This is a genomic window from Dehalobacter sp. TeCB1 (assembly GCF_001707455.1).
GTDB classification, from domain to species: Bacteria; Bacillota; Desulfitobacteriia; order Desulfitobacteriales; family Syntrophobotulaceae; genus Dehalobacter; species Dehalobacter restrictus.
In genome coordinates, this window is sequence record NZ_MCHF01000002.1 from 115,344 (window position 1) to 173,014 (window position 57,671).

Annotated in this window: 56 protein-coding genes and 14 tRNA genes (2 of these 70 cut by a window edge); 66 read left to right on the forward strand and 4 right to left on the reverse strand. The window is 45.4% G+C overall.

The window, feature by feature from the left end:
• The 41 genes from hslV to A7D23_RS00755 form a co-directional block, all read left to right on the forward strand.
• Positions 1 to 265, forward strand: the final stretch of a protein-coding gene (gene hslV / locus A7D23_RS00555; protein WP_019225608.1) for an ATP-dependent protease subunit HslV. Its footprint begins 278 nt before the window's first position; the window shows 265 of its 543 coding nt (coding positions 279-543); the start codon falls outside the window, past its left edge; it ends in the stop codon at positions 263 to 265.
• A complete protein-coding gene (gene hslU / locus A7D23_RS00560; RefSeq protein ID WP_025205392.1) occupies positions 265 to 1,647 on the forward strand; it encodes an ATP-dependent protease ATPase subunit HslU in 1,383 nt (460 codons plus the stop codon). Before hslV ends, hslU begins: the two co-directional genes overlap by 1 nt.
• Before the next feature lie 83 nt (positions 1,648 to 1,730).
• A complete protein-coding gene (codY, locus tag A7D23_RS00565) occupies positions 1,731 to 2,522 on the forward strand; it encodes a GTP-sensing pleiotropic transcriptional regulator CodY (RefSeq protein WP_019225606.1) in 792 nt (263 codons plus the stop codon).
• 18 nt (positions 2,523 to 2,540) lie between these two features.
• On the forward strand, positions 2,541 to 2,999 hold the full coding sequence (locus A7D23_RS00570) for a hypothetical protein (RefSeq protein ID WP_242871477.1): 459 nt from the start codon (positions 2,541 to 2,543) through the stop codon (positions 2,997 to 2,999).
• Between the two features lie 159 nt (positions 3,000 to 3,158).
• On the forward strand, positions 3,159 to 3,896 hold the full coding sequence (rpsB, locus tag A7D23_RS00575) for a 30S ribosomal protein S2 (protein ID WP_015044137.1): 738 nt from the start codon (positions 3,159 to 3,161) through the stop codon (positions 3,894 to 3,896).
• A 92-nt stretch (positions 3,897 to 3,988) separates the two neighbouring features.
• Positions 3,989 to 4,642, forward strand: a complete 654-nt coding sequence (tsf, locus tag A7D23_RS00580; protein ID WP_025205395.1) for a translation elongation factor Ts — start codon at positions 3,989 to 3,991, stop codon at positions 4,640 to 4,642.
• Positions 4,643 to 4,771: 129 nt separating this feature from the next.
• On the forward strand, positions 4,772 to 5,488 hold the full coding sequence (gene pyrH / locus A7D23_RS00585) for a UMP kinase (protein ID WP_025205397.1): 717 nt from the start codon (positions 4,772 to 4,774) through the stop codon (positions 5,486 to 5,488).
• Between the two features lie 6 nt (positions 5,489 to 5,494).
• The gene (gene frr / locus A7D23_RS00590; protein WP_025205398.1) at positions 5,495 to 6,052 is read left to right on the forward strand and encodes a ribosome recycling factor; all 558 of its coding nucleotides are present in this window, start codon (positions 5,495 to 5,497) and stop codon (positions 6,050 to 6,052) included.
• 305 nt (positions 6,053 to 6,357) lie between these two features.
• A complete protein-coding gene (locus tag A7D23_RS00600) occupies positions 6,358 to 7,119 on the forward strand; it encodes an isoprenyl transferase (protein WP_025205400.1) in 762 nt (253 codons plus the stop codon).
• Between the two features lie 10 nt (positions 7,120 to 7,129).
• Positions 7,130 to 7,912 carry a phosphatidate cytidylyltransferase gene (locus A7D23_RS00605; RefSeq protein ID WP_025205402.1) on the forward strand — a complete coding sequence of 261 codons (783 nt, stop codon included), beginning with the start codon at positions 7,130 to 7,132 and terminating at the stop codon, positions 7,910 to 7,912.
• Positions 7,913 to 7,914: 2 nt separating this feature from the next.
• A complete protein-coding gene (gene ytvI, locus A7D23_RS00610; RefSeq protein ID WP_025205403.1) occupies positions 7,915 to 9,018 on the forward strand; it encodes a sporulation integral membrane protein YtvI in 1,104 nt (367 codons plus the stop codon).
• A 115-nt stretch (positions 9,019 to 9,133) separates the two neighbouring features.
• Positions 9,134 to 10,282 (forward strand): 1-deoxy-D-xylulose-5-phosphate reductoisomerase, encoded by a 1,149-nt coding sequence (locus A7D23_RS00615; protein ID WP_068882888.1) that lies wholly within the window; start codon positions 9,134 to 9,136, stop codon positions 10,280 to 10,282.
• Between the two features lies 1 nt (position 10,283).
• A complete protein-coding gene (gene rseP / locus A7D23_RS00620) occupies positions 10,284 to 11,372 on the forward strand; it encodes an RIP metalloprotease RseP (RefSeq protein ID WP_242871478.1) in 1,089 nt (362 codons plus the stop codon).
• A gap of 657 nt (positions 11,373 to 12,029) precedes the next feature.
• Entirely contained in the window at positions 12,030 to 13,109 is a 1,080-nt protein-coding gene (gene ispG / locus A7D23_RS00625) for a flavodoxin-dependent (E)-4-hydroxy-3-methylbut-2-enyl-diphosphate synthase (protein ID WP_068882890.1), read from the forward strand.
• Between the two features lie 128 nt (positions 13,110 to 13,237).
• The gene (locus tag A7D23_RS00630) at positions 13,238 to 14,962 is read left to right on the forward strand and encodes a proline--tRNA ligase (protein WP_025205407.1); all 1,725 of its coding nucleotides are present in this window, start codon (positions 13,238 to 13,240) and stop codon (positions 14,960 to 14,962) included.
• Between the two features lie 566 nt (positions 14,963 to 15,528).
• Entirely contained in the window at positions 15,529 to 19,242 is a 3,714-nt protein-coding gene (locus A7D23_RS00635) for a PolC-type DNA polymerase III (RefSeq protein ID WP_025205409.1), read from the forward strand.
• Between the two features lie 158 nt (positions 19,243 to 19,400).
• On the forward strand, positions 19,401 to 19,859 hold the full coding sequence (gene rimP, locus A7D23_RS00640) for a ribosome maturation factor RimP (protein WP_025205410.1): 459 nt from the start codon (positions 19,401 to 19,403) through the stop codon (positions 19,857 to 19,859).
• 27 nt (positions 19,860 to 19,886) lie between these two features.
• Entirely contained in the window at positions 19,887 to 21,359 is a 1,473-nt protein-coding gene (gene nusA / locus A7D23_RS00645; protein ID WP_025205411.1) for a transcription termination factor NusA, read from the forward strand.
• Positions 21,360 to 21,397: 38 nt separating this feature from the next.
• Complete coding sequence (locus tag A7D23_RS00650) at positions 21,398 to 21,664, forward strand: YlxR family protein (protein ID WP_025205412.1); 267 nt, start codon at positions 21,398 to 21,400, stop codon at positions 21,662 to 21,664.
• Complete coding sequence (locus A7D23_RS00655) at positions 21,661 to 21,978, forward strand: L7Ae/L30e/S12e/Gadd45 family protein (RefSeq protein WP_015044122.1); 318 nt, start codon at positions 21,661 to 21,663, stop codon at positions 21,976 to 21,978. Before A7D23_RS00650 ends, A7D23_RS00655 begins: the two co-directional genes overlap by 4 nt.
• 75 nt (positions 21,979 to 22,053) lie before the next feature.
• The gene (gene infB, locus A7D23_RS00660; RefSeq protein ID WP_083221834.1) at positions 22,054 to 25,128 is read left to right on the forward strand and encodes a translation initiation factor IF-2; all 3,075 of its coding nucleotides are present in this window, start codon (positions 22,054 to 22,056) and stop codon (positions 25,126 to 25,128) included.
• 22 nt (positions 25,129 to 25,150) lie between these two features.
• Positions 25,151 to 25,525 carry a 30S ribosome-binding factor RbfA gene (gene rbfA, locus A7D23_RS00665; RefSeq protein ID WP_015044118.1) on the forward strand — a complete coding sequence of 125 codons (375 nt, stop codon included), beginning with the start codon at positions 25,151 to 25,153 and terminating at the stop codon, positions 25,523 to 25,525.
• The gene (locus tag A7D23_RS00670; RefSeq protein ID WP_025205413.1) at positions 25,506 to 26,501 is read left to right on the forward strand and encodes a bifunctional oligoribonuclease/PAP phosphatase NrnA; all 996 of its coding nucleotides are present in this window, start codon (positions 25,506 to 25,508) and stop codon (positions 26,499 to 26,501) included. Before rbfA ends, A7D23_RS00670 begins: the two co-directional genes overlap by 20 nt.
• Positions 26,485 to 27,369, forward strand: coding sequence for a tRNA pseudouridine(55) synthase TruB (gene truB, locus A7D23_RS00675; protein ID WP_025205415.1), 885 nt, complete (start codon positions 26,485 to 26,487; stop codon positions 27,367 to 27,369). The genes A7D23_RS00670 and truB overlap by 17 nt, the downstream gene beginning before the upstream one ends.
• A 34-nt stretch (positions 27,370 to 27,403) precedes the next feature.
• Positions 27,404 to 28,348, forward strand: coding sequence for a bifunctional riboflavin kinase/FAD synthetase (locus A7D23_RS00680; RefSeq protein ID WP_025205416.1), 945 nt, complete (start codon positions 27,404 to 27,406; stop codon positions 28,346 to 28,348).
• Between the two features lie 95 nt (positions 28,349 to 28,443).
• Positions 28,444 to 28,710 carry a 30S ribosomal protein S15 gene (rpsO, locus tag A7D23_RS00685; RefSeq protein ID WP_015044114.1) on the forward strand — a complete coding sequence of 89 codons (267 nt, stop codon included), beginning with the start codon at positions 28,444 to 28,446 and terminating at the stop codon, positions 28,708 to 28,710.
• Between the two features lie 219 nt (positions 28,711 to 28,929).
• On the forward strand, positions 28,930 to 31,068 hold the full coding sequence (locus tag A7D23_RS00690) for a polyribonucleotide nucleotidyltransferase (RefSeq protein ID WP_025205418.1): 2,139 nt from the start codon (positions 28,930 to 28,932) through the stop codon (positions 31,066 to 31,068).
• Between the two features lie 249 nt (positions 31,069 to 31,317).
• Entirely contained in the window at positions 31,318 to 32,073 is a 756-nt protein-coding gene (locus tag A7D23_RS00695; protein WP_019226876.1) for a polysaccharide deacetylase family protein, read from the forward strand.
• Between the two features lie 13 nt (positions 32,074 to 32,086).
• Entirely contained in the window at positions 32,087 to 33,295 is a 1,209-nt protein-coding gene (locus tag A7D23_RS00700) for a D-alanyl-D-alanine carboxypeptidase family protein (RefSeq protein ID WP_242837046.1), read from the forward strand.
• A gap of 41 nt (positions 33,296 to 33,336) precedes the next feature.
• Complete coding sequence (locus A7D23_RS00705; protein ID WP_019226878.1) at positions 33,337 to 34,599, forward strand: pitrilysin family protein; 1,263 nt, start codon at positions 33,337 to 33,339, stop codon at positions 34,597 to 34,599.
• Positions 34,600 to 34,676: 77 nt separating this feature from the next.
• Positions 34,677 to 35,138 carry a dUTP diphosphatase gene (gene dut, locus A7D23_RS00710; RefSeq protein ID WP_019226879.1) on the forward strand — a complete coding sequence of 154 codons (462 nt, stop codon included), beginning with the start codon at positions 34,677 to 34,679 and terminating at the stop codon, positions 35,136 to 35,138.
• A 186-nt stretch (positions 35,139 to 35,324) separates the two neighbouring features.
• Positions 35,325 to 36,065, forward strand: coding sequence for a LytTR family DNA-binding domain-containing protein (locus A7D23_RS00715; RefSeq protein WP_141690618.1), 741 nt, complete (start codon positions 35,325 to 35,327; stop codon positions 36,063 to 36,065).
• Positions 36,050 to 36,550 (forward strand): hypothetical protein, encoded by a 501-nt coding sequence (locus tag A7D23_RS00720; protein ID WP_025205420.1) that lies wholly within the window; start codon positions 36,050 to 36,052, stop codon positions 36,548 to 36,550. Before A7D23_RS00715 ends, A7D23_RS00720 begins: the two co-directional genes overlap by 16 nt.
• Entirely contained in the window at positions 36,531 to 37,394 is an 864-nt protein-coding gene (locus A7D23_RS00725; RefSeq protein ID WP_019226882.1) for a GHKL domain-containing protein, read from the forward strand. Before A7D23_RS00720 ends, A7D23_RS00725 begins: the two co-directional genes overlap by 20 nt.
• 4 nt (positions 37,395 to 37,398) lie before the next feature.
• On the forward strand, positions 37,399 to 37,851 hold the full coding sequence (locus A7D23_RS00730) for an accessory gene regulator B family protein (RefSeq protein WP_025205421.1): 453 nt from the start codon (positions 37,399 to 37,401) through the stop codon (positions 37,849 to 37,851).
• Between the two features lie 118 nt (positions 37,852 to 37,969).
• Positions 37,970 to 38,101, forward strand: coding sequence for a cyclic lactone autoinducer peptide (locus A7D23_RS15435; RefSeq protein WP_083221836.1), 132 nt, complete (start codon positions 37,970 to 37,972; stop codon positions 38,099 to 38,101).
• A 47-nt stretch (positions 38,102 to 38,148) separates the two neighbouring features.
• Positions 38,149 to 38,688, forward strand: a complete 540-nt coding sequence (locus tag A7D23_RS00735) for an SH3 domain-containing protein (protein ID WP_019226932.1) — start codon at positions 38,149 to 38,151, stop codon at positions 38,686 to 38,688.
• A 25-nt stretch (positions 38,689 to 38,713) separates the two neighbouring features.
• Positions 38,714 to 39,280, forward strand: coding sequence for a hypothetical protein (locus tag A7D23_RS15440; protein WP_019226931.1), 567 nt, complete (start codon positions 38,714 to 38,716; stop codon positions 39,278 to 39,280).
• 458 nt (positions 39,281 to 39,738) lie between these two features.
• A complete protein-coding gene (locus A7D23_RS15445) occupies positions 39,739 to 39,870 on the forward strand; it encodes a cyclic lactone autoinducer peptide (protein ID WP_083221837.1) in 132 nt (43 codons plus the stop codon).
• Between the two features lie 108 nt (positions 39,871 to 39,978).
• On the forward strand, positions 39,979 to 40,425 hold the full coding sequence (locus A7D23_RS00750; protein WP_019226742.1) for a hypothetical protein: 447 nt from the start codon (positions 39,979 to 39,981) through the stop codon (positions 40,423 to 40,425).
• Between the two features lies 1 nt (position 40,426).
• The gene (locus tag A7D23_RS00755; RefSeq protein WP_019226743.1) at positions 40,427 to 40,789 is read left to right on the forward strand and encodes a hypothetical protein; all 363 of its coding nucleotides are present in this window, start codon (positions 40,427 to 40,429) and stop codon (positions 40,787 to 40,789) included.
• 428 nt (positions 40,790 to 41,217) lie between these two features.
• On the opposite strand, the gene A7D23_RS00760 is transcribed toward A7D23_RS00755, so the two are convergent.
• From A7D23_RS00760 to A7D23_RS00775, 4 genes are all read right to left on the reverse strand, one after another.
• Positions 41,218 to 42,753 (reverse strand): IS66 family transposase, encoded by a 1,536-nt coding sequence (locus A7D23_RS00760; RefSeq protein ID WP_019226744.1) that lies wholly within the window; start codon positions 42,751 to 42,753, stop codon positions 41,218 to 41,220.
• A gap of 100 nt (positions 42,754 to 42,853) precedes the next feature.
• On the reverse strand, positions 42,854 to 43,216 hold the full coding sequence (gene tnpB / locus A7D23_RS00765) for an IS66 family insertion sequence element accessory protein TnpB (RefSeq protein ID WP_019226745.1): 363 nt from the start codon (positions 43,214 to 43,216) through the stop codon (positions 42,854 to 42,856).
• Entirely contained in the window at positions 43,206 to 43,574 is a 369-nt protein-coding gene (locus A7D23_RS00770) for a hypothetical protein (RefSeq protein WP_019226746.1), read from the reverse strand. Before A7D23_RS00770 ends, tnpB begins: the two co-directional genes overlap by 11 nt.
• Positions 43,575 to 43,735: 161 nt before the next feature.
• Complete coding sequence (locus tag A7D23_RS00775) at positions 43,736 to 44,944, reverse strand: OFA family MFS transporter (protein ID WP_025205426.1); 1,209 nt, start codon at positions 44,942 to 44,944, stop codon at positions 43,736 to 43,738.
• Positions 44,945 to 45,177: 233 nt separating this feature from the next.
• On the opposite strand from A7D23_RS00775, the gene A7D23_RS00780 reads away from it, so the two are divergent.
• From A7D23_RS00780 to pilM, 25 genes are all read left to right on the forward strand, one after another.
• Positions 45,178 to 45,492, forward strand: a complete 315-nt coding sequence (locus A7D23_RS00780; protein WP_019226748.1) for a hypothetical protein — start codon at positions 45,178 to 45,180, stop codon at positions 45,490 to 45,492.
• A gap of 1 nt (position 45,493) precedes the next feature.
• Positions 45,494 to 45,745, forward strand: coding sequence for a YlmC/YmxH family sporulation protein (locus A7D23_RS00785; protein WP_019226749.1), 252 nt, complete (start codon positions 45,494 to 45,496; stop codon positions 45,743 to 45,745).
• 153 nt (positions 45,746 to 45,898) lie between these two features.
• Positions 45,899 to 46,702, forward strand: a complete 804-nt coding sequence (gene dapB / locus A7D23_RS00790) for a 4-hydroxy-tetrahydrodipicolinate reductase (protein ID WP_019226750.1) — start codon at positions 45,899 to 45,901, stop codon at positions 46,700 to 46,702.
• 77 nt (positions 46,703 to 46,779) lie between these two features.
• Positions 46,780 to 47,727: a dipicolinate synthase subunit DpsA gene (gene dpsA, locus A7D23_RS00795; RefSeq protein WP_019226751.1), complete on the forward strand. Its 948-nt coding sequence runs from the start codon at positions 46,780 to 46,782 to the stop codon at positions 47,725 to 47,727.
• Positions 47,717 to 48,313 carry a dipicolinate synthase subunit B gene (locus A7D23_RS00800; protein ID WP_019226752.1) on the forward strand — a complete coding sequence of 199 codons (597 nt, stop codon included), beginning with the start codon at positions 47,717 to 47,719 and terminating at the stop codon, positions 48,311 to 48,313. The genes dpsA and A7D23_RS00800 overlap by 11 nt, the downstream gene beginning before the upstream one ends.
• A gap of 110 nt (positions 48,314 to 48,423) precedes the next feature.
• Positions 48,424 to 49,416, forward strand: a complete 993-nt coding sequence (locus tag A7D23_RS00805; RefSeq protein ID WP_019226753.1) for an aspartate-semialdehyde dehydrogenase — start codon at positions 48,424 to 48,426, stop codon at positions 49,414 to 49,416.
• 111 nt (positions 49,417 to 49,527) lie between these two features.
• Positions 49,528 to 50,754, forward strand: coding sequence for an aspartate kinase (gene dapG, locus A7D23_RS00810; RefSeq protein ID WP_019226754.1), 1,227 nt, complete (start codon positions 49,528 to 49,530; stop codon positions 50,752 to 50,754).
• A 36-nt stretch (positions 50,755 to 50,790) separates the two neighbouring features.
• A complete protein-coding gene (gene dapA / locus A7D23_RS00815) occupies positions 50,791 to 51,675 on the forward strand; it encodes a 4-hydroxy-tetrahydrodipicolinate synthase (protein ID WP_019226755.1) in 885 nt (294 codons plus the stop codon).
• Between the two features lie 372 nt (positions 51,676 to 52,047).
• Positions 52,048 to 53,712, forward strand: coding sequence for a ribonuclease J (locus A7D23_RS00820; RefSeq protein WP_019226756.1), 1,665 nt, complete (start codon positions 52,048 to 52,050; stop codon positions 53,710 to 53,712).
• Positions 53,713 to 53,797: 85 nt separating this feature from the next.
• A tRNA-Glu gene (locus tag A7D23_RS00825) sits at positions 53,798 to 53,873 on the forward strand.
• Positions 53,874 to 53,916: 43 nt separating this feature from the next.
• Positions 53,917 to 53,992, forward strand: a tRNA-Val gene (locus A7D23_RS00830).
• A 151-nt stretch (positions 53,993 to 54,143) separates the two neighbouring features.
• A tRNA-Asp gene (locus tag A7D23_RS00835) sits at positions 54,144 to 54,220 on the forward strand.
• A 35-nt stretch (positions 54,221 to 54,255) separates the two neighbouring features.
• Positions 54,256 to 54,330, forward strand: a tRNA-Gln gene (locus A7D23_RS00840).
• 3 nt (positions 54,331 to 54,333) lie between these two features.
• Positions 54,334 to 54,409: transfer RNA gene (locus A7D23_RS00845), tRNA-Lys, on the forward strand.
• 19 nt (positions 54,410 to 54,428) lie between these two features.
• Positions 54,429 to 54,504, forward strand: a tRNA-Lys gene (locus A7D23_RS00850).
• 8 nt (positions 54,505 to 54,512) lie between these two features.
• Positions 54,513 to 54,587: transfer RNA gene (locus A7D23_RS00855), tRNA-Gly, on the forward strand.
• Between the two features lie 9 nt (positions 54,588 to 54,596).
• Positions 54,597 to 54,673, forward strand: a tRNA-Arg gene (locus tag A7D23_RS00860).
• An 18-nt stretch (positions 54,674 to 54,691) separates the two neighbouring features.
• Positions 54,692 to 54,767, forward strand: a tRNA-Thr gene (locus tag A7D23_RS00865).
• A gap of 7 nt (positions 54,768 to 54,774) precedes the next feature.
• A tRNA-Leu gene (locus A7D23_RS00870) sits at positions 54,775 to 54,859 on the forward strand.
• 13 nt (positions 54,860 to 54,872) lie between these two features.
• Positions 54,873 to 54,963: transfer RNA gene (locus A7D23_RS00875), tRNA-Ser, on the forward strand.
• 6 nt (positions 54,964 to 54,969) lie between these two features.
• Positions 54,970 to 55,044 (forward strand) — tRNA-Asn (locus A7D23_RS00880).
• A 1-nt stretch (position 55,045) separates the two neighbouring features.
• Positions 55,046 to 55,122: transfer RNA gene (locus A7D23_RS00885), tRNA-Ile, on the forward strand.
• A gap of 5 nt (positions 55,123 to 55,127) precedes the next feature.
• A tRNA-Gly gene (locus tag A7D23_RS00890) sits at positions 55,128 to 55,201 on the forward strand.
• A gap of 447 nt (positions 55,202 to 55,648) precedes the next feature.
• Complete coding sequence (locus A7D23_RS00895) at positions 55,649 to 56,857, forward strand: type II secretion system F family protein (protein ID WP_015044095.1); 1,209 nt, start codon at positions 55,649 to 55,651, stop codon at positions 56,855 to 56,857.
• A gap of 29 nt (positions 56,858 to 56,886) precedes the next feature.
• Positions 56,887 to 57,671, forward strand: partial view of a type IV pilus assembly protein PilM gene (gene pilM, locus A7D23_RS00900; protein WP_015044094.1) — the 5' portion only. Its footprint extends 421 nt past the window's final position; the window shows 785 of its 1,206 coding nt (coding positions 1-785); its start codon is at positions 56,887 to 56,889; the stop codon falls past the right edge of the window.

The window sequence follows — 57,671 nt, forward strand, 5'->3', positions numbered from 1 at the left end:
CAGAAACCTTGAGGCATTGCTGATCGTGGCCGATAAAAATACGATTTTGCTGATTTCCGGCTCAGGGGAAGTCATTGAGCCTGACGACGGTATTGCCGCGATTGGATCAGGCGGGAATTACGCGCTGGCTGCGGCGCGCGCCCTGAATACACATACGGATCTTAACGCGGGAGAGCTTGTCAGGGAAGCCATGAAAGTGGCTGCCTCTATTTGTGTTTATACCAATGAAAATATTGTCGTGGAAGAACTGGAGGACGTGGACTGATGGAACAGCTTACACCAAAGGAAATCGTCGCCGAACTGGATAAATATATCGTTGGGCAAAAACAGGCCAAAAGAGCCGTAGCCATTGCCCTGCGCAACAGATACCGCCGCTCGCTTCTGCCTGCAGCCCTGCAGGAGGATGTTCTTCCGAAGAATATTTTAATGATCGGGCCTACGGGGGTGGGCAAGACAGAGATTGCCCGGCGCCTGGCTAAGCTCGTCAAGGCTCCGTTTACCAAAGTGGAAGCCACGAAGTTTACCGAAGTCGGCTATGTCGGCAGGGACGTTGAATCGATTATCCGGGATTTGACCGAGATCGCTTTACGCATGGTCAAAAGCGAAAAAATGCAAGAAGTTGAAGCTCAGGCTGAGGTGAACGCGGAGAAACGTCTTTTAACAATACTTGTCCCGGGCAAAAAGAAAGAATCATCCAATATTAATCCATTTCAGTATTTATTCAACCAGGATAATGAACCGGAAAAAGAAAGCCCTGCTTCTCCGGAAGTAGAAAAAGACAGGGAATTCCTCAAAGAAAAGCTTCAAAAAGGAGAGCTCGAGGAGCATACCCTTGAGATCGAAGTTGAAGAAAGTTCTCAATATACGGATATGCTTGGTGCTTCAGGCATGGAGCTCGGCGTCAACATTCAGGACATGATGGCCGGAATGTTTCCGAAGAAACGCAAAAAACGCAAAGTAACAGTCAAAGAAGCCCGCAGAATTCTAGCTCAGGAAGAGGCTCAGAATCTGATTGACCAAGATGAGGCGGTGCAGGAAGCCATTCGTCGGACAGAGCAGGAAGGCATTGTTTTTATCGACGAAATTGATAAGATTGCCGGCAAGGAATCTTCAGGCGGTCCTGATGTTTCCCGCGGTGGGGTTCAGCGAGATATTCTGCCGCTGATTGAAGGATCCACCGTAATGACCAAGTACGGTCCTGTCCGTACGGATCATATTCTGTTTATTGCTGCAGGCGCTTTCCACGTAGCGAAACCTTCCGATCTGATACCGGAACTCCAGGGAAGACTGCCGATCCGTGTCGAGCTGGAATCGTTGAGTGTTGCAGATTTTAAACGGATTCTGATTGAACCGCAGGCTTCACTGATTAAACAGTATGGCGCACTGCTCTCTACAGAGGGCATAGACGTCATTTTTTCCGAGAATGCGATTGAAGAAATAGCCCAGATCGCTTACAATGTCAACGCTTACACGGAAAATATCGGGGCACGGAGACTGCATACCATCGTCGAAAAAGTCTTGGAGGAGCTTTCGTTCGAAGCTTCAGAACTGCCGGAGGATTATTCCATCACCATTAACCGGGAGTATATCCAGAAACGGGTCGGCGATGTTGCGAAGAATCAGGATCTGTCAAATTATATTCTTTAAAAATCGTATTTGTTTCAAAATTATTAACATCCATATAGTTCAAGTTTTTGAGTTCTAAGTACCAAGAATAAGGGGGGTAACCTGTGGAAATTTTACTAGAAAAGACCAGGAAAATTAGCGGACTCATTCAGCGTGCTGCCGGAAAACCTGTGGATTTTGCCGAGATGGCCAAGGTACTGAGTCAGGAGATCGCTGCCAACTGTTATATTGTCGGACGCAGAGGAAAAATTCTGAGCTATAGCTTCATAGGAGATTTCCACTGCGGGGAAATGGAACAAATCGTTCTTCATACGGAAAGATTTCCGGAAAGCTACAATGAAGGTCTGCTAAAAACAACAGAAACAAAAGCAAACACAACGCAAGTTGCGAATGCCTGTGTATTCAGCAAACATCATGAGTGTGTTTTCGGCAATAAGATGACAACGGTTGTGCCTATCCTTGGAGGTGGCGATAGGGTTGGGACGCTCGTTCTGGCCAAGTTTGGCGAGCAGTTCCGGCCGGAGGATCTGATCCTTGCTGAATATGGCGCTACCGTGATTGGTATGGAAATCCTACGGGTCAAGGCTGAGTATGCAGAGGAAGAAGCACGCAAGAAAGCTGCAGTCCAAATTGCGGTGGGAACACTGTCTTACTCGGAACTCGAGGCAGTTGAGCATATTTTTGCTGAACTGGGCGGTGGCGAGGGGCTGCTGGTAGCCAGCAAAATTGCCGACAGGGTTGGCATTACCCGTTCGGTAATTGTCAACGCGCTGCGCAAGTTTGAATCAGCAGGCGTGATTGAATCAAAGTCTCTCGGAATGAAAGGCACGTATATCAAGGTTCTGAATGACTATCTGCTGGACGAGCTGGATAAGTACATTAAACGGCATCGTTAAAGAGAAGGGTAAATGATTATGGATGCGCAAGAATATGGTTACCGCATGAAACCTTTGGTAATTCCGGGAGTGCTATATATCATCCTATATCCGTTGCTGATCGGAGGGATACTGTTTTTGTATACCTTGCCAGAGCTTTATTTGCTGATCCTTTCCGGAATTTATGCAGTTTCGATTCTCTTGATCCTGTTGATCTGGTTGACGGCGAAAACGAAACGGATTGTTATTGATGATCAGGCGATCATCTTCCGGTCCTTGTTCCGAAAAAAGACATTTGAACCGAAAGATATCCGTAAAGCCTCATTCTTTTGGACCAAAAACAATGAAGAAATTGTGCTGCTTAAAGCCGGGAATAATAAAGTATATTACCTTACTGATCTTTATTTCCCCTATAATGAACTGCTTACAGATTTAGAGGAGTTTATCATCTCTCATAATATCCGGTCCAATCTGGCCGCCCATTACGGGATTAATTAAAGTTGCATTCGGGAGTAGGGTATGATATTCTATTCGCAGTGTGATTTTTTGGAGTACACACGCAGTGGGACTTAGCGTACAGGTTCTTTGCGCAAGCAAAGGGTACCAGGAATGAACCTGCGGAGGAAAAAAACAAATGAAGAGAGGAGGTGTAACACAATGGCTGTAATTTCTATGAAGCAACTCTTAGAAGCCGGTGTACACTTCGGGCACCAGACCCGCCGCTGGAATCCTAAAATGGCTCGTTACATTTTTACGGAGAGAAATGGTATCTATATCATTGACCTTCAGAAAACCGTTAAAAAAGTTGACGAGGCCTTCAATTTTATCCGGGATGCCGCAGTAAACGGCGGAACTGTGCTGTTTGTAGGTACAAAAAAGCAGGCTCAGGAATCTGTGAAAGAAGAAGCTGAACGTTGCGGCATGTATTTCGTTAACGAGCGCTGGCTCGGCGGAATGCTGACGAACTTCCAGACGATTCAAAAGAGAGTTCAGAGACTGCATCAGCTCGAAAGAATGGAAGCAGAAGGCGTTTTTGAAGTTCTTCCTAAGAAGGAAGTCGCTGCGCTGCGCCATGAAATGGGTAAGCTGGAAAGATTCCTTGGCGGCATCAAAAACATGAAAAAACTTCCTGATGTTTTATTCATCGTTGATCCGCGCAAAGAAAGAATTGCCGTTGCTGAGGCAAGAAGATTAAATATTCCGATCGTAGGAATTGTCGATACCAACTGTGATCCTGACGAGATCGATGTTGTGATTCCTGCCAATGATGACGCGATCCGGGCTGTAAAACTGCTCACCGCGAAAATGGCTGATGCCATCATCGAAGGACAACAGGGAAGTCTTGACAATACCGAAGAAGTTGAAGAGAGCAATCAAACCGAAGACGAAGAATAGTTAATAAAACAGGGTGAGATTGGGGTATGTTCTTCATGACTTACCCTGTTTTTATATGTGTCGTGAAGTATTCAATAAAGGAGGGTTACCGTATGGCTGAAGTTACTTCTTCTCAGGTGAAAGAACTCAGGGAAAGAACCGGAGCCGGAATGATGGACTGCAAAAAGGCATTGACCGAATGTAATGCCGATATGGACAAAGCGATAGATTTCTTAAGAGAAAAAGGGCTGGCTGCTGCTGCGAAAAAAGAAGGACGAATTGCTGCCGAAGGGACTGTAGAAGCCTACATTCATGGGGGCGGTAGAATTGGTGTTTTGCTCGAATTAAACTGCGAAACCGACTTTGTGTCCCGTGGAGATGAATTTAAGCAGCTGACTAAGGATATTGCGATGCAGATCGCCGCAGCTAAACCGCTTTATGTCAATAAAGAAGATGTTCCGGCTGACGTTGTTGCCCATGAAAAAGAAATATTTAGGGCTCAGGCATTGAATGAAGGGAAACCGGAAAAAATCGTCGACAAGATGGTTGACGGTCGCATAGAGAAGTTCTATAAGGAAGTTTGTCTTGTAGAACAGCCTTTTATCAAGGACCCCGATGTTTTAGTCAAAGACCTGATCATGGCTAAGATTGCCAAGATCGGTGAGAAAATAGCTATTCGCAGATTTACCCGCTATGAGTTGGGTGAAGGAATTGAAAAGCGCCAGGATAATTTTGCCGATGAAGTCATGAAAGAAATAAATCGATAAGAGAACACTTCGGTGTTCTCTTTTTTAGGGGGATCAGAAAGGTTCATTGCTTTCTATTATATCTAAGTGCAGCGGACAAGAGGATTTTTATCTTTGGTGTAGAAATAAACTAAGTACGGAGGTTCGTTTATGACAGATGCACGTTACCGCCGCATAGTGTTGAAACTAAGCGGAGAAGCACTTGCCGGGGAGCAGGGTTTTGGAATTGCGCACAGCATGCTGGAGTCTGTTGCCAGACAGATTTCTGAAGTTCAGAAGCTTGGTGTGGAAATGGCACTGGTCGTTGGCGGAGGAAATATTTGGCGGGGCATCGCCGGGAGTTCTCAGGGAATAGACCGGACAACTGCTGATTATATGGGAATGCTCGCTACTGTAATGAATGCCCTAGCGCTGCAGGATGTTCTGGAACAACACAATATTGTCACGAGAGTATTGTCGGCGATTGAGATGAGGCAGGTAGCAGAACCTTATATCAGAAGAAGAGCGATCCGCCATATGGAAAAGGGCCGTATTATCATTTTTGCAGCAGGGACAGGCAATCCCTATTTTTCGACAGATACGACGGCGGCTTTGCGGGCTGCGGAGATTGAAGCAGACGTTATTTTAATGGCCAAACAGGTTGACGGCGTATTTGACAGTGATCCGATGAAGAATCCTGATGCCAAAAAATTTGAAAGACTGACCTATCTTGATGTGCTCAGCAAAGGGCTGGGTGTGATGGACTCGACAGCAACTTCGTTGTGTATGGACAATGACATTCCAATCATTGTTTTTAACTTGAAAGAAAATGGCAATATTATTAAAGCACTTAAGGGAGAACCGATAGGTACCTATGTAGGGAGGTAACGAAAAATGCTCAATGATTTTCTGAATGACGCTGAAGAAAAAATGCATAAAACAGAGGAGGTACTCAAGAAGGACCTCGCATCTGTCAGGGCAGGAAGGGCGAATCCGGCAGTTCTGGACAAAGTTTCTGTTGATTATTACGGGACTCCTACCCCGATTAACCAGCTGGCCAATGTCTCAGTTCCTGACCCACGGATGATCACCATTCAGCCCTGGGATAAATCTTCGATTAAGGATATTGAGAAGGCGATTCTTAAATCCGATCTTGGACTTACGCCTTCGAATGACGGCATGGTCATCAGGCTAAATATTCCGCAATTGACAGCGGAACGCCGTGCAGAGATTGTCAAGACGGTTAAGAAGAAAGCGGAAGATGCTAAGGTTGCTGTCCGGAATATCAGACGGGAGCTTATTGATGATATAAAACAGCTCGAGAAGGACAAAACTGTCTCTGAGGACGATTCTAAAAAAGGACAGGAAAAAGCGCAGAAACTTACCGATAAAACTGTGAAGGATATTGACGAGATCCTCGAGAAAAAAGAAAAAGAAATTATGGAAGTGTAGCGTGTTGCGCTGGCTCGGAAAAAAGTGGGACGACGTTGAAGGGGAATTGACACAAGAAAGCGCGAATTTCTGTTATGAGATAACCAGCCCTGTAGGAAAGGCTGTTCCCTGTGGAGATTTACGTGTGGCCAGAATAAGTTGTACCAATGGTTATTTGAAATTTATTCTAATCCATGATAGATTTATAAGGTAGTTTTTTATTTGGCCCCCTACGGAACAGGGGGTCTTTCCGCAGCCGTTCCAGTATCTTGTCAGCTCTAAAATGCATGACATGGTACTAAGTACAGATATAAAGAGGAATGCTTGTGATAATGTGGAAAAAAGACAGTGGAGATGTTCAGCTGAAAAACATTGATATGAAAAGAATCCCTCGACATCTGGCAATCATTATGGACGGAAACGGAAGATGGGCCCAGCAGAAAGGATTGCCTCGTTCTGTCGGTCACCGGGCCGGAGTAGAAGCACTGCGGGAGGTCGTCAGGGGCAGTGATGAGCTTGGAATCAAATATCTGACCGTATATGCTTTTTCGACCGAGAACTGGAAAAGGCCGCAGTCGGAGATCGGGATTCTTATGTCGCTCTTGAAGGAGTATATCCGCAAAGAGCTTGCGGAGCTGCATGCGAACAATGTTAAGATATGCATTTTCGGGCAGGAAGAAGATATACCGAAGGATGTCCTGAAGGCTTATAACGAGGCTTGTGAAAAAACAAAGAACAATACCGGATTAGTGCTGAATGTAGCTCTGAATTACGGAAGCAGGATCGAAATCCTCAAAGCAGTCAAGGAAGTTGCGCAGGAGGTCCAAAGCGGAGCGTTGAATGTTCAGCAAATTACCGAGGAAATATTTGAAAAGCATTTGTATACGAAAGATTGTCCTGATCCGGAGCTTCTTGTCAGGACTTCAGGTGAAATGCGCTTAAGCAATTATCTGCTCTGGCAGGCCGCCTATTCAGAAATCGTGATTGTGAATGAATGCTGGCCGGATTTTAACAGAGCATTATTATTTGAAACGATTCGGATTTTTCAAAACCGGGAACGCAGGTTTGGCGGCGTAAAAGAAGGTTGAGGGATAGAAAATGGTTAAGAGAATCTTGAGTGCTCTGATCGGAGCCCCCCTTTTATTGGTTTTAACTTGGCTCGGAGGATGGTATTTGTCCATTGCTGTTGTGATTCTCGCTTTACTTGGACTTAAAGAGTTTTTGCAGATTGGACAAAAAGCCGGTTTAGTAAACAAGTTATGGCCAGCGGTCGTGTACAGCATCTTGTGGCTGGCTATTTTTCTTCTTGGCCGCACGGAATGGATGCTGCCGCTGGCGATCATATGGTTCATGCTGACATTTGGAAGTTATGCGCTGCGCTATCCAAATCAGTCTTTAGCGTCTTCAACGTATTATTTTCTGGCGCTGATTTATCCGGTCTTTCTGTTTACCTATCTCTACTCCTTAAGAGAATTTGGCGTTTCTTGGTGTTTTCTTGTTTTCTTACTGGTCTGGCTCACAGATACCGGAGCTTTTTTTGTCGGCAATACGTTTGGCAAAAGAAAGCTTGCCCCGAAAGTCAGCCCGAACAAGACAGTCGAAGGGGCTGTTGGCGGCCTGGTGATGGCTTTAGCCTGCGGTTTTGTTTTCTGGTTGATTACCAAGCAAGCAACGCTCCCGGCTATCCTTGTCCTGTCACTCTTGACCGGCATTGCCTCCCAGATCGGTGATCTTTTTGAATCCGCACTGAAACGGACTGCCGGGGTGAAGGATTCCGGCAGGCTGATCCCAGGCCATGGCGGTATCCTGGATCGCTTTGACAGCTTTTTGTTTGCGCTGCCATTGGTGTTTTTTTCTATTAACCTAGGATTGGTGGGATAAGCATGAACGATACGACCAAGAACTCCCTAAGGGTGAATCTGAACAGGTTGGTTATGATTGCAGCTGCATTACTCGGCCTGAAACTTTTTACCTATACGATCGTCGAGTTTTTCCCTGTCTTTGGCTCAACGCTTGGAACAGTGGTCTCGGCTCTGTTGCCCTTTATTTTGGCATTTATCATTTCTTTTCTGCTGGAACCGCTTATATTAAAACTGATTAATGTGCTCAAAATCAAGAGAACCTACGCATCTTTGGTTGTAGTTGTCCTGGTTTTAATTATATTTGTGCTGCTGCTGGTTTTGTTCGGGAGCCGGATATACCGCGAGTTAGCCGAATTATATACCGCTTTTCCGATGATTTATCAGCAGACCTTGGCAATGCTGACAGAAAAGATCGGCTTAGTTCAGCAGTTTATTCAGCTGAATCCTGAGATCAACAGTGCGATTCAGTCCAATATGGAAAAAATACTCGCGGCACTCCAGGTCATTCTTAAAAACGGCAGTCTTGGCTTGCTGAATTTTCTGGGTGCGCTGCCGGGCTTGATGTTTGTGATTGTGATTACAACTGTAGCAACACTGCTGACGAGCATGAGTTTTCCGGCCGTTAAGGAATGGCTGTTTGGCAGGGTAAAAGGGAAATATCTTGGCAGAACCAGACAAATTGCTGCAGACCTTGGTTCAGCACTGGTAGGATTCTTAAGAGCTCAGACCTTTCTTGTCTGCATCACATTCGCTGTGATCACAATTGGACTGTTGATCATCGGTAATAGCTATGCCTTTACGCTTGGCATTCTGGCCGGCCTGCTCGATCTGATACCGGTTATCGGACCGGCCCTCATATTTATCCCGTGGATCCTGGTGCTGCTTTTTACCGGCAGTATTGCCTCAGCAGTCAAACTCTTGGTCATCTACCTTGCCGCTACAGTGATCCGGCAGGCCCTGGAACCAAAGATTTTGTCTCAAAATATCGGGCTGCATCCGCTAGCCACCCTGATGTCCATGTATATTGGATTGAATCTTTTCGGAGCAGTAGGACTGATCATCGGCCCCGCTCTGGTCGTCATGTATGAAGCCGTCAGGAAAGCCGGCTTTTTTAAGGGAGAGTAGCAAAGCTATTCTCTAACCTAGATAGATTATGTACTAGGTAGACCATCGCTATTTTTAAGTAAAACTTAAGCATGATGAATTAAGCTAGATTGAAATTTGAATTGGAGATATCAAAGTGAAAATAATTTCGGTCTTAGGTTCCACCGGTTCAATTGGCACGCAGACACTGGATGTGGTCAGAAACTCGGAAGGAAAATTAGCTGTCTATGCTTTGTCGGCCAATTCTCGGGCCGACCTTTTTGAACAGCAGATCCGCGAGTTCAGGCCGAGGATTGCCGTAATGATGCAGGAAGAAAAAGCACTTTACCTGAAACAACAGGTTGTTGACCTGCCTGTTAAGGTGCTGGTAGGTATGGAGGGACTGCTTGAGGCAGCGACTGCAGCAGAGGTTGACACGGTTGTGACCGCAGTCAGCGGCAGTATTGGTCTTGAACCTACACTGGCTGCACTGAACGCAGGAAAAAATATTGCGCTGGCCAACAAAGAAACGCTCGTTGCCGCAGGGGAACTTGTAATGCAGACAGCAGAACGGAACGGCTGTTCCATCATTCCTGTTGACAGTGAGCACTCTGCTGTGTTCCAGTGTCTCAGCGGCAACGAAAATGCAGTTAAGAAAATCATTCTGACTGCTTCAGGCGGCCCTTTCAGAGGATGGAGCAGGGAAAGGCTGGCTGAGGTAACACCGGTAATGGCGCTGAAACATCCGAACTGGAATATGGGCGCCAAGATCACCATTGATTCGGCAACCATGATGAACAAAGGTTTGGAAGTTATTGAGGCAAAATTTCTTTTCGGCGTAGATTATGACCAAATTGATGTCTTGGTTCATCCTCAGAGCATTGTTCACTCGATGGTTGAATTCCGTGACGGCACTGTTCTTGCCCAGCTTGGCATACCGGATATGCGCATTCCGATTCAGTATGCGCTGACCTATCCCGAACGCTGGGAAAACCGTTTGCCGGAACTTTCGCTTGCCGGAAAGAGCTTAACGTTTGAGAAGCCCGATTTGGCTGCTTTCCCATTTTTGAAATTCGCTTGTTCCTGCGGTCAGACGGGAGGGACACTTCCTGCTGTCATGAATGCTGCCAACGAAATCTGTGTACATGCTTTCCTGGCAGGCCGCATAAAATATCTTGAGATGCACGAACTTGTGGAACGCACTTGTCAGGCCCATCAGGTTCAGGAGATAAAGGACTTGGATACCGTACTGGCTGCGGACAGATGGGCTAGGGAGTATGCTGCATCACAAATAAATCTGGGTTGAGGTGAATGGTTTGTTTGAAATATTGAAAACGGTAATTGCTTTTATCGTAATATTCGGCGTTTTGGTATTCGTACATGAATTTGGGCATTTTATCGTAGCCAAGAGATCGGGGATTAAAGTGCTGGAATTTGCTTTTGGCATTGGGCCGAAGCTTTTTGGGTTCCAGGGTAAGGAAACGCTTTACTCCATCAGGATACTGCCTCTGGGCGGATTTTGCAGATTCTTAAGTGTTGAAGAAGTCGAAGAAGGGGAAGAAGGCGATCAGGTCAGTAGGGAGGAACTGTTGGCCCGAAGTTTTGAAAGCAAGTCAATCTGGAAGAGAATGGCCGTCATTGTGGCCGGACCGCTCATGAACTTCATCCTCGGTGCGGTGCTTTTTGTGGTTGCTTTTGCCTTTTTTGGCGTAGCCGTAGCCGATAACCAGAACCTAATCGGTCAGGTGTCACTGGGTAAACCGGCAGCCACGGCGGGACTTGCCGCCGGAGACAGAATTATTGCGATCAATGGCACAGAGACTCCAGACTGGAATTCTGTAACGCAGCAAATTCACACCAACCCCGGAGAAAAGATGTCGTTTACCGTAGAAAAAGCGGATACGAAACAAATTGTCACGATTGAGATTACCCCGGCCTATGATCAGGAGCTTGGAAAAGGATTGATCGGGATTGCGCCTTCTTATACCATGCAGAAAGTATCCGTCCTGAAATCCATTCAATATGGTTTTCTGCAGACGGTAGAGTTTACTAGACAACTCGTCCTTTATCTGATTCATATGATTACCGGTAAGGCGCCGGTTGAACTTTCGGGTCCGATTGGTGTTGCCCAGGTCATCGGGGAAGGCGTAAAACAGGGCATGTCATCGCTATTTACCCTGGCTGCTGTGCTCAGCATCAACTTTGGTGTATTAAATATTCTGCCGCTGCCGGCGCTCGATGGCGGTCAGCTGGCCGTGATGACTTTTGAAGGAATCCGGCGTAAGCCTTTAAGTATCGAAAAGAAAGGCTGGATTCAGCTGACAGGCTTTGCGCTGCTCATTGCGCTGATGATCGCGGTGACGTATCAGGATATACTGAGGATTGTTACGAAGTAGACTTTTTTGGTTTAAGAAAAGCGGATATGTCTCTATAGCGTTTGAATTATGAATGTTATTTGAAACCCTATTGTTTGGGCAAGGCTGCGGGCCACAATATCGCTTTTCGGCCGTTGTGTCCTCCTTGACACAAAAGCCGCGCTACGCAATCCTTGCTCCGCTCACAGCGAAACTGTGGCCCGTAGCCTGATTTTTAGGGTAATTGGCATGACTTATACGGAAGTTGCAGTTCTTCTATGTAGAGAATACAATTATAGTTCTCTTGCTGGGAATTCATACTAGATTTTAATCACGAATAAAAAGCGTGTTTATCTGATTTGATTTAAGCACGGATTATTCTTTAGCCTTTAAGTTCCCAACGCTATGCAAACGAATGACGTTAGCTAGGTCAATCATCATCTGAATGCATCCAATCGATGATATCAGAGCGCTTGAAGGAGCTTGGCAGGCTTCTTCTTCATAGAGATACTTTCTGGCTCCTTGATCTAGCTTGCAAATTAAACTTAAGATTAGTCTGGGGGCCACAGTTCCGCTGTCAGCGGAGCACGATGCGGAGCGCGGCTTTTTGTGCCACGGAGGACACAACGGCCGAGAAGCGGTATTGTGGCCCACAGACTAGCCCAAGATAAACTACGTCAAAATAGGAGGGTTTATCGATTGAAACGTAGGATTACGCGAGAAGTGAAAATCGGATCGGTGGCGATTGGCGGAAATCATCCGGTCGTGATTCAGTCGATGACCAATACGGATACCCGGGATGTGCAGACCACGCTCAGTCAGATCAGGCACTTGGCTGGCATTGGCTGTGAGATTATCCGGATGGCTGTCCTAAATGAGCAGGCTGCGCTTGCATTGAAAGACATCTGCAGCCTAAGTCCGATCCCGGTAGTTGCGGATATTCACTTTGACTACCGGCTTGCACTTAAAGCTGTTGCAAATGGGGTTCATGGACTCCGGATCAATCCGGGAAATATCGGTGAGCGCTGGAAAGTACAAGAGGTTATCAACGCGGTCCGCGAAAGAAACATCCCGATCCGGATCGGAGTCAATACCGGATCTCTGGAAAAGGAAATCCTTGAGAAATACGGCGGACCGACCGCGGAAGGGATGGTCGAAAGCGCTTTGGGCCATGTCGGCATCCTGGAACAGGAAAACTATCATAATATCAAGATCTCCCTGAAATCGTCCCATGTTCCGTTGATGATTGACGCTTACCGCATGATTGCCGATCGGGTGGACTATCCGCTGCATGTCGGGGTAACCGAAGCCGGTACGGTCAGATCCGGGGTGGTAAAGTCTGCGATCGGCATAGGAACGCTTCTGGCTGAAGGCATCGGCGATACGATCAGAGTCTCACTGACAGGCGATCCTGCAGCAGAGATTCCGGTTGCCCAACAGATTCTGAGGGTACTGGATCTCAAGAAAGGCGGATTCGAATTAATCAGTTGTCCGACCTGCGGCAGGACTCAGGTGGATTTAGTTCATCTGGCTGAGGAAGTAGAACAGAGACTTGAAGCTTTACCGGCACCATCCAAGAGGGTATCCATAGCCGTGATGGGCTGTGTGGTCAATGGCCCTGGGGAAGCCCGGGAAGCCGATTTTGGCATTGCAGGAGGAAAAGGCAGGGGGCTGCTTTTTGCACGGGGTGAGGTCATCGCGCAGCTGCCTGAAGATGAATTAGTGCCGGCTTTGATGGAGAAAATCGAAGACGATTTAAGTCTATCAGAAAAACTCTAAACATTTTCTGATAGATCTTTAAAAATAAATCTGAGGTTTTCCAGTTGTTTAATCCTGTGTGAAACTGGTAATATTGAAGAGCAAGAATTTTTTAAAAGCAAGCACTTGTTGAAAGGAAGAAATAAACAATGAAAGTTAGCCAATTATTGAATCCAACCTTGCGGGAAGTGCCTGCAGAAGCCGAAGTGATCAGTCACCAGCTCATGCTGAGAGCCGGATTTATCCGCAAAGCTGCAGCCGGGATTTATACATATCTTCCTCTGGGACTCAGAGTAATTAAAAAGATCGAGCAAATCGTGCGCGAAGAGATGGATGCCAAAGGCGGGCAGGAAGTCATGCTGCCGATTGTCCAGCCGGCTGAGCTGTGGAAAGAAACCGGACGCTGGGATGTCTATGGTCCGGAGATGTTCCGATTAAAAGACCGGCATGACCGGGAATTCTGTCTCGGACCCACGCATGAAGAAGTCATCACCGACTTGGTCAGAAGTGAAGTCCGTTCCTACAAACAGCTGCCGCTCCTTCTGTACCAGATTCAAAATAAATACCGTGATGAAAGAAGACCACGTTTCGGACTGATGCGCGGCAGAGAATTTATCATGAAGGACTTATATTCTTTTGACAGGGATCCTGAAGGTTCCAGGGAAAGCTACCGCAAGATGTATGAGGCTTATGAACGGATTTTTACGCGCTGTGGGCTGACTTTCCGTGCTGTCGAGGCAGATGCCGGTGCGATTGGCGGAACAGGCGGAACCCATGAATTTATGGTGCTGGCCGAATCCGGAGAGGCTGCGGTGGTATTCTGTCCAGATTGCGATTATGCCGCCAATGTCGAGAAAGCTGAATGTCTGCCGCATCCAGACACTGATCAGGATATTCTGGCAGGCCGGACAGGTGAGGTTCATACCCCCAATATTAAAACGATTGACCAGCTGGCTGATTTCTTAAAAATCAACAAGTCTTCTCTGATAAAAACGCTTTTGTATAAAGGCGACGACCGTTTTATACTTGTCCTGGTTAGGGGAGACCGGGAAGTCAATGAAATCAAGGTCAATAATATGCTCGGACCGTTCCTGAACCTCAGAATGGCTGACCCGGAGGAAGTCCGAGAGGTTTTCAACTGCGAGCACGGGTTCATCGGACCGGTTGGACTTAAGGATGTCTATGTTGCCGCAGACCTTGAAGTAGCTGAGATGAAACAGGGAGTCTGCGGAGCCAATAAAAAAGATTATCATCTGCTCGGTGTTGCTTGCGGAAAGGATTTTATTCCTGCCAAAATAGCAGACCTCAGAATGGTAACGCCGGGTGAACCCTGCCCGAAATGCCAGGGACGGCTCCAGGAAGCCCGTGGGATTGAAGTCGGACAAGTCTTCAACCTTGGCACGAAATACAGTCAGGCCCTTCAGGCAACCTACCTCGACGATACTGGTAAGGAAAAGGTCTGCTATATGGGCTGCTATGGGATAGGCGTCAGCAGAACAATGGCTGCCGCCATTGAGCAGAATTATGATGAGAACGGAATTATCTGGCCGATGCCGATTGCCCCGTATCATTGTATTATCGTCCCGGTTTCCTTAAAGGACGAAAATGTCGTTGCCACTGCTGAACGGCTTTATGAAGAATTAAAAGCCCTCGGAATCGAGACAGTATACGATGACAGGGACGAACGTCCCGGCGTAAAATTCAAGGATGCGGATCTCGTCGGATATCCTCTAAGACTGACCATCGGCGCTAAAGCACTCGCTGAAGGCAAAGTTGAACTGTACAACAGAAGCACCCGGCAAGTTGAGCTGGTTGAGGCGGACCGCGTTTGCAGTCTTGTAACAGAAATTATCAAAGAAGCCTGTCGTGTCTAGAGCCACGTTTTCAAAATCTTACACAAATTGTTGATTATTGAGTATTAAAAAACCGTTATGTATGGCAGGTCTGGGGGCCACAATACCGCTTTTCGGCCGTTGCGTCTTCCTTGACGCGTCGCTCCTTGCCATCCATGGCCGTCAAAAGGCCGTGCTTCGCCATCCAGGCGCGGGAACTGTGGCCCCCAGACTGATCTTAGGGTTATTCAAGCAAGTCTGCATGTCAGAATGTAGATTATTCTTGAGAATTTATTAAAAGAAAAGAACAGTGTACTCGTTATACTTCTCAAAGTTACATGCTTAATTTAAGCAAACATTATAATCTTATTATCCAAAGATTATCCAAAGATTATCCAAAGATTATCCAAAGATTCAGTCTGTGTGCCACAATTCCAGCGTCAAGCGGAGCATGGAGTGCGAAGCGCGGCCTTTTGTGTCATGGATGACACAACGGCCGAAAGCGGATTTGTGGCATACAGACCAACCCCAAATAAGTTACATAGTAAGTTACATAGTAATATGCAGTGATGTGAAATTGCGTTTGGATACAGAGGAGGCATTCATTGGTGTTAAATGCGGCAGTCAAACTGGAAGCAACACCGTTTTATCAGGAACTACCAAGTGATGTCAGCATGAGGCTGGATACTTTTCTAAATTACATACTGCTGGAGAGGGTGGAGATTGTTCCTGAACAAAGAAAGTGGATACTCCATCTTTCTTTATCCTGTCCGGTCCAGGAAGAGATTCTGGGCCTCTTAACTGAATCCCTAAAGAAAAGATTAAATAGTGGGAACGAAAATAACGGAATCACGATTGAGATAAAAACAAAAATGTCTCCCGATTTTACCCTAGAGATGCTTTGTCAAGAACATTGGCTGCAAATCATCCAGGATATTCACGAGAAAGTGCCTTCCCTTAAGGTCTGGCTGAATGCTTCCGTAAAATACGAGGTTGTTAATAACAGATTGACCTTCTTCGTTCCGAGCATGATGGCGATGGAATATTGTCAGTTGAAACAGGATAGTCTGGAAAGCTTCTTTCAGCAGAAATATGGTATGGAGGCAAGAATTTTCTGGGAAATTGAAGAGACTGCTGCTGAAGAAGAAATCTATTTTGACGCGGAAAAAGAAGAGCAGAAGTATGTAGAGGAAATCCTGTCCAAAAAGTCTGAAGAGAAAAAAGAGAAGAAAGAGCAGAATGCTGTTTTGCTTGGCAGAGAGATAAAGGGTACGCCGGCTCCGTTAGCCGATATTCATGACGAGGAGAAACAGGTCATTGTAGAGGGTGAGGTCTGCGAAACAGAAATCAGACGATTAAAAAGCGGACGTCAATTATTGTCGTTCGGGTTGACAGACAAGACAAACTCAATAGGCTGCAAACTGTTCTTTGACGAAGGGAAAAAACCTCTGGAAATCAACAAAGGTGACTGGCTCAGAGTGAAAGGGGCCGTGCAGTTCGATCGTTATACGACCGAGCTGACGTTGATGCCAAGGGATATGATGACTGTTTCGAAGACGTCCAAGCCGGATCTTGCGGAAGAGAAACGGGTTGAACTGCATCTGCACACCAAGCATTCGGAAATGGATGGTGTTTCATCGATCCAAAACATGGTGAAGCGAGCCGGTGAATGGGGACATACCGCGATTGCTGTAACAGACCACGGGGTCGTTCAGGCTTTCCCGGATGCAGCTGAAGCCGGGAAAAAGTACGGTGTCAAAATCATCTATGGCATGGAAGGCTATTTGGTCGAGGATGCTGGAACTAATCCGGTCGAGTTGAGCCGCAGCCGTTCTTTTCATATTATTATTCTGGCTAAGGATTATATCGGCTTAAAAAATCTGTATAAACTTGTTACCGCTTCCCATATGGAGTATTTTTACAGACGTCCCCGCATTCCACGTTCACTGCTTGATGCCCACAGGGAAGGTTTGATCCTTGGTTCGGCCTGCGAATCAGGAGAACTGATGCGGGCAATCTTGCAAAAAAAAGATGCGGCAGAAATCAAAAAAATTGCTTTGTATTACGATTATCTGGAAATCCAGCCGCTGGGGAACAATCAGTTTATGCTGAAAAACGGTGAGGTTTCCAGTGAACAAGAATTGATCGATATTAATCGGCGCATTGTCTCTCTTAGCAAGGAACTTGGTATTCCTGTCGCGGCTACCTGTGACGTCCATTTTCTTGATAAGGAAGATGAAGTTTACCGAAGAATTTTGATGGCCGGGAAAGGCTTTGCCGATGCCGATGAGCAGGCTCCGCTGTATTTCAGGTCAACGGATGAAATGCTCAAGGAATTTGCTTATCTTGATGAAGAGGATGCCTATCGGGCGGTAGTTGCAACACCGAGAATGATTGCTGAACAGGTCGCTGAAATCAAACCGTTCCCGGACGACTTTTTTGAACCGAAGATTGAAGGCGCTGCCGATAAAATCCGGGATATGACGATGACCAGAGCGTATGAGCTGTACGGCAATCCTTTGCCGGAAATGGTTCAGAAAACCTTAAATAAGGAACTGGATTCCATTATCGGCAACGGTTTTGCTGTGTTGTACCTGATTGCGCATCTGCTCGTAAAAAGATCGAACGAGGATGGTTATCTGGTCGGATCAAGGGGTTCCGTCGGTTCATCACTCGTCGCAACTTTTACCGGCATCACGGAGGTCAATCCGCTTCCGCCACACTATCGTTGTGCTAACCCGGAGTGTCTTTATTCAGAGTTTGTGACGGACGGAATCGCCGGAGCAGGTGTGGATCTGCCGGATAAAATATGTCCGCAGTGCGGCAGGGAACTGGTCAAAGACGGACATGACATCCCGTTTGAAACCTTCCTGGGCTTTAAAGGAGACAAGGTTCCTGATATCGATCTAAATTTCTCGGGAGAATATCAGCCCAGAGCTATGAAATACACCGAGGAGATATTTGGCAAGGAAAATGTTTTTCGGGCCGGAACGATCTCCACGATTGCTGAAAAAACTGCCTATGGTTTTGTGAAAAATTACCTTGAAGAAAGAAAGGTCAAATATAACCAGACAGAACTGAACCGGCTGGTTAACGGCTGTACGGGCGTAAAAAGAACAACAGGACAGCACCCGGGAGGATTAATGGTTATCCCGAAAGAATGCGATGTCTTTGATTTTACCCCGCTGCAAAGGCCAGCTAACGACACCTCCTCAGATATTATTACGACCCACTTCGACTACCATTCCATCTCCGGGCGTTTAACCAAACTGGACCTGCTCGGTCATGACGATCCGACGTCGATTAAAATGCTGGAGGACCTGACAGGGCTTGATGCCAAGAAAATCCGACTCGATGACACGCAAACCCTCTCACTTTTTTCGAGTACGGATGCGCTTGACGTGACTGCGGAGGAAATCGGGTCCACGACCGGAACACTCGGTATCCCGGAATTTGGTACAAAATTTGTAAGACAGATGCTGGAAGACACCAAACCTTCAAGCTTTTCCCATTTGGTCAGAATATCCGGACTTTCCCATGGTACGAATGTCTGGGTTGGCAATGCCCAGGACCTTGTCTTAAACGGTACAGCTGACATCTCCAACATTATTGCCTGCCGTGATGACATTATGATCTATTTGATTCAGATGGGACTTAATTCCAGCCATGCCTTTAAAATTATGGAGTCGGTCCGCAAGGGTAAAGGACTCAAAGATGAAGATATTGAGGCTATGAAAAAACAAAATGTTCCGGATTGGTATATTGACTCTTGTCAGAAGATCAGCTATATGTTTCCGAAGGCCCATGCTGTAGCTTATGTGACAATGGCTTTCAGGATCGCTTGGTTTAAGATCAATTATCCTGAAGCGTTTTATGCCACATTTTTTACCGTCAGGGCAGATGAGTTTGATGCGGAACTGATCTGCAGCGGTGTGAAAAAGTGCCGGGAGGCTATCAAAGAAATTGCCGCCAAAGGCAACAATGCAACGGCTAAGGACAAGAACCTGCAGACGATCCTTGAGATTGTGGTGGAAATGTACTGCCGGAAGATTAAGCTGCGCAAGGTTAATCTGTGGGAATCAGATGCGGTACGTTTTCAGGTAACACCTGATGGGCTCCTGCCGCCACTGTCATCCCTGCAGGGAGTCGGTGAAACGGCTGCGGCGAGTTTGGTCAAACTCAGGGAACATGGAACGATCAAATCTGTCGAAGATATCCAGGCCCGATCCAACGGAAAGATCAGCAAAACCGTCATTGAAACGCTTCAGCAGCACGGGTGTCTGGAAGGGCTGCCCGATAAAAATCAGCTGAGTTTGTTTTAAACTGGACATTAGGAATATTGCAGACGGAAACAGTATATGATATAGTAAAAGCAGGAATTTTATTCTAAGCAGATTTTTGGTTCAGAGTGGGGATTACCCACTCTTTCATTTGGTATGATGAAAAAATAAAAAATGCTTAACTCTAAAAGGAGTACACGATGAGCAATTCTATTCTAAACAAAGTTAGAAGTTTGGCAGAGCCACTCGTAATGGAGCTGGGACTGGAATTCGTCGATGTCGAGTATGTTAAGGAAGGTGCTTACTGGTATCTGCGATTATATATTGATAAGGAAGGCGGAGTAGAGATTGACGACTGTGCCGAGGTAAGCCATCAAATTAATGAGGTTCTGGATAAAGAAAACCCGATTCCTCAGGCCTATATGCTGGAAGTCTCTTCTCCCGGAATTGAGAGACCGCTTAAAAAGAGAGAAGATTATATTAAATATACAGGAAAGCTTGTCAGTATTAATACGACAGAAGTGTTTGAGGGATACAGCCGCTTTACCGGAAATTTAAAAGGACTGGCTGATGACCAGGTTATCCTAGAATATGAGGGGCGGAAGATTGCCATTCCTTTGTCGCTAATTGAAAAGGCCCATCTTACTTTTGATTTTTAAAATGATTTTGAGGAGGGATTCAGACAGATGAACATGGAGTTCATTGAGGCAATTCACGAATTAGAAAAAGAAAAAGGTATTTCGACAGAGATATTGTTTGAAGCGATTGAAGCTGCTCTGATATCGGCATATAAAAAGAACTTTTCCTCTTTACAGAATGTAAGGATCCATATAGACCGCTTGAATGGAGAAATTAAAGTATATGCCCGCAAAAACGTTGTGGAAATTGCGGATGATCCTCGCACCCAAATATCATTAGAAGAAGCTAAAAAAATGGACCCGAACTATTCAACTGAAGATATTGTTGAATTTGAAGTCACCCCGCGTGACTTTGGCCGCATCGCAGCGCAGACTGCTAAGCAGGTTGTTGTCCAAAGAATACGTGAGGCTGAACGTGGATTAATATACGATGAATATATTAATCGCGAGGGAGATATTGTCACCGGTATTGTCCAACGCTATGAACAGCGTAACGTCATTGTGGATCTTGGCAAGGTGGAGGCCGTACTGCCTGCCTCAGAGCAGAATCCCGGAGTAAACTACCAGCCTTTTGAAAGAATCAAGGCCTATGTTGTTGAAGTGAAGAAAACGACCAAAGGCCCCCAAATTTTACTTTCCCGCACCCATCCAGGACTGATCAAACGATTGTTTGAGCTGGAAGTTCCGGAGATTCACGATGGAATTGTAGAAATCAAAGCAGTTGCAAGGGAAGCAGGTGCACGCTCTAAAATTGCCGTTTACTCGAAAGACAAAAACGTTGATCCGGTTGGAGCGTGTGTTGGACCAAAGGGCAGCAGGGTACAGAATATTGTGAATGAACTGAAAGGCGAAAAAATGGACATCATCAACTGGTCGGCTGATCCGATTGATTTTGTCTCCAATGCGCTTTCCCCGGCCAGAGTCCTGGGTGTTTATCCGCGGTATGAAGACAAGGTAACGTTGGTGGTCGTGCCGGACTATCAATTATCCCTCGCTATCGGGAAAGAAGGACAGAACGCCAGACTGGCTGCAAAGCTGACCGGCTGGAAAATCGATATTAAGAACGAAACGCAGGCGCTCGCTCAGAATTTGATCCCGGAAGACAGCTATCAGGATGAAGAATATGAGAGTGAGTACTATGAACAGGCGTATGAACCCTATGAAGAAGGAGAATATACAGATTATGAAGACGAACCCTACGGCGATTATGTAGAAGGCGAGTATGAAGAATCTGAAGAAGAATATCAGGAATATGATGAAGGCTATCAGGACTACACAGAAGAAGGATACGATGAATATGGTGACGGGAGTTATCAGGAGGACGAGGATAGCCAATACTACGATGAATACGATGAATCTGCAGAATATGACGGCGATGAAAATGCCCGAAATGAAAACAGTGATGCTGATGTGTCATATTCAGAATTAGAATCACCTGCTAATGAAGCTTCCCAAGTAGATGAACAGCAGGAAGCAGAGAAACCCAAGAAAAAGGCCAAATCTTCAAGCAAGAAAAAATAGGCTTCAGTGACCAAAAGTAATTCCTGAAAGGTGAGAAAATGAAGGTACGAAAAATCCCTCTGCGCATGTGTCTTGGCTGCCAGGAAATGAAACCAAAAAAAGAATTATTGAGAATCGTGAAAACATCTGAGGGAGTATTGGAATTTGATCCTTCTTCCAAGAAAAATGGGCGTGGAGCTTACCTTTGCCAGTGTCCAGATTGTCTGATAAAAGCTCTGAAACAAAACCGTTTTGAAAAAACTTTTGGCATCAAACCGACCAAAGAGATGCTGGCCGAAATTGAAAGGCAGATGAATTCTTCTTGACACCAAAAATATTATCATTGCTTGGAATGGCAAGGAGAGCCGGGAAAATTTCTTCCGGAGAATCACAGGTTGAAGCATTCTTAAAAAAACAAAAGGGCTCGTTATTGATTATTGCAGAAGATTCACCGGGCTCTATCACCAAGTACACGCAATGGGCCGATGATCTTCATATTCCGGTTATGATCTGCAGCACGAAACAAGAACTCGGGACGGCTGTCGGATTATCACCAAGAGCACTTATACTGATTATGGATGACGGTTTCGCCAAAGCAATCATCAGGTTGGGGGACACACCTGAAAATGAGCGGGTTTAAATGTTTTAATGTCCCCAGTAAGAGATAAGGAGTTGAAAGGTTATATTTCTATTTTCGTTTTTGGGGGGTGACAATGTGACCAATATTCGAGTTCACGAACTGGCTAAAGAATTGAATATATCCAGCAAGGCTTTAATGGAAAAGTTTAATGATATTGGGGTACCAGTGAAAAACCACTTAAGTGCGGTATCCACGGAGGAAGTTGAAAAAGTTAAAAAAGCGCTGACCAAGACAGGCGAATCACAGCAAAAAGAAGTAAGCAAGCCGGTTAAGGCTGCCGGGGCTGAGGAAAAAGTCCCTGCCAGAAAAAGGACCGAAGAAGATATTCCCCCGGAAAGCTTCAGAGATGCAGAAGGTCACAAAAAAAGTCAGGATCAAAGACCGTCAGGTGAGATGAGACCGCAGGGTCAAAGACCGCCAGGCGAGATGAGACCGCAGGGCCAAAGACCGCCAGGTGAGATGAGACCGCAGGGCCAAAGACCGCCAGGCGAGATGAGACCGCAGGGCCAAAGACCGCCAGGCGAGATGAGACCGCAGGGCCAAAGACCGCCAGGCGAGATGAGACCGCAGGGCCAAAGACCGCCAGGCGAGATGAGACCGCAGGGCCAAAGACCGCCAGGCGAGATGAGACCGCAGGGCCAAAGACCGCCAGGCGAGATGAGACCGCAGGGCCAAAGACCGCCAGGCGAGATGAGACCGCAGGGCCAAAGACCGCCAGGTGAGATGAGACCGCAGGGTCAAAGACCGCCAGGTGAGATGAGACCGCAGGGCCAAAGACCGCCAGGTGAATTCAGACCGCAGGGTCAAAGACCGCCGGGTGAGATGAGACCGCAGGGCCAAAGACCGCCGGGTGAATTCAGACCGCAGGGCCAAAGACCGCCAGGTGAATTCAGACCGCAGGGCCAAAGACCGCCAGGTGAATTCAGACCGCAGGGCCAAAGACCGCCAGGCGAGATGAGACCGCAGGGTCAAAGACCACCAGGAGAATTCAGACCGCAGGGTCAAAGACCGCCGATGAGCGGTGACCGGCCGTATGCGCCGAGACCGCAGGGTGATTTCCGTCCATCACAGCGTCCTGCAGGTGATGACCGGAGACCGCAGGGCGGCGGACGTCCGTTCTCCGACACAGGAAGAAGACCTTCCCAGGGACAGCGTCCGGGAGCAGATAAAAAAGCCCCTCAAACTCAGAGGATCAAGATTGAAGGAAAATCCGTTGAGCTTACTGTCGCCGAGCAGCCGGTAAAACGCCAGCCACCGGAGAAAAAGAAAGCCCATGAGAATAAAGAGTTTTTATTTGATAAACGGCGCAATGATGAAAAAGATTTTTCTTCCATCTTAAGAAAAAATGACCGGAATCAACCAAATCGGAACCAACCCAATAAGATGGTTAAAGAAGTGGTTCCCAAGCATATTATTATTCCTGAGTCCTTGTCAGTTCAGGAACTGGCGCTCAGAATGAGCCGCAAAGCCGGTGAAGTCATCAAGGAATTAATGAAGCTTGGTGTTATGGCGACCATCAATCAGGAAATTGATGCTGATACAGCAACGATTGTCGCTACTGAAATGGGCATGACGCTTGAGGTTAGAGCCGAAAAATCCATGGCAGTCATTGAGGAAGTAGAAGATGATGCGTCCACGCTCAAATTCCGTCCTCCGGTTGTCACGGTCATGGGCCACGTCGACCATGGAAAAACATCTTTGCTCGATGCGATTCGTTCCGCCAATGTCACCGAATCTGAAGCTGGTGGGATTACGCAGCATATCGGTGCTTATCAGGTAGAAATTAAAAATCAAAAAATTACTTTCCTGGATACTCCTGGTCACGAGGCTTTTACAGCCATGAGAGCGAGAGGGGCCCAGGTCACAGATATTGCCATACTGGTTGTTGCTGCGGATGATGGTGTCATGCCCCAGACTGTGGAAGCGATCAACCATGCCAAAGCGGCCAATGTCCCCATCATTGTTGCTATCAATAAAATTGATAAAGAAAATGCCAATCCGGACCGTGTCAAACAGGAACTGACCGAGTACGGCTTAGTTGTTGAAGAATGGGGCGGGGATACGATCACGGTACCGGTCTCAGCCAAAGCTAGACTCAACATTGACACTCTGCTGGAAATGGTCCTGCTTGTTGCAGAGATGAAAGATCTGAAAGCTAATCCGAACCGGAAGGCAACCGGAACCGTTATTGAAGCGAAGCTCGATAAAGGCAAGGGGCCTGTAGCAACTGTCCTGGTATCCAAAGGTACGCTGAATATCGGTGACATTATTGTTGCCGGGCATTCCTTTGGCCGAATCAGGGGGATGGTTGACGACAAAGGCCGCAGAGTAAAAAAAGCGGGACCTTCCATGCCTGTGGAGGTTCAGGGATTGTCTGAAGTTCCGCCGGCGGGAGAAATCTTCAACGTTGTTAACGATGAGAAACTCGCCCGCAGCGTTACCGAAGCCAGAATGGATGAGAAAAAAGCGGAAGAAGTCAAACAAAAATCTAGGATTAGCCTTGATGATCTTTTCGATAAGATCAAAGAAGGCGAAGTCAAAGATTTGAATATCATTATTAAAGCTGACGTTCAGGGCTCTGTCGAAGCTATTAAGCAGTCTCTGGACAAGCTGACGACCTCAGAAGTACGCGTAAACATCATTCACGGCGGAGTCGGTGCGATCAGTGAATCCGACGTGATGCTCGCTGCTGCTTCCAATGCGATCATTATTGGCTTTAATGTCAGACATGATTCCAACACAAAATCGACAGCAGAACTCCAGGGTGTGGACATCAGGATGTACAGAGTCATCTATGATGCGATTGATGACATTAAGGCAGCGATGGAGGGCCTGCTCGAACCGACCTTCAAGGAAGTCATACAGGGTAAAGCGGAAGTCCGTCAGATTTTCAAGGTGCCAAAGGCTGGAACTGTCGCTGGAAGCTATATAACTGACGGCAAGATTCATCGGTCGGATAAGATCAGGGTAATCAGAGATGGAGTTGTCGTTCACGAGGGAGACCTGGAATCTCTGAGACGTTTCAAGGATGATGCCAAGGAAGTTGCGGAAGGATACGAATGCGGGATTGGCTTAAAGAACTTCAATGATCTTAAAGAAGGAGATATCTTGGAAGCCTTTACGATGGAGGAAGTTAAAAGAGAGCTCTAGACCAGCATTGGAGGTTTTCTGAATGGCTAAACACAGGGCTTTTCGCCTGGCAGAATCGATCAAAGCAGAAGTGGCACAAATGATCCGGGAGGATATCAAAGACCCGCGGCTTGGATTCGTGACCGTCACGGATGTGGAGGTAGCTGACGATTTAAGGCATGCCAAAATATTCGTCAGCGTATTGGGAACAGAAGAAGAAATGAAAAGCAGTTTAGATGTTTTAAATAAAGCATCCGGATATCTGCGCAGCGAACTGGGTAAAATCATCAGCCTGCGCTATTTTCCCGAGATCACTTTCAAGTATGATCAGTCTATCGAACATGGCGCCCATATTTCCAAGCTGCTTCGTGAGGTTGGCGCGAAAGGTGAATCCAGCGATGGACAAGACGACGAATAAGGTGATCTCAGAACTGGCTAAAAAATTGGATACAATCTCCGAGGCTGCACTGCTTACGCATATATCCCCGGATGGGGACTGCATTGGTTCAATGCTTGCTTTGGGGATTGCCTTAGAAGGTCTGAACAAAAAAATATGTTATTATAATCCTGGGTTTCTGCCGGTGAATTTGAAGTTTCTTCCGGGTGTGGACAAGATATGTTCTGTTCTGCCTCCGGAAGAGTTTCCAGAAACCCTTATTTTTATTGACTGCGCTGAAGCGGAAAGGGCGTACAGTGGTCTTTGCCCGGAGTTTCTTCAGGGGAAAACGGTGATTAATATCGATCATCATATTTCCAATAACGGTTTTGGTACGGTTAATTGGATTGACGCCGGCGCAGCCGCCACAGGTGAAATGATTTTTCACCTGCTGGGTGAAATGGGAGTTTCCATGACCAAAGAAATTGCAGAGAATCTCTATACTGCGATCATCACGGATACAGGCAGATTCAGCTACAGCAATACCACAGTCGAAAGTTTCAGGATTGCTGCGGAATTGCTCAAAACAGGCCTTGATCTTGTTCAGATCAACAATATACTGTTTGAACAGAAAAGCTTGGCTCAGACCAGACTGCTGCAAAAAGCACTGACGAACCTGGAACTTCATCAGCAGGGAACGATGGCTGTCATTGTTCTGACCAGAGAAGACTTTGAAGAAACAGGTGCAGATGAGAGCTTGAGTGAAGGCTTGGTGAACTATGCACGCAATATTGAAAAGGTGGAAGCTGCTGCGCTGTTAAAAGAAATTGCCCCGGATGAAATCAAAGTCAGTTTCCGATCCAATACCTGGCTTGATGTAAATCAAGTTGCGAGCCGGTTCGGCGGAGGCGGACACCGGCGGGCATCAGGCTGTTCTATTAATGGAACAATGGGTCAAGCCAGGCAAATGATTGTATCCGCACTTGAGGAGGCCCTGAACGTTGGACGGGATCATTAATGTTTTAAAACCTGTTGGCATGACCTCCACAGACGTTGTTAGGTGGCTGCTTCGAAAAACAAAAGCCGGCAAGGCAGGCCATATTGGGACGCTGGATCCCGGAGCTACCGGGGTGCTTCCGATTTGCCTTGGCAAGGCAACGCGGCTGGCAGAATACCATAGCGACCAGGGAAAAAGTTATAGAGCTGAGATTACACTCGGAATCACGACAGATACGCAGGATACTTTCGGACAGGAACTATCGAGGATTGTGCCTATAGTATCACGAGAGCAATTTGTAAATACACTGGAGAATTTTCTTGGTGTCATTGAACAAGAACCACCGATGTATTCCGCTGTCAGAAAAAATGGCAGGCGTCTGTACGAATATGCCCGCCAGGGGATCGATGTTGCAAGAGAAAAAAGACAGGTTGAGATCAAGCGGCTGGATCTGGTGGAATGGCATGAAGAGAAGTTTCCAAGAGTTCTATTCGATGTGGAATGCTCCAAAGGAACGTATATACGCACTTTATGTCACGATATTGGCGCTGCCCTGGGTTGCGGTGCACATATGTCCTTTTTGCTTAGATTAAGCGCAGGCAAGTTTACGCTGGATTCCACCTACACACTGGAAGAGATTGACCAGGCGCTTGCCGACGGCGATGAACACATGCTCCTGGCTCCGGAATGGGGACTCACACTGCCAAAGGCAAGTATACCGGCCTATCGGCTTGCCGCTTTCCGAAACGGGCTTTCTACCGGAGGGGATCTTGTTAATGCTGAAGTGTACGGGGAACAGCTTCCTGTTCAGGTATTTTGTGAGGGACGTTTTATTGGCGTAGGGAATTGGGAAAACGGATGTTTATGCCCCAATAAGGTCATGGGTTAGCAAAGGTTAACAAGGTACTAGGGGGTAAAGGTTTTTGGAAGTTTGCACTTTGATTCCGGGACAAAAATTTGAGCCGACTGTGCTTGCTCTGGGGAATTTTGACGGTATACACCTAGGACACCAGGAGCTGTTGAAGGACGGCTTGGAGAAAGCACGTTCACTGAAGACATTGTTTTCAGTTTTACTTTTTGATCCCCATCCGCTGAAGGTACTTCATCCAGATAGAAAACTGGAATTGATTACTGGCAAGGATGAGAAAATTATGCTATTTGAGAAATTTGGCGTAGACAAAGTGTTCTTATTGCCTTTCTCTCTGGAATTTGCCGAGACAACACCGCAGGAATTCGTTGAAAATATTCTGCTGAAAATCGGGGTCGTTCATGTTACCGTTGGTTTCAACTACTCCTTCGGCTGTCATGGCAAAGGAAAACCTGGCGACCTCGAAAAGTTTGGTGAAGCTTACAATTTTGGGGTAAGTGTTGTCCAAGCCCAGATGCTTGACGACAGAGTGATTTCTTCGACCGAAATCAGACGTGCACTTCTGAACGGGGATATCGATCTAGCCAAGTCGATGATGGGACGCGCACCTACGATTATCGGAACGGTGGTTCACGGTGACGGGCGGGGCAGAGATATTGGATTTCCGACAGCCAACATAGAGACGCATGAGGACTTGCTAATCCCGAAAAATGGTGTGTATGCCGTTACTGCAGAAATTGACGGTAGGATCTACGGCGGGATGATGAATATCGGGATTGTACCGACCTTTAAAACCGGCCAGGAGAAGATCATTGAAATCCATTTTTTTGATTTTCACGGAGATTTATATCGGAAGGACTTATTTATAGATATTCAGGCCAGACTGCGCGCTGAAAAGAAATTCAGCGGAGTCAGGGAAATCACAGAGCAACTCGGCAAAGACATGGAAGCGGCAAAACAAAAGCTGCAAAAACAAAACTTTACAAAATTTATGGAATAAGTTAAAATGACAAAGGTAACCGCTGACTGGGTTCGACGAATCTCCACCGTCTTACTTGGCAGCAGGCGCTTAAAAAATATGGAGGTGCAGAACCAATGCTTACACCGGAGAAAAAGAAGGATATCATTGCGAAGTTTCAGCAGCATGAAGGAGACACAGGTTCACCCGAGGTTCAGATCGCTCTTCTCACTACAAGAATCAGTGAGTTGACAGAACACTTCAAGACCCATAAGAAAGATCATCATTCCCGCCGGGGTCTTTTTAAATTGATTGGACAACGCCGTGCAATGCTGAACTACCTCAAGAAATCCGATTTTAACCGTTACCGCACAGTAGTCACAGAACTCGGCTTACGTCACTAAAAGCCATCGAAAATATTTTGGTCATTCAATTTATATGTTGATATTTACAGGAGCGTGTTCAGCGCTCTTTGTATTTATGTATTAGGGTATTTATCCTTAAGAAAAATTGTCCGGATTGTTTTTTTTGTTCGGGTGCAGGAAATAATAAATAATATGTCGAACACATTCCGGATATAAAAAATTGTGAATAAAAGAAGCGTATTTAAGGAGGTTTCCAAAGTGACTCAAGAAGTCTTGGAACGCTCGCTACAGGTTGGAGGCAGAAACCTGTCGTTTGAAACCGGTATCATAGGTCGTCAAGCCGGTGGGGCAATTTATGCCAGATATGGAGACACAGTCATATCTGCATTTGCAACGACCAGTTCTAAACCACGAGAAGGGATCGACTTTTTCCCTTTGACTGTTGATTTGGAAGAACGTTTTTATGCCGTAGGAAAGATTCCCGGTGGATTCATCAAAAGAGAAGGCAGACCTAGTGAGAGGTCCATATTGTCGTCAAGACTGATAGACAGACCGGTCCGTCCGCTTTTCCCGGACGGTTACCGCAACGATGTACAGATCAGTGCGATGGTCATGTCCGTCGATCAGGACTGTGCACCGGACGTAACGGCTATCAACGCAGTTTCGGCTGCGCTCACGATTTCCGATATTCCTTTTCTGGGTCCTATTGCCGCCGTGGTTGTCGGGCTTGTCGACGGCGAGTTTGTCGTTAACCCGACGGTAGCCCAAGCGGAAATCAGCAAAATGCAGCTGACTGTTGCTGGAACCAAAGATGCGATTATGATGGTCGAGGCTGGTGCCAAGGAAGTTCCCGAGGATCAGATGCTCGAAGCGATCATGTTTGCGCACGAAGAAATTAAAAAGATAGCAGAATTCATTGAGAGATACAGGGAAGCAGCCCTGGAAGTGGGACTTGCCAAGGCTAAAAGAGAAGTCACTCCGGTCGAGATCCCTGCGGAAATATCCGAAAAGGTCCTGGCGTGGGGTCATGACAAGCTCGATCAGGCTATCCGTATTGAAGAAAAACTGGCCCGCCAGGAAGCTGTTGACAAGGTCAAAGCAGACGCGCTCGAAGTTTTCGCCGAGGAATTTCCTGAGGACTTAAAATTAGTTACGAAAATATTGGATGACCTGACCCATAAAATTATCCGCAAGCTGATTACCCACGAACATATCAGACCTGATGGCCGTGCTTTGGATGAGATCAGACCGATTACGATTGAAGTCGGACGTCTGCCGAGAACACACGGCACCGGTTTGTTTACGCGCGGACAGACACAGGTACTCACGGTTGCGACATTAGGAGCTGCCGGTGATGAGCAAATCATCGACGGTCTGGGATTGGAAGATTCCAAACGTTATATGCATCATTATAATTTCCCGGCCTTCAGTGTCGGCGAAGTCCGTCCGAACAGGGGACCGGGCAGACGTGAGATTGGTCACGGCGCTTTGGCTGAACGTGCCCTGCTGCCGATGATTCCTCCGGAAAGTGAATTCCCGTATACGCTGCGTCTGGTTTCCGAAGTATTGGAATCCAACGGATCGAGCTCCATGGCTTCCGTCTGCGGCAGCACACTCGCTCTAATGGATGCTGGGGTTCCGATTAAGGCTCCGGTAGCTGGGATTGCGATGGGATTGATCAAAGAAGAAGACCATTTTGCGATTCTTACCGATATTCAGGGTTTAGAAGACCACGACGGTGATATGGACTTTAAAGTAGCCGGTACTGCCGAGGGCATTACAGCACTGCAGATGGATATCAAGATCAAAGGCGTCAACCGTGAAATCCTCGCTCAGGCTCTGGCTCAGGCCAAGGCTGGCAGGATGTTCATCCTGGATAAAATGCTGCAGGTCCTGCCGCAGCCCAGACCGAATCTCTCGCCATTTGCACCGCGAATTATTACCTTTACCATTCATCCTGACAAAATCAGAGATGTCATCGGACCAGGCGGCAAGATCATTAAGAAGATCGTAGAAGAAACCAAGGTCAAGATCGATATCGAAGATGACGGACAGGTATTTATTGCTGCGGTTGACGGTGAAGCCGGAGACAAGGCAGCTGAGATTATTCGCTCTTTGACGCGGGACATTGAAGTCGGGAAGATCTACAAAGGCAAAGTTGTCCGGATCATGGATTTTGGCGCCTTTGTCGAAGTCATTCCAGGTGTGCTTGGACTTCCGGGAAAAGACGGCCTTGTGCATATCTCCCAGCTCGATGTGAACCGCGTGAACAAAGTAGAAGATGTCGTCAAACTTGGCGACGAGATCATCGTCAAGGCTACCGGCATTGACAAGCAGGGCAGATTGAACCTGTCCCGTAAAGAAGCTCTCGGACAGAGCCAGGGCCAGAAAGAATAAGGAATTTTTGCGAGCTTAGGCCTGCAATCATTAATTAACAAAGCTGACTAACTTCAGCTTACAGAAGGCGTCTCATATAATTGAGGCGTCTTTTTTCTATCTGGGCGTTATGGTACTGAAATTAATGTCTCCGTAATGCATAACCAGCGTCAAGCGGAGCACCCGCCTCAAATAAGTATTTAATAGTCAATATAGAATAACGTCTGTATTACTTCTCATCGTCATATTAATGTAGGGGAGGGGATGCAGATGTCATTTTTTCCTCTGACTAAGATCAAATTTAAAGTAATTACCCTGCTGGTTGTGTTTATCGGTCTTACCTTGATGCAAAGCCGGGTCGTTGGAGTCAGCAACCAGAATTTGCCTGTTCCGATCGATCAAGTTCAGACAGATAATAAAATCATTGCGCTGACAATCAATGTCGATTGGGGGGAATCGTATATCCCGGAAATACTGGATATCCTCGACCGTTATCAGGCCAAGGCAACTTTTTTTGTGACGGGGAAATGGGCCGCCAAACATCCCGAACTCATTCAGCAGATTGCAGCAAAAGGCCATTTGCTCGGCAATCACAGCTATTCCCATCCGCATCCGGACAACCTGACTGTGGTTCAAAATAAAGAAGAGTTAAGCAAGACGGAAAATATAATTAAAGAAGTGACCGGGTGCAAAACAATATACTATGCCCCTCCGTATGGGGAAAAAGGGAAAAATGGACTTCAGGCAGCAGATGAACTGGGCTATACGACCATCCTCTGGACGCTGGACACGATTGACTGGAAGCTGGAGAGCACGCCGGAACTGATAACCCAGAGAATTCTGGATCCTAAAATACGATATGGCGTAAAACCGGAGAAAAAAGGTGCCATTGTCCTGATGCATCCCAAGAAAAATACAGTCAAGGCGTTGCCCGATATCTTAGCCGGTTTAAAAAATGAAGGTTTTAGTTTCGTAACGATAGAAAAATTAATAACAACTGGATTAACAGGAAATACTACTCCTTGAGCAAAATGAAGGGGTGGTACAATTGAAAAAAAGATTCTTGGGCATAATTCTGAGTTTGCTGACCATGATGCTGACAGCAGGCAGTCCTCTATATGCCCAAAATACCAGGTTGTCCGGAGAAATGACGATCGAGACGTCCAGTTTATCCAGCGGAAAATGGACGCTTCCATATGTAACAGCGCATTCGGCAGTGCTGCTTGACGCGGAAACAGGAGAGCTACTATATGACAGAGACGGGAATGTCCAACGGCCACCCGCCAGCACCACCAAGATTATGACCGCAATCCTGGCTCTGGAGCTGACAGAGCCTGAGGAGATAACCACGGTCAGTGAGAAAGCAGGCGGTGTTGGGGAATCTTCTATCTATCTGGACAAGGGGGACAAGATTAAGATTGGAGAGTTGCTGGAAGGGGCGCTCTTAAGCTCCGGCAATGATGCGTGTGTCGCGCTCGCTGAAAAGACCGCGGGAAGCCAGGATGAGTTCATCCGGCTGATGAATCAGAAAGCAGCCTCACTGGGCGCTTATCGCACAAATTTTGTAAATCCGAACGGTCTGCCCGATCCAAATCATTATTCCACGGCGTTTGACCTGGCCCTCATCACCAGATATGCGATGAATGCCCCTCAATTTGCCGAAATTGTAAGCCAAAAATATTCAGTCATTAACTTTGAGGAGCCCCGTAAGTCTCAAAATGCCAAAAACACCAATAAACTTCTGTGGAATTACCCTTTGGCGGATGGTGTAAAAACGGGAACGACCAATGCAGCCGGGAAATGCCTGGTCGCGTCAGCCAGTAAAGACGGGCGGAGACTGATCTGCGTTGTACTGAATGCCCCGGATCGTTTCGGAGATGCCCAAAGACTTCTGCAATGGGGCTTTGATTATACCGGAATCATTGAAATAGGGAAAAAAGGGGACGTTGCAGGCAACTTTCCGATTTCAGATACGGAAATTCCGCTGGTTCTAAGCGAAGATATCCGGCTCTGTCTTGAAAAAGACATGATCAAAGGCCTTAAAATGCAGATAAACCTAAGGACGGAAATTGACTATCCAATTAAAGAGGGAGACATTTTGGGTCATTATCAAATTTATGCAGAGAATAAACTTCTTAAAGAAGTACCGCTCCTGGCACAGCATGATGGGGAAAACCCAGGTAATCTTCCCGGAAAAGTCCGAATCTTTGTGGACGATTTACTGGATTTCTTTTCTAAGAAAGGATAAACTAAATAGAGCGTTATCAAAGTGCTTAAGGAGGAAGATCATTGCATCGAAAACACGTATTGCCTAACGGGGTCCGAATCATCACCGAAGAGATTGATTATGTCCGTTCCGTGGCGATTGGGATCTGGGTCGGAACAGGATCCCGCAATGAAACGGAAGGGTATGAAGGTATTTCTCATTTCATTGAACATATGTTTTTCAAAGGAACCGTAAAACGAAGTGCACGTCAGCTTGCAGAATCTCTGGAAGCAGTCGGCGGCCAGATTAATGCGTTTACGACCAAGGAGCTTACCTGTTATTATGCCAAAGTGCTCGATGAGGACATCTCACTGGCGATTGATGTCTTAAGTGATATGTTTTTTAACTCTCTCTTTGATCCGAAGGAGATGGATAAAGAAAAAAATGTTGTCATTGAAGAAATCAAAATGTATCAGGATTCTCCGGATGAGCTGATCCATGATCTCTTTTCCCAGTATGTCTGGCATAAAGACCCGCTGGGCAAACCGATCCTCGGTATTGAAGAAACCATTCATGGTTTAAGCAGTGAGAAGGTCAGGCATTATCTAGAGACGCACTATACACCTGATCAGGTCGTCATTGCGGTAGCCGGAAAAATCAAGCATGAGGATATCATCCGCCAGCTAGCCATGTTCGGTGATTTTCAGAGACAAAGAACAGATTCCATCAAGGAAAACCCTCAGGGGACGACCTTCCGAAAAACAATGGGCAAAGATACCGAGCAGATGCACCTGATTGTCGGGGTTCCGGGTCTTGGGCAGGATCATGAGGATATCTATGTGATGCATGTGATCAACAGCATCTTAGGTGGAGGGCTTAGTTCACGCCTTTTTCAGGAAATCAGGGAACAGAGAGGTCTGGCTTATTCCGTCTATTCCTATCACTCCACCTATGCCGACACCGGTCTGTTTGCGGTGTATGCAGGCACGAGCCCCGGGAATACGGATGAAGTCATCAAATGCATTCTCGATGAATTGAATAAATTAAAAAGAGAAGGATTAACTGAAGAGGAACTCATGAAAACGAAAGCCCAGATCAAGGGCAACCTTTATTTGGGGCTAGAATCTGTCAGTAGTAGAATGAGCAGACTCGGCAAAACAGAGCTGTCTTTCGGCGAAGTAAAAACACCGGAAGAGGCAGTCGAAAAACTGGAAAAGGTCACCACGGCCGATATTACGAGAGTGATGGAGCGTCTCTGGCAGAAAGACAAAATCAGCATCCTCACGCTGGGACAGAAGGATTATCATTCGGATATTGAAAAACTAGTTGATGAAGCCTTTGCCTAATTACTAGGTGAAAAGACAGAATGAAGAAATAAAAGAGATAAAAACAGATAAAGGAATAAAGAAGAGGAAAAATTAGGATGGAAGAAACGGTTAAAGTTAGATTTAAACGAATTTCGGCCGGGGATACCCAAAAGCCTGAAATACCATTGTATGCAACCGCGGGGGCTGCCGGCGCAGATCTATATGCCTGTCTGGACCAGAAAATGGTGGTGCGACCAGGGGAAAGAGTGAGAGTCCCGACCGGTATCGCTATAGAGCTGCCAGGTCCGCAAATCGCAGCTTTTGTATTTGCCCGCAGCGGCCTAGCGGATAAAAAAGGGCTTACCTTGAGTAACGGTGTCGGTGTTATTGATTCTGATTTCCGGGGTGAAATCAAAGTATTAATGATCAATCTCGGGCAGGAAGACGTTACGATCAGCAACGGCGATCGAATTGCCCAGATCGCATTTATACCCGTCTGTAGGACTGCTTTTTACGAAGTAGAAGACCTTGGGGATACAGCCAGAGGTGAAGGGGGCTTTGGGTCGACGGGAGTCTAAGAATTATGTGAACAAGACGAAGCATAAATAAAAAATAATTAGGTAACGACCCTCTTAGTATGGGTCGTATTTTTTTTACTAAGTTTCTGAGAATATAAGAGGCCGTTAAAGAAGGATATACCATATTTGCATAGAATTGTAAAAGATATATGGATATTTTTACATTATAGTTGTTGGAAGGTGATTTTGTTGTATAAAGCCGTTATTGTAGAAGATGATGTATTTTTTCGGCAGAAACTCGCAACGGTGATTTCCTCCACTTTAGATATTGAAGTCGTCTGCACATTTTCCAGCGGGGAAGAGTTCCTGATGCAAATCAACAAAATGCATCCTGATATTCTGTTTTTGGATATTGGTTTGCCAGGAATCTCCGGAATACAGGTAGCTGAATTAGTCAGGGAGGATTATCCGTACATGGAGATCATCCTGATCACAGCGGATGAACATTATCTCCAAGAGGCTGTACGCCTTTATGCCTCCGACTTCATCACCAAACCACTGGATATCGCAAGACTGAACCAAACGATGAGCAGAATTATGAAAAAGTCATTGATTCCAGGCTTACTGATTGAATTAAAAACGACTGATTCAGTGGAGATATTAAGGCAGGAGGAGATTTGTTTTGTGGAAGCAATGGCGAAAAAGAGTATCATTTATACCATGAAAAAAACCCTCACCTGTCTTCATCTGATACGGGAATTAGAGGAACGTTTGGATAAAAGACAGTTCTTTAGAAGCAATCGCTCCTATTTAGTCAATCTGCGATGGATTGATGCGGTCAGACCAACCTCCAGAACAACTTTTCAAATTACTTTTCAAGGTATAAAAGAAAGCGCTTATCTTCAAAAGAAACGCTATCCAGAATTCCGGGAACGTTTGAAACTATTTTTAGGAGAAGGTGGACAGAGTCAATGGCGCAGCGTTTAATAGAGATTATTATTTTTTCGATTCCTGAATCTATTGTGATCCTTTATTTAGCTTTTAGTATATTGGGTAAGAAAATTAACATGCTTAAAATGATAGAAATGGGATCCGTACTCGGGGTTGCTGTGTATATCTCACGTTGGATAACGGGAAGTTTTATCTTAAATATTGTAATATCCGCGTTAATGATTATTTTCCTTCTAAAGACCTTGGCCTCAATCCCGGTTTTTGAAGCGGCAGCCGTCGGTTTATTAGCTATTTCTTCGTATTTATCGATCGAATTTGTCAATGTGAAGACCTGGCAGATTTTTTCAGGTGTCAGCCCAAATTTGATCGAAGAAGATTTACTTCTTAAAATTGTCTGGTTCATCCCCCAAATCCTTGTGATGTTGGGACTTCAGTTGCTCATCGGGCATTTTACCCGAAATAAAAAAACAATAAACCGAAAAAGTTCAAAGGAATTCAGGCATGAAGATCAATATTTATAAAATATCTATTTTTGTTTTCGTTATACAGGCTCTATTCACCGTGATTCTGCTGAACAATGGTTATATGAAAAGTTATTCCTTCCTTCAGCCTGTGCATGCAGAATTACTGGAGTTGATTTTTGGCTTTATCATTATTTTATTAAATTTAGTTGCCGTAGTTGTTGTCAAATCTTTGTACATGAAAGGGCTGGAAGATGAGAAACTGAAGTCAACTGAAATAAAATATGCCAACCTGATTGAGCAAAATCGCATTTACCGTCAGCATCATCATGATTTGAAAAACCATCTCACCGTCATTCATGGCTTACTGAGTCTTGAAAAATACACTGAATTAAGTGAATACCTGGATTCTTACATTCACTCTATAAACGATGTTTTATTGAAGGTCGATACAGGCGTTGATGAAATGGATATCCTTTTTACTTCTGAAATTCAAGAAGCGAAGCATAAAAATATTGAAGTCAATTTAGTCCTGAAAACGAAAATCAAATGCAGCAAAAGGCATGTTCTAGATCTTGTAGGGATATTAGGGAATCTATTCAACAATGCAATAGAAGCCGTTCAGGAATTGGATCTTTCTTCCAGAAAAATCAGTATTATTTTTTACCAAGATCCCTTAGAATACACATTCCAATTCATTAATCCAATGTCTGCGACAAACGCCAACTCTGATAGACTTTTTGTAAAAGAAGGTTTTAGTACCAAAGGAGAAGACAGGGGACAAGGTTTAGCGATCGTAAGTAAGCTTGTTGAGCGATTGGATGGCAGTATAAACATTGACACTGCCAATCATCAATTTAGAATCATGGTAGAAATCCCCAAACATAACCTGGAGGAAGGGTGAGAAATTGTTCAGTTTAGAGGAGATTGCTCATCATCTGACTGCAAATATGACTAAAGACAGCACGATGGATACTGCTCAAAAAGCGAAAATAGAATACGGATTATCCTTGACACTTGGCGTGATGATCGAATTTGTTTTGACGGTAGGTATATCCGCTTTTTTAGGGTCAACTGTTTATACACTCGTAATAATGCTTTCAGCTTTAGTTTTAAGGGTGTTTACCGGCGGGTCCCATTGCTCCAGTTACCGGCGTTGTCTTGTGTTTACAATACTAATTTTTGTCGGTTTATCATTAATTACCAAAATAATTGCAGTCAATACTCCTTTCAATGGAATAATTGAAATGTTCTTATTCCCTGCGATTATCGGCATAGCCGTTCAGGGATTTATGTTGACTGGCATCGGTAAAAAGTTTGTAACAGCCAGTGATAGGGGCATGCAAAGAATGAAGATTTAATCTGAGATGTCATTTCATTCCATCAAATGATAATTTCATTCCAAAATCAACCATCCATTGTATATTTCATATAAACTATGACTACAGCATCCAAAAATATACAAAGGAGTTGAAAGGTATGGGGACTACGAAGAAATTCAGATTTTCAATTATTTTACCCGTATTGGCGTTTATCGGGGCTATCGGGATCATAACGCCGAATTGCCTGGGATGGTTTTATGAACCGAAGAGACCTAAAAAGCTGAATTAAGAAAAAGTACATTTACAATTTACTTTATTAAAGGAGGTAAAGATACAATGAAAAGAACAAAAAGAACAATGTTTACATTTGCTTTTGTTCTTCTACTTTTATTAGGCTTACAAGTTCCGACATATGCAGCACAAGACGGACAAATAAGAAAAGTTACTACTGGTGGAGTTAATATGCGTTCAGGACCTGGTAGTTCATATTCAGTTATAATGACATTGTCTCAAGGTGAAGCACTTGCTTACCAAAGCACAAGTGGCGATTGGGATTATTTTAAAGGATGGAAGTATACAACAAGTTCTATCGTAAATGGTTATGTCCCTTCCGGGTCTGCTGTATCGTTTACTTTAGCAACAGCCAAATATGCTTTAAGCATTTATTCATCAGAAAGCGACTCAAGTTATGTTGGTTATGATGTACCTGCAAATGCGTATCTAAATGTTGATACAATGGCGTTCAACAGTTATTCCAATCTCTACTATCTAAGATTAACATCGTATGTTTCCGGAGGAACTTTGAATTATCAAAACGGGTATGTTCACACTAATTTTAGAACGTCTTCACCGTCAAATTATTATATAAACATATAGTTTTTTAAAAGAAGGAGGGATTTACATGAAATTTTCGTTTAACAAAATAGCTATTGTATTAACAATAGTCGCGATCATGTTAATCGGGAGTATAGCTGTTTATGCAAGTAGTAATATACAATCACCCAAGATTGCTTCAATAACCAAGGTAGAACCAAATAAAGTCCTTCGTGGCACTTGGAATTTAACTGTGACAGAAATAGCATTTTATCCAGGAAGCACAGTTCCAGATCAAAAGGGTGCGTCTATTACAATTAAGATGGACAATGTTGATGGACCAGGGAAATCTTTTCTGCCAACTGGCTTCATTACTGCTTTAGTCGGAGAAAGTGGCAAAGTTTATGAATTGGACACGAATCATCCGTTTGATAAATTATATACCTCTAGTCAAGATGCTATGAAAATGGAAGCGAAAGAAAAGGGGATGAATTACGAACCGGGAGTCTTTAAAATTAAAGCACACTTGATGGTTGATAGAAGCGAAAAAAACATTTCCAAAGTAATCTATCAAAATGAGAAAGGAGAAAAAATAGAAATACCTATTCAAGGGATTACGCCGGTAGATGTTCAGCCTAATTCAGACGCAAAATAAATAAAGTAGGAAGAAAGGCTGCGGATTTGAACGTAGCCTTTTTTAACAAGCACTATTATCATGAGTTCGTACATGTTCATGTCTGGGAGGAAAGCGTGAGAAAAAAGTGACCTTTTCTCGATAAAACGGGCACTGGGTTTTCTAACGAATTCTCATGAACTCTCAATATTTCGATTTGGAAGCAGAAGACCGCCCTCGCCGGGTGGCAGAAGGCCATTGTCATTGAAATGTGCTTATCGCCTGCGATTATCGGCATAACCGTTCAGGGATTTATGTTGACTGGTATTGGCAAAAAGTTTGTAACAGCCAGTGATAGGGGCATGCAAAGAATGAGATTTAATCTCAGATGTTATTTCATTCCATCAAATGATAATTTCATTCCAAAATCAACCATCCATTGTATATTTCATATAAACTATGACTACAGCATCCAAAAATATACAAAGGAGTTGAAAGGTATGGGGACTACGAAGAAATTCAGATTTTCAATTATTTTACCCGTATTGGCGTTTATCGGGGCTATCGGGATCATAACGCCCAATTGCCTAGGATGGTTCTATGAACCGAACAGACCCAAAGAGTTAAGGTAAACACTACAATCTAGGGCGCTTGATACAAAAGAAGTTTTGTTGTCAATTTATGGAGAAAGTATCTGAATAGTAGATCCTGTTTTTGAATAATGGAAAGAGGTGATAAACATGAATAAAAAGAAACTAGTTTCAAGGATTGGATTATGTGTTGGAGCATTAGCCCTCGTATTGATTGTGGGGTATTCGGGAAGCGCTTTTTCCGATAGCAATAACAAGTATTTAGATAAAGAATACTCCGTCAAAGAATCAATTCAAAGATCTTTTGACTTGGACAATCAAGGCCTAAAGCCAATTTATTTAAGAGATCTATTTGATGATAGCATTGCAACAGAAAGTGATGAAGTTAGATCAAAGCTTATTTCATGTTATAAAATGCTACGTCAAGAAAATGAGATTGCCCAAGGAGACTTTAAGCCCATATTTTACCTGGACGGAAAAGAAAAAGTATTTATAGGGGTATTGCATCCGAATGATAGCATTACTCTTACCGAATTTGATATATCAAAAGATAAACCTGAAAAAATCGATAAAAAGGTAAAGGAGGCAGCGAAATAAGATGAAAAAGAAGCTAATTCCTTTATTAACTTTAACTATTATCTTATGTTCTTCAGTAGCAGCTTACGCTGTAACAATGTCAGGTAGCTCTTCAATTCAAACTGGATATATCAATATGACCTGCACATCAACTACCACTACAAGTGAATCGTGGGCGAAATGGGTTTTAAACGATTTTTATCAAGATGGCATACTTCGGAATAACAGTGAAAATAGTAATTTGACTGGAACGTCTGTATCTACTTCATGTAATGCACTTAATATTCCAGGAACTCAAGTTTGGGAATGCTATGGGGAACATGGAATAGGTCTTGATGACGGCACTGAATTAATTAAATATTCATATGCAACTAAGAATTGGTAAAGAATACCACGAAATACACCATTCAAACGAAAACATATGATACAGTGGAAGCTGTATTACAGGGAAAATAACATTATAGAAAAATCTAATGTTTAATATTTTTAACTAGTACAGAAGTATAGATTTCAGAGCTGATAAAAATTAATTATATGACTACTTTTAGTCTACTGCTTACGCCTGATAATGGTTACGGCAGTAGGCTGTTTTCTAATGTATCTAGTTCAATTCATTCTTTCAATATTTATCATATCTGGGAGGAAAGGATATGCATTTTTCGACGTCGTCGTCTTTGGGACAAACCTGAGCGTATAAAACGAAGACTCCATGATGTCAACCGATTTCCCACGAGAATGTTTTTCCGCTGTAACCGTCAAATAAGCGGGTGTATAGAAATAGAGCAAAGAACAGTGTAAACTGAAATCTTTGCTCTATTTGCAGATAGCTTGAATTTTCGGATTCCACGGAAGATAACTTTCAAGAATCTCTGGATACTGCCCAAACGGTTCACCCGGTAAGCGATCAAAAATATAATCAAGGTATTTGTATGGGCTTAATCCATTAGCCTTGGCGCTTTCCACTATGCTGTAGACTGCAGCACTAGCCTCGGCACCTTTGGGACTGCCACTAAATAGCCAATTCTTGCGGCCAATTGTAAAAGGCCGAATGCAATTTTCAGCGAGATTATTGGAAATTGAGCAATTTCCATCCTTCAGGTAATTTATCAGATCTGGTTTACGGCTTAAGTCATAATTTATTGCCTGGCTCAGTTTGGATTTTGGTAGAACTTTATCCGCAGTGGAATCAGCCCATTCCCAAAAAGCATCAAGTACCGGTACTTCCTGCTCCAGTCGCTTAAGTCTTCGTTCATCACTTGTCAGATTCTCCAGTGTTTTTTCTATCTCAAAAAGCTTATTGCAATAATTTATTCCTTGACCCGAAAGGGTATCATCCGGTCCGCGAATATCCTTCGGCAGGGCATCAACGAAGTTTCTTCTCAGATGCGACCAGCAAAGGCAGCGGGTAATGCGCTCAACTTTTTGGTAACCACTGTAGGCATCCGTATGTAAAAATCCCGTAAATCCTTTAAGAAACTCCTGCGGGTAAATTCCATTTCTTCCTGGCTCATACTCAAATATTCGAATGGGATGTCCCGCATCTTTTGCTGTAGTGTATACCCACATATAGGAATCGCTCGTATTCTTCCGGCCTTCTTCATTCATGACCTGTACAGGTGTTTCATCGGCATGTAGATAGCGTTCCTTAAGAAGTTCAGTATGCATCAGGTTTAGGATGGGGCTAAGCCAGTCACGGGATGCGACCATAATCCAATTCGCCATGGTTGCGCGGCTTAAAGACAAACCGAGTGTCTTCCATTCTTTTTCCTGCCGATATAGCGGCATAGCATTTACGAATTTCTGATGCATGACCCAAGCTACTGTGGAAGATGTCGCCAGAGAGTGTTGAATAACGGGATCTGGCATTGGGGATTTTTCCATATAGGGCAAACCATTTTTGCGGCAGCTACGGCATTCGAAGGTCTCCCGGTAAACATCGATCACTTTCAGTTTAGCCGGAATATATTCTACCTCTGTACGTACGAACTCTTCGCCTACCGAGACCAAAGCTGTGCTGCATGTCTCACAGAAGCGTTCTTCTTCGACAAGCGTGCAGAGTTTCTTCTCATGCGGCAGGTTTTCTAAAAGCTCCATTCGCCCATCTTTTGCTTTTTTTCTCTGGTACCCATTAACTCTTTTTAAGTCAGGTTCTTTAACCTTTGGATCGGATTCCATTTCCGCTTCATTAAAAAGAGACATCTGTCCTAAAGATAGGGCGGATGTCTTCTCTGAACTGCGGCCATATAGTTTGCGTGTAAGATGGTGAACAGTTTCCAGGAGAAGTCTGTTTTCCTTCTCCAATTCGGATATGCGATTTTCCAGAGTCTTAATCTCTTGAGACGTACTCATTAATCACAAAATCCTTTACGTTTTTACTGTAATAATTGTACCATAAAAATGCCGAAGAATCCAGTATTTATGCGGATTTTCGGCACTGCTAGCACTAATTTTACAGAGAAAAACACTGCTCGGTATTGAGTTTTTTTACAGCCCTGGGCTGGTCAATGGACAGCCCTTCCATAAGCCAGCGAAATTCCTGGACAGTGACGCTGCGGACAGCCTCAGCATTCCTCGGCCACTTAAATTTGCCGGTTTCCAGCCGCTTGTACAATAACACGAAGCCATCGCCTTCCCAATAAAGCGCTTTGAGCCGGTCATGACGGTGTCCACAGAATAGAAATAAGCTGTTTTGAAATGGGTTTAATTGAAAGTTCTGCTGGACGAGAGCGGCCAGCCCGTTAATGGATTTGCGCATGTCGGTATACCCGCAAGCGATATAAATTTTCTCTGCTTTGGATATATCACCGAACATTTTGAAGGGCCCTCAAGGTGTTTTCAATCAAGGTCTGAGATGCGTTGTTATGGATTTCCAAAGTCATAGCATCACAACGAATGATGATATCCGGAAATACTTGCCGATCGGCAGACTCAGCAGCAACTCGCGCGATCGGAATATTTAGCGGCACAATGGAGTTGTTTCCTTCATTCATTGAAGGGAGGGCTTCGCAGGCAGCCTTACGGATACGCCTTAGCCAATAAAAGTATGTGGTCTCCTTGATGTTATGCTCAGCGCACCAGCAAGTTACTGTTTGACCACTACTTCGGCATTCGCGGATTTGCTGGGTCCATTGACTCAGTCGGTATTGCTGTGCAACTTTCCTGGTGTCCAACCCTAAGCCTCCTTTCAAAGTTTTTACAGTTTACTTGAAAAACTTTGAATTACTTTAACTTAGAGTTTATTGTCCCATAATCCCATAGGAGTTTCTATACACTGTCTCCTTTGACGCTTACTTTCCGCTAAACATTCTCGTGGGAAAGTTAAGTTAATTAATTATTGCTTAAGCCTTTTCGGCTTTTTCAAAAAGAAAGTCAAAAAGACTGCTAACAAACATAGGATACACGAAATGGTAAACGCAAGTGAATAGCTTTTTGTGGCATCGGCGATTCGGGCTGCCATTAGGGGGCCAAAGACACCCCCGACACCCCAGGCAGTAAAGACAAAACCATAATTTACTCCGGCATGTTTTGTACCAAAATAGTCATAGGTTGCTGATGGGAAGAGTGAAAGCAAAGAACCGTAGCCTAATCCTGCAATCGCTGCACCCAACGCAATTAATACCGGAGTATTGTAAGTGCTGAAAGCGAGCATGTTGAGTGCCTGGATCAAAAAGAAAATACGCATCGACCAGGAACGCCCTATTTTATCGGAAAGCCAACCGGCAATAACCCTGCCGGAGGCATTGAAAACGGCCAGTAAAGCGACCATCGCGTACCCCCAGGAAATACCGGCCTGCGTCTTGGCAATTGAAGAAAGCTGGCTGATGATCATCAGCCCGGCGCTGGCTCCTGCCGCATACATCACCCAAAGCAGATAGAATTCCCGTCTTATAAGCATTTGCTGCCAGTTTAGGCCTCCTGTCGAGGCAGTAGCCGCTGAAGGGGAAGCCGTACTGCTCTGAGATTGGCCACTTAAAGTGGAAGGGACAGTCAGCAGCTGGGCAAGCAAAACAATAATTAGTAAGAACAGGATCCCTTCAATACGGAAGGTGCTCTCTATGCCAAACTTTCTCAGCAATGCATTGGTTAATGGTGCGATATAAAGAGAAGCCAAACCAAAGCCGGCAACAACGACACCCGAGATCAGACCTTTTTTCTCTGGGGGAAACCATTTGACTGCGGCAGGTGTCGCAGCCGAGTATCCGAGACCGATCCCCATCCCGGCAATTAAACCGAAAGTAACGATCAGCATGGTCAGTGAGTGCGTAAAGCTGCTCAGGATTAAGCCACTGCCTGCCATGATTCCGCCAAGGGCAGCAATCCAGCGGGGGCCGTACCGGTCTTGAAGATATCCGCCGGGAACCATCATCAAGGCAAACACTGCGCAGGCGACCATATACGGAACAGAAGCCGCTGTCTTAGTCCAGTGAAATTGCTCAATCAGGGCAGCTGCAAAGACGCTCCAGGTGTAAAGGACACCAAGGGCCAAATTAATACCTGTTCCGGCCAAAGTAACTGTCCAACCTTGTTTCGCTCTGTTCATCATTATCTTCCTTTCTTTATCTGTCCGTCGATCCTGATAGAATCCGGCCAGCGTTATCTTTTTACGTATCTTATCAGAAAAGAGATCGAAGGTTTGTGATTCTGACTGCAAAAGCAGTATTCCGCACGTCAACGGAAGATAATAAAGCGTTACCCGTTTACGGAAGAATAATGCCGTTTTTTCCCTCATAGATATGCTTAGGGGGGATTCCTAATGAAAGCCCTGAAGCGTTTATGAGTATTCTATATAGTGTTCTGCTGGCGCTCGGGATTGCTGTATCATTGAGAACCAGAGTAAAAGTCATGATGTGGAGGTCTCCTGAGGCACCTAATCGTTTGGCCAAAGCCATTACCCAGCTGGTCGGGACTGCGGGTGGAATTTATATTTCTTTGGAACTGCTACTGACCTTTCTAGGAATACCAGAAAACATCTGGAATCCCTCATCGGTTTATTTTATAAAGCCACTGGCTGTTTTTTCGCTGATCATTGCGATACTGCAGCCCTATGGTCAAAAAATATGGGAAACGGTCCGGGGCAGGAGTGTGTAATATGCTTTTAAGTGAACTGTCAGGAAAAGAAATTATTAATCTTCATGATGGCGCGAAGCTCGGTTCAATTGGTGAGAGTGATATTAAAATTAGCCCCGAAGGAAAAATCGAGGCAATCATCATCGATTCAAGAGCGGGATACGGAAGATTCTTTAATAAGAACAGTGAAAAAGAAGGCGGGTATGTGGTCGTCCCCTGGAAAGCCATTAAAAAAGTAGGCAGTGAAGTGATCATCGTAGATATCGATATGTAGGACCGCTCTTTGCCGTCCGTGGCATCGCGGCATTAGGCCATCCGTGGCCATCGTTTGACAGGTTTCTATTGATATAATAGAATAAGAAGTGTATTAAACCCCGAAAGGCTTCTGGCGCGGGGTTTTACGTTATCGTATTCAGGAGGGGTATATTTGGACAAAATACGCGTATTTGTTGCCGGAGCATGTGGCAAAGTGGGCATGGAAACAGTCAGGACAATACGTCTGCAGAACGATATGGAGCTTGCAGGGGTATCAGATATTCAGAATCAAGGAAAGGATATTGGATTAGTCCTTGGACAGCAGCCATTCGACCTACAGATTTCCGGCCAGATGGAAATAGAAAAATTAAAAGAACTGCAAGTAGATATTCTCGTTGATTTTACGAATCCCCAATCAGTATTTTCCAATGCCAAAACTGCAATTAAAGCGGGGGTTGTTCCTGTTATTGGGGCGACTGGGTTGGACGGTCACGAAATCAGTGAATTGGAGGATCTCTCCAAAGCGACCGGCACAGGGGTTTTTATTGCACCGAATTTTGCGCTTGGCGCAATCCTGATGATGAAGTTTGCGAAAGAAACCGCGAAATACTTTCATCATGTCGATATCATTGAATATCATCATGATCAGAAGCTGGATGCACCTTCCGGCACTGCTTTGAAAACCGCGGATATGATCTCTGAGATCCGGGAACCGATCATCCAGGGACATCCGAACGAATATGAGAAAATACCCGGTGCTCGGGGCGGAGACCTGAATGGCATTCACATCCATTCCATCCGTTTACCGGGACTGATCGCCCATCAGGAAGTCATTTTCGGAGGGTCAGGACAGACGCTCACGATCCGTCATGACGCGTATACACGGGAAACCTACATGCCCGGGGTGATACTGGCCATTCGCAAAGCATATAAGCTGACCGGACTTGTTATCGGACTGGAGAATTTCCTGGATTAGGTTAAGCACCGCGTTTCTCGGCTGCTCATATACTGGATAGTAGTTAACTGGACACTATCCAGTAAGGAGGCATAAACATGAATGCGGTACTTGAAGGAGTTCGCCTGGCAGTAATCGGCGGGGATGATAGAGAAATATTTCTTGTCCCCGAGCTGCAAAAGTGTGGTGCGAAGATCATCGGGCTCGGTCTGGAAAAGTCTCCGCTTGGAGACAGCATTGAGCATGCCAAATCTTTTACCGAGATTATCGCTAAAGCAGATGCGCTTATCTTACCTATGTTTGGCACAGATGCGCGGGGCCTGATCAAAGCAAAGTATTCTAATTCTCCGATCATCTTAAATAATGAAGTTCTGGAATTGATTCCGCCCGGTGTTCCGCTTTTTATAGGCTGGGCCCGTCCTGCCCTGATCAGCGCAGCCCAAAAGATGAACATAGACCTCGTGGAAATAGCAAACCGTAATGAAATTGTCATCTTGAATTCGATACCTTCAGCCGAGGGGGCGGTTCAGATGGCAATGGAGGCTACCACGATCACCATTCACAGCAGTGAAAGCTTTGTTTTGGGTCTTGGCCGCTGCGGCATGACACTGGTGAATCTACTGAAGGGAATGGGAGCAAAGGTTACGTGTGTTGCACGTAAGCCCTCAGACCTGGCCCGGGCTGTAGAGATGGGAGTGCGTGCTATCGGTTTTTCTGATCTTGAAAAGGAAATCAACAGGGCGGAAATCGTTTTCAATACCGTACCAGCTCTGATTCTCGGCAGAGATCTGCTGAACAAAATGTCCCGGGAAACCGTCATTATTGATATTGCCTCTATTCCGGGAGGTATTGACTTTGAATATGCCCAGATGCTTGGGATTAAGGCTCAGCTTGCCCCTGGCCTGCCCGGTATTGTCGCGCCAAAGACCGCCGGAAAAATGCTGGCGAAGCTTTATCCGCCTCTGATTCTTGAGCACCTTGTACCTGCTGCAGATGCAGCCACTGCTGCTGCAGTCCGGAAGGGGGTGCCCAAAAATGAGATTTGAAAAGCTGCACATCGGTTTTGCGCTGACCGGTTCCCATTGTACCCTTGGCCGGGTCATGGGGGTGATCAGACAACTTGTCGAAGAAGGAGCAGATATAACGCCGATTGTTTCGGAGTCCGTTAATACAGTGGATACGAGATTCGGGGATGCAACGTACTGGAAAGCTAGACTGAAAGAGATTACAGGAAAAGACCCGATCGGAACTATCCCGGAGGCAGAACCGATCGGTCCGGGCAAGCTTTTTGATTGTATGGTTATTGCGCCCTGTACCGGGAATACACTTGCCAAACTCGCTAACGGCATCACTGATACACCCGTCTTAATGGCTACTAAAGCACACTTGCGCAACTTAGGCCCCGTGGTAATTGCTATATCTACAAATGACGGGTTAGGGGTTAACGCTAAAAATATCGGAGCCTTACTCTCAGCTAAGAATATCTACCTGGTGCCTTTTGGTCAGGACAGCCCGCTCAAAAAGACCAATTCTCTCGTTGCCCAGATGGATAAAATACCGGACACAATACTGCTGGCCTGCCAGGGAAAACAAATTGAACCGCTCCTGGTAGAAATTTCTTCTTCTGAGTAGCCAAAATATTTAGTATCCTATGAGAGAATAATGATTTATACTATATTAATACCTAGTTGTTGAAAGTGAATTGTCAGAATTATTGAATATTCATGTTTAGGAGGATCTCAATGCCAAATATTGCAATTGTCGGAGCAACGGGTGTCGTTGGTCAGGAATTTTTGAAAATTCTTGCTGAACGGAAGTTTCCGGTGGATGAGCTTCGCTTGCTTGCGACGAAAAGATCAAGCGGATCACGGATTTCCTGGCAGGGAAAAGAAATAGAAGTACAAGAAACAACGAATCAGAGCTTTCAAGGCATTGATATCGCCTTATTTGCGGGTGGTTCCGCCAGTACGGAGTATGCGCCGGCCGCAGTCCAGAGCGGAGCAGTCGTTATTGACAACAGCAGTGCTTTTCGGCTAAATCCGGATGTTCCTCTGGTTGTACCTGAAGTCAACCCCGAAGATGTCAAATGGCATAAAGGGATTATCGCCAATCCGAACTGTTCCACGATTATCATGGTCGTGGCACTAAAACCGCTCGAAGCGCTTTCGCGAATTAAACGTATTGTGGTATCCACATATCAGGCAGTTTCCGGCGCGGGCAAAGAAGGGATTATTGAACTGGAGGAACAGGTGAAGTCGTGGAGCAACGGGAAAAAAATCACGGATATTGATACTTTCCCATATCAGATCGCCTTTAACCTGATACCCAGAATTGATGTATTTCAGGAGGGTGACTATACAAAGGAAGAATGGAAAATGGTCAAGGAAACCCAAAAAATCTTCCATAGGGATGATTTGCGTGTTACGGCTACTTGTGTCCGTGTTCCGGTCTTTCGTTCTCACTGTGAATCCATCAATATTGAGACTGAGAAAAAACTCACGATCGATCAGGTCAAGGCTGCATTTGCCCAGGCTCCCGGCGTAATCTTAAAAGACGATTCGGCGAAAGATATTTATCCGATGCCGCTCGACAGCTCGAACAGGGATGAAGTTCTGGTCGGAAGAATCCGGGAAGATCAAACCATCGATCAGGGGATTAATCTCTGGATCGCAGGTGATCAGATTCGCAAAGGTGCAGCGACAAATGCAGTCCAGATTGCAGAATTGCTGTTATAATAGATAGGAAATAACGGATAAGATTAAAAGATAAGAAAACATAGACGTTATAATAATAAGGAAAGCAAAATTCAAGACAAGTTAAGAAAATTAGAGGAAGGAGAAATTACCTTGCGTATATTGGTTCAAAAATTTGGCGGAACTTCCCTGGCCAATCCGGAAAGAAGAGCGCAGGTCGCTGCTAAGGTTTCCGAGGCTATTAATCAAGGGTTTTCGCCTGTGGTTGTTGTTTCTGCAATCGGGCGTTCGGGAGATCCCTATGCGACCGATACGCTGATTAAGATGGTTTCAAGCATTTATTCCGAAGTGCCCAAAAGAGAAATGGATTTACTCTTAAGTTGCGGGGAAATCATTTCCGGCAGCATTATGGTTAGCACGCTGCAGGGTCTGGGGTTGGAAGCTGTTCTTTTAACGGGTGGACAGGCCGGCATTATCACCAACAGCAGTTTTGGCGATGCAAGAATTGTCAGAATCGAACCGGAAAATATCCTGGAGCAGCTGAAAGAAGGCAAGGTTGTCGTCATTACGGGCTTCCAAGGTATGACCGAAAACGGACAAATTACAACCCTGGGCAGAGGCGGAAGCGACACAACGGCTTGTTCGATTGGTGTCGCACTAAATGCTGAAGCAATTGATATTTATACGGACGTCGAAGGTATTATGACCGCAGACCCCCGGATCGTTCAGGACGCCAAAATCCTTGACGTGATCACCTATAATGATATCTGCCATCTGGCGCATCAGGGAGCCAAAGTCATCCATCCGCGCGCCGTGGAAATCGCGATGCAGAAGAATATCCCATTGCGGGTAAAATGTACGTTTTCCGATGCTCCAGGAACGCTGGTCACCAATGTTCAGCCCGACCTCGCGGAGGGTTCGGACATGATCGGCGACAGGATTATTACAGGGATTGCACATACCCCGAATGTCACCCAGATCAAGATCCACGTTCAAGAAGAAGAAAATAAACCCAAAGCGATCACCAAAATATTCAAGGGGATGGCTTTAGCGGATATTAGTGTCGATTTCATCAGCGTTCAACCAGAAACTGTCCTGTATACAGTTCGTGATGAGCTGGCAAAGAAAGCCGTCAATATTTTAAAGAATCTGGGTTTCAACCCTGAATCCGCGCCAGGATGCGCCAAAATTGCGCTCGTCGGCGGGGGAATTGCCGATGTGCCCGGTGTCATGGCCAATATGGCAGAAGCACTTGCTGAGAGCGGCATTGAGATTCTTCAGTCCGCTGACTCTCATACCACGATCTGGGTACTTGTCAAAAAAGAACATATGGTTCCGGCTGTGCAGTCTTTGCACAAAAAATTTGAGCTTGGTATTTGACAGCCAGGCATAAAATAGTTTATGGAGGAAAGAGAAATGTTTGGCAGCGTTTTAACCGCTATGGTGACACCATTTAACGATAAGCTGGAGATCGATTATCCTGCGGCCGCAATACTGGCCAGATATTTGGTTGAAAACGGCACAGAAGGGATCGTCGTAGCCGGAACAACCGGTGAGAGCCCTAATCTGACCGGTGAAGAAAAGCTTAACCTTTTTACGACGGTGAAAGAAGCAGTTGGGGATACGTGTAAAGTCATTGCAGGCGTGGGTACCTATTCCACGCGTGAAAGCGTTGAACTTGCTGAAAAAGTCTCAAACCAGCTCGATGGCATTATGGCAGTGGTTCCGTATTACAGCAAACCTTCCCAGGAAGGTCTTTATGAGCATTTTAAAGCCATCGCAGCGGCCACAGACCTGCCTGTGATGCTTTATAACATACCAGGAAGGACAGTCATCAACCTTCTTCCTTCTACAGTCGCCAAACTAGCTGGAATCTCAAATATTGTCTGCATTAAAGAAGCAGCAGGATCGATGGACCAGGTCAGTGAACTGAAAAAGGAACTGTCTTCGACCTTTGCGATTTATTCGGGCGATGATTCATTGACCTTGCCGATGCTGTCTCTAGGCGGGGCAGGGATCGTAAGTGTCGCTTCTCATCTGATCGGTACCCAGATGCAAAAAATGGTTGCTGCGTTTAAGGCCGGCGATATGGAGAAAGCTTTAAAATGGCATCTGCTGTTGTTCCCAATCTTTAAAGGGATGTTCGTGGCAACAAATCCAGTGCCTGTGAAGTATCTGCTGAATGAAGTCGGCATCAAAGCCGGGGGCTACCGGTTGCCTATCGTTGGCCCGACCCAGACGGAACAGGCTTCCTTAAAAGAATTGCTCACGAATATCCGAAATCTGCCTGAAGAGGTCTGACCTTAGAAATTACTTTCAGATAAAACTAAAAGTAAAAGCAAAAAATTAAAACTTTGGTTATGCCGAAGTTTTAGTTTTATTCGCGAATGGGCAACAATAATGTTGGAAGCTGTTCACCCAGCTTGCATATCTGATATTCAGGTACTATAATAAATCTAATGGTGTTGTACGGCTAACCGAATAACGGAATCAAAGAAACCAAGAGGTATTTTTACCTGTTTCTATTTTTGTTTGTGTTTTTTTGTTGTAGTCTTTTTTTATCCTGCTCAGATACTTCGGGGTATCTCCTTGTTTCCTTATGCTGACAAATTAATAGGATTGAAATTGAAATTAATAAAGTAAAATATATATAAATTGATGGAGGTATTGCCTTTGCCAAAAGAACACAAACTGCAAATTATCCCTTTAGGCGGATTGGGTGAAATCGGGAAAAACATGACGCTGATAAAGTATGACAACCAGATGATCATGATTGATGCCGGTATGGCTTTCCCTGAAGATGACATGCCCGGAATTGATCTGGTCATCCCTGACTATTCCTATGTCATCGAAAACAAGGACATGCTGCTCGGGATTATGGTGACCCATGGTCATGAAGATCATATCGGCACATTCCCCTATCTTCTGAAGGACATAGACGCGCCTGTATTTGCGCCAAAACTTACCTTGGGACTGATCCAGGCCAAATTAAAGGAGTGCAATGTCAACCGGTTTAAATCGACTGTCGTCAATCCTGGAGAGAGTATCAAGCTTGGCGTTTTTAAAATTGATTTTATCCGGGTCAACCACAGCATACCTGATTCTGTGAGTCTGGCTATCCATACACCCCTCGGTGTGATCGTCCATACCGGAGATTTTAAACTGGATCATACCCCCGTTACATCGGAGATCCTAGATATTTATAAATTCTCCGAATTGGGTGAAAAAGGCGTACTCTGCTTAATGTCCGACAGCACGAATGTAGAAAGGCCTGGTTTTACGATGTCGGAGAGAGTGGTCGGACAGATGTTCGACGATGTATTCCGCACCGCCAAGGAAAGAATCATTTTAGCCAGCTTTGCTTCGAATATCCATCGCGTGCAGCAGGTCATCACCGCTGCTTTCAAAACGAACAGGAAGGTTGCCATTGTCGGCAGGAGCATGCAGAATTACGCCTCAATCGCTGCTGAATATGGCTATCTGATCATTCCAGAAGGAACGCTGGTCGATGTAGAAGAGGTTCTCCAGCTGCCACCGAATCAGGTCTGTATTATTACAACAGGGAGTCAGGGGGAACCGATGTCGGCACTTTCCCGCATGGCTTCCAGCGACCATAAACAGGTCGAGATCCTGCCAGGTGATACGGTGATTATCTCCGCGAGTCCGATTCCGGGAAATGAGAAATCGGTGGCCCGAACCATCGATCAGTTGTTTAAACTCGGCGCCAATGTGATCCACGAACAAGCATCAGGCGTCCATGTTTCCGGTCATGGCAGTCAGGAAGAATTAAAGATGATGCTGAATATGGTAAGACCGCAGTATTTTGTGCCTGTGCACGGTGAGTACCGCATGCTGATTAAGCATGGCCAGATTGCCGAACAGCTTGGAATTTCGCATAAAAATATTTTTATTGCCGAAAATGGAAGTGTCATTGAGTTCACCAGAAATGGAGCAGGTATCGCCGGGAAAGTGCCATCCGGCAGAATTTTAGTGGACGGGCTTGGTGTAGGGGACGTCGGCAATATTGTGCTGCGCGACCGCAAACAGCTGTCTCAGGACGGTATTTTAATCGTAGTTATTGCGCTGAGCCGTTCCACCAATGAAATTGTTGCCGGGCCTGATATTGTGACCAGGGGATTCGTCTATGTCAGAGAATCCGAGACAATGCTGGATGAGGCTAAAGAGAAAATCAGACAGACCACCGAACGCTGCATCGAGAACGGTATTATTGAATGGGTCACACTCAAAAATCAGATTAAAGACGTTCTAGGCAAGCATCTGTATGAAAAAACGAAAAGAAAACCGGTCATCCTGCCAATCATTCAGGAAGTGAAATAAGTTCAACAAGTTCGAACATTTTTTTCCTAAACGGGTTGACAATGTTTTCGCATTTAGCTATACTATCAAATGTTCTCGCAATTTTGGCCCGTTGGTCAAGCGGCCTAAGACACCGCCCTTTCACGGCGGTAACACGGGTTCGAATCCCGTACGGGTCACCATTTAAAATCCGACGTTCGTGGTTTTTCCTCGAACATCAGATAAGGGCGATTAGCTCAGCTGGGAGAGCGCCTGCCTTACAAGCAGGATGTCGGCAGTTCGATCCTGTCATCGCCCACCAAACTCGAAGTTCGAAGTTCGAGGCGCGAAGCTTGAAAAAGCATATTAAGATATTGCTTGAAGAGCGGAAGGTACGGACTGAACATCGGGAAACTTACTGCTGAGGAATACGAAGGTTCGAATATCGAACGTCGTGCCTCGAATATCGAATTGGCCCCGTAGCTTAGTGGTTTAAAGCGCCTGCCTGTCACGCAGGAGATCGTCGGTTCAAATCCGATCGGGGTCGCCATAATTTATCAAATTACGAATCCATCCTGAAACCGATGGGGTGTCGCCAAGCGGTAAGGCACCAGACTTTGACTCTGGCATACGTTGGTTCGAATCCAGCCACCCCAGCCAGACGGGTCATTAGCTCAGCTGGTAGAGCACCTGACTCTTAATCAGGGTGTCCAGGGTTCGAGCCCCTGATGGCCCACCATCAAAACAATATTATTTCCGAGCCATTAGCTCAGTCGGTAGAGCATCTGACTTTTAATCAGGGTGTCCCGCGTTCGAGTCGCGGATGGCTCACCATCTATCATGCGGGTGTAACTCAGTGGTAGAGTGTCACCTTGCCAAGGTGAAAGTCGCGAGTTCGAATCTCGTCACCCGCTCCAAAAAAATATGCGCTCGTAGCTCAGCTGGATAGAGCGTCTGACTACGAATCAGAAGGCCGGGGGTTCGAATCCCTCCGAGCGCACCATTGTTCCAGAAGGCATTCGCCGTTATAGCTCAGTAGGTAGAGCGTATCCTTGGTAAGGATAAGGTCACCGGTTCAATCCCGGTTAACGGCTCCAGTTTTATGCGGGAGTGGCGGAATTGGCAGACGCGCACGTTTGAGGGGCGTGTGGTTAACACCGTGCGGGTTCAAGTCCCGCCTTCCGCACCAATCAGTAGTTTACGGAGAAGTACTCAAGTGGCTGAAGAGGACGGTTTGCTAAACCGTTAGAGTGGGTAACTGCTGCGAGGGTTCAAATCCCTCCTTCTCCGCCAGCATATTCCTCGATAGCTCAACGGTAGAGCAATCGGCTGTTAACCGATAGGTTGCTGGTTCGAATCCAGCTCGGGGAGCCATGGCAGGGTAGCCAAGTGGTCTAAGGCAAGCGGTTCATACCCGCTCATCCGAGGGTTCAAATCCCCCCCCTGCTACCAAACATGCGGGTGTAACTCAATGGTAGAGTGCCAGCCTTCCAAGCTGGTTACGTGGGTTCGATTCCCATCACCCGCTCCAAAGAAAATAAAATCCTGCGCGACCGCGCAGGATTTTTTTATGGAGCGGGTGATGGGGATCGAACAGGCAGCGCCGCACCTTGCCCATGGCATCACGGCATTAGGCCACCCGTGGCCGTCAAATGCGACCTATGGAAGCATTTTCCCACCCCGGCGTGATAGCGAGCGAATTGGCAGAGGCCAATTCGCGAAGCGGAGCGATTCCCATCACCTGCGGAGTTGAGGTATGAAGTAATAGATAAGAGTGAAGAGAACTACCAGAAGTATAACTTGTCAAGATTTTGTCAATGACAAATTAAAGAAAAAACTTACAATTTATACTATTTGGTAGTATAATAAAATTGTATAATTATTTCTAAAAATGAAATATAAGAGTTATGAAAGAATGTAAAAAATATGTAAAATAAATGTAAAAAAAATGTAAAATTGACATAAAGGAAGTGAAATAATGCCCTTATATTCGTATGTCGCCAAAGACTTTTCCGGCCAGAGAACGACAGGCGTTTTGGAAGCCGACAGTATTCAGAACTTTTACCGGCAGCTCAAAGAGCAACAGCTTTTCTGTATCGAAGTCAATGAAAAACGGCAAAATGTCCAAAAGGCGATCAGTAAGGACAAGCCGATCAAGTTGAAAGTCAAAGATCTTGTCGTATTCTGCAATCAGTTTCATGCGCTGTTAACAGCCGGTGTAACGGTCATTAAAGCCCTCGATGTCATTTACCAGCAGACAGAAAGCAAAAAGCTTAAAGCTGTAGTCCTCAGAGTCTATGAAGCAGTACAAAAAGGGGACATGCTTTCCGAAGCTATGCGCAAGCAGGGGCAGGCATTTCCTGAAATCCTGATTAATATGATTGAGTCCGGTGAGGCTAGCGGTAAGCTCGATCTCGTACTGAATAAGATGACTGATCATTTTGAAAAGGAACGAAAGCTTCGGACAAAAATGATTTCTTCCATGACATACCCGGCCATCTTAACCGGCGTAATGATCATTGTGGTTATTATATTGATGACTTTTGTGCTGCCGACGTTTACCGCCATGTTTGAATCTACCGGCACAACCCTGCCGTTGACAACCAGAATCCTTATGGGAATCAGTAACTTTATGAGGTCTTATTGGTACATTTTAATTATTGTGATTGCAGCGGTTGTTTTTGCAACAAGACAATACATTAAGACCGATTCTGGAAGACTGAAATGGGATGGAATGAAACTGAAAATCCCTGTTGTAAAGTCGACTTCCATCAAGATCATGTCCGCCAGGATGGCCCGTACCCTTTCCACGCTGTTAAGCAGCGGGATTCCTTTGCTGAACTGTATAGAAATCACCGCGAAAGTGCTTGGGAATAAAGTAGTCAGTGACGGTCTGTTAGCTGCCAAAGAGGATATGAGCAAAGGAGCGACAATCTCGCAGTCCATCCGCAAGATCGGGGTGTTTCCGCCGATGATTTATTCCATGATCAGCATCGGCGAGGAATCCGGCTCACTGGAGAGTATTTTGGAAAGAACGTCTGCCTATTATGACGAGGAAGCTGATGTGGCAATTCAGCGTATGCTGGCGCTGTTTGAACCGGCCTTGATCGTTGTGATGGCGGTCGTGATCGGCTTTATTGTTCTGTCGATTGTTTCGGCGATGTATGGCGCCTATCAGAATATTTAAGTAAATTTTACATAAGAGGGGGAATATACTTGACTGCTGCATATCTGTCCTTTGATCTTGGAACAAGAAATATTCACGCTGTTGTCGGCCAGACGGAAGGAAATACTGTCAGAATACTGCGAAGTGCCAGCATCGGGCTTCCGAAAGGCGTACTCTCTGACGGTTTGATTACGAATAAAGAAGTACTGACCTCAGCCATGCAGGAAGTGCTTGCTTCTCTGAATACTTCCACTAAAGATGCCCTGATCACGTTTAACTCCAACAGCGTGATTATTCGTGAATTTGAGGTTCCTTCAGGAAATGAGCAAGAACTCGAAGCAATGATTAAGAATGAAATTATTCAATTTTTCGGTATGACGGATACCGATCTGGTCGAGTACCGCAAGATCGGTGAGACAGAGACCGGCGGAATGAAAAAAGTCAAGGTACGGGCAGCGGTCATGAATAAGGAAATAGCGCATGCGTATTACGACCTTCTTGATAGCCTTAAGCTGAAACCAGTCGCCCTGGACATTCACGCGAATGTTATTTCTAAAATTTTCAACGAACAGACTGCGATTAACAACGATTTGTCGAACAACTATATCATTTTAGATATTGGATATTCCGGGACGATGATCTATCTGATCTCTCAGGGCAGCCTGAATTTCTTCCGCTCAATCAGCTTCGGTGGAAAAGCGGTGGACCGCCTGCTTGCAGGCCTATTTGCCTTATCCGAAGAGAAGGCTGAAGAAAAGAAACTGGAGTTTCTTTCCGATAAACAAGAGCGCATTGCTTCGGAAGCAGGCGTAACGGAGAGAACCGAGAACAGATC

Excerpts from the sequence above, each read along its gene's own strand:
- A7D23_RS00785 (WP_019226749.1), top strand. The coding sequence starts at position 45,494 with ATGCTTTTAAGTGAACTGTCAGGAAAAGAAATTATTAATCTTCATGAT.
- rpsO (WP_015044114.1), top strand. The coding sequence starts at position 28,444 with ATGCTTACACCGGAGAAAAAGAAGGATATCATTGCGAAGTTTCAGCAG.
- A7D23_RS00775 (WP_025205426.1), bottom strand. The coding sequence starts at position 44,944 with ATGAACAGAGCGAAACAAGGTTGGACAGTTACTTTGGCCGGAACAGGT.
- A7D23_RS00895 (WP_015044095.1), top strand. The coding sequence starts at position 55,649 with ATGCCCTTATATTCGTATGTCGCCAAAGACTTTTCCGGCCAGAGAACG.
- tsf (WP_025205395.1), top strand. The coding sequence starts at position 3,989 with ATGGCTGAAGTTACTTCTTCTCAGGTGAAAGAACTCAGGGAAAGAACC.
- A7D23_RS15445 (WP_083221837.1), top strand. The coding sequence starts at position 39,739 with ATGGGGACTACGAAGAAATTCAGATTTTCAATTATTTTACCCGTATTG.
- dut (WP_019226879.1), top strand. The coding sequence starts at position 34,677 with ATGGAAGAAACGGTTAAAGTTAGATTTAAACGAATTTCGGCCGGGGAT.
- rimP (WP_025205410.1), top strand. The coding sequence starts at position 19,401 with ATGAGCAATTCTATTCTAAACAAAGTTAGAAGTTTGGCAGAGCCACTC.
- A7D23_RS00605 (WP_025205402.1), top strand. The coding sequence starts at position 7,130 with ATGGTTAAGAGAATCTTGAGTGCTCTGATCGGAGCCCCCCTTTTATTG.
- A7D23_RS00735 (WP_019226932.1), top strand. The coding sequence starts at position 38,149 with ATGAAAAGAACAAAAAGAACAATGTTTACATTTGCTTTTGTTCTTCTA.
- hslU (WP_025205392.1), top strand. The coding sequence starts at position 265 with ATGGAACAGCTTACACCAAAGGAAATCGTCGCCGAACTGGATAAATAT.
- A7D23_RS00695 (WP_019226876.1), top strand. The coding sequence starts at position 31,318 with ATGTCATTTTTTCCTCTGACTAAGATCAAATTTAAAGTAATTACCCTG.
- rpsB (WP_015044137.1), top strand. The coding sequence starts at position 3,159 with ATGGCTGTAATTTCTATGAAGCAACTCTTAGAAGCCGGTGTACACTTC.
- A7D23_RS00780 (WP_019226748.1), top strand. The coding sequence starts at position 45,178 with ATGAGTATTCTATATAGTGTTCTGCTGGCGCTCGGGATTGCTGTATCA.
- dapA (WP_019226755.1), top strand. The coding sequence starts at position 50,791 with ATGTTTGGCAGCGTTTTAACCGCTATGGTGACACCATTTAACGATAAG.
- nusA (WP_025205411.1), top strand. The coding sequence starts at position 19,887 with ATGAACATGGAGTTCATTGAGGCAATTCACGAATTAGAAAAAGAAAAA.
- pyrH (WP_025205397.1), top strand. The coding sequence starts at position 4,772 with ATGACAGATGCACGTTACCGCCGCATAGTGTTGAAACTAAGCGGAGAA.
- A7D23_RS00805 (WP_019226753.1), top strand. The coding sequence starts at position 48,424 with ATGCCAAATATTGCAATTGTCGGAGCAACGGGTGTCGTTGGTCAGGAA.
- A7D23_RS00570 (WP_242871477.1), top strand. The coding sequence starts at position 2,541 with ATGGATGCGCAAGAATATGGTTACCGCATGAAACCTTTGGTAATTCCG.
- A7D23_RS15435 (WP_083221836.1), top strand. The coding sequence starts at position 37,970 with ATGGGGACTACGAAGAAATTCAGATTTTCAATTATTTTACCCGTATTG.
- A7D23_RS15440 (WP_019226931.1), top strand. The coding sequence starts at position 38,714 with ATGAAATTTTCGTTTAACAAAATAGCTATTGTATTAACAATAGTCGCG.
- A7D23_RS00670 (WP_025205413.1), top strand. The coding sequence starts at position 25,506 with ATGGACAAGACGACGAATAAGGTGATCTCAGAACTGGCTAAAAAATTG.
- A7D23_RS00630 (WP_025205407.1), top strand. The coding sequence starts at position 13,238 with ATGAAAGTTAGCCAATTATTGAATCCAACCTTGCGGGAAGTGCCTGCA.
- tnpB (WP_019226745.1), bottom strand. The coding sequence starts at position 43,216 with ATGTTCGGTGATATATCCAAAGCAGAGAAAATTTATATCGCTTGCGGG.
- A7D23_RS00720 (WP_025205420.1), top strand. The coding sequence starts at position 36,050 with ATGGCGCAGCGTTTAATAGAGATTATTATTTTTTCGATTCCTGAATCT.
- frr (WP_025205398.1), top strand. The coding sequence starts at position 5,495 with ATGCTCAATGATTTTCTGAATGACGCTGAAGAAAAAATGCATAAAACA.
- A7D23_RS00725 (WP_019226882.1), top strand. The coding sequence starts at position 36,531 with ATGAAGATCAATATTTATAAAATATCTATTTTTGTTTTCGTTATACAG.
- ytvI (WP_025205403.1), top strand. The coding sequence starts at position 7,915 with ATGAACGATACGACCAAGAACTCCCTAAGGGTGAATCTGAACAGGTTG.
- A7D23_RS00760 (WP_019226744.1), bottom strand. The coding sequence starts at position 42,753 with ATGAGTACGTCTCAAGAGATTAAGACTCTGGAAAATCGCATATCCGAA.
- dpsA (WP_019226751.1), top strand. The coding sequence starts at position 46,780 with ATGAATGCGGTACTTGAAGGAGTTCGCCTGGCAGTAATCGGCGGGGAT.
- A7D23_RS00755 (WP_019226743.1), top strand. The coding sequence starts at position 40,427 with ATGAAAAAGAAGCTAATTCCTTTATTAACTTTAACTATTATCTTATGT.
- A7D23_RS00800 (WP_019226752.1), top strand. The coding sequence starts at position 47,717 with ATGAGATTTGAAAAGCTGCACATCGGTTTTGCGCTGACCGGTTCCCAT.
- A7D23_RS00750 (WP_019226742.1), top strand. The coding sequence starts at position 39,979 with ATGAATAAAAAGAAACTAGTTTCAAGGATTGGATTATGTGTTGGAGCA.
- rbfA (WP_015044118.1), top strand. The coding sequence starts at position 25,151 with ATGGCTAAACACAGGGCTTTTCGCCTGGCAGAATCGATCAAAGCAGAA.
- A7D23_RS00650 (WP_025205412.1), top strand. The coding sequence starts at position 21,398 with ATGAAGGTACGAAAAATCCCTCTGCGCATGTGTCTTGGCTGCCAGGAA.